The organism is Streptomyces sp. NPDC003036 (assembly GCF_040611175.1).
Classification (GTDB): Bacteria; Actinomycetota; Actinomycetes; order Streptomycetales; family Streptomycetaceae; genus Streptomyces.
Genome location: NZ_JBEXNO010000039.1, coordinates 1 through 55768 on the forward strand (window position 1 = coordinate 1; position 55768 = coordinate 55768).

At 73.9% G+C, this 55768-nt stretch carries 54 protein-coding genes and 1 pseudogene (1 of these 55 cut by a window edge); 27 read left to right on the forward strand and 28 right to left on the reverse strand.

The window, feature by feature from the left end:
• Positions 1–117: 117 nt before the first annotated feature.
• From ABZX67_RS25580 to ABZX67_RS25665, 18 genes and pseudogenes are all read left to right on the forward strand, one after another.
• A complete protein-coding gene (locus ABZX67_RS25580) occupies positions 118–366 on the forward strand; it encodes a hypothetical protein (RefSeq protein WP_355364215.1) in 249 nt (82 codons plus the stop codon).
• Entirely contained in the window at positions 363–1262 is a 900-nt protein-coding gene (locus tag ABZX67_RS25585) for an NAD(P)-dependent oxidoreductase (RefSeq protein ID WP_355364218.1), read from the forward strand. The genes ABZX67_RS25580 and ABZX67_RS25585 overlap by 4 nt, the downstream gene beginning before the upstream one ends.
• A complete protein-coding gene (locus tag ABZX67_RS25590; protein ID WP_355364221.1) occupies positions 1252–2325 on the forward strand; it encodes an amidohydrolase family protein in 1074 nt (357 codons plus the stop codon). Before ABZX67_RS25585 ends, ABZX67_RS25590 begins: the two co-directional genes overlap by 11 nt.
• Positions 2322–2786 carry a cupin domain-containing protein gene (locus tag ABZX67_RS25595; protein WP_355364224.1) on the forward strand — a complete coding sequence of 155 codons (465 nt, stop codon included), beginning with the start codon at positions 2322–2324 and terminating at the stop codon, positions 2784–2786. The genes ABZX67_RS25590 and ABZX67_RS25595 overlap by 4 nt, the downstream gene beginning before the upstream one ends.
• Complete coding sequence (locus ABZX67_RS25600; RefSeq protein ID WP_355364227.1) at positions 2783–4048, forward strand: beta-ketoacyl-[acyl-carrier-protein] synthase family protein; 1266 nt, start codon at positions 2783–2785, stop codon at positions 4046–4048. Before ABZX67_RS25595 ends, ABZX67_RS25600 begins: the two co-directional genes overlap by 4 nt.
• Entirely contained in the window at positions 4045–5310 is a 1266-nt protein-coding gene (locus ABZX67_RS25605) for a beta-ketoacyl synthase N-terminal-like domain-containing protein (protein WP_355364230.1), read from the forward strand. The genes ABZX67_RS25600 and ABZX67_RS25605 overlap by 4 nt, the downstream gene beginning before the upstream one ends.
• Positions 5311–5707: 397 nt before the next feature.
• A pseudogene (locus ABZX67_RS25610) lies at positions 5708–6169 on the forward strand (SRPBCC family protein); the annotation flags it as partial.
• A gap of 17 nt (positions 6170–6186) precedes the next feature.
• Positions 6187–6525 carry a TcmI family type II polyketide cyclase gene (locus ABZX67_RS25615; RefSeq protein WP_355364411.1) on the forward strand — a complete coding sequence of 113 codons (339 nt, stop codon included), beginning with the start codon at positions 6187–6189 and terminating at the stop codon, positions 6523–6525.
• A 146-nt stretch (positions 6526–6671) separates the two neighbouring features.
• Positions 6672–7427, forward strand: a complete 756-nt coding sequence (locus ABZX67_RS25620) for an SDR family oxidoreductase (protein ID WP_355364233.1) — start codon at positions 6672–6674, stop codon at positions 7425–7427.
• A 218-nt stretch (positions 7428–7645) separates the two neighbouring features.
• On the forward strand, positions 7646–8137 hold the full coding sequence (locus ABZX67_RS25625) for a hypothetical protein (protein ID WP_355364236.1): 492 nt from the start codon (positions 7646–7648) through the stop codon (positions 8135–8137).
• 74 nt (positions 8138–8211) lie between these two features.
• Positions 8212–9264 carry a methyltransferase gene (locus tag ABZX67_RS25630; RefSeq protein ID WP_355364239.1) on the forward strand — a complete coding sequence of 351 codons (1053 nt, stop codon included), beginning with the start codon at positions 8212–8214 and terminating at the stop codon, positions 9262–9264.
• 63 nt (positions 9265–9327) lie between these two features.
• Positions 9328–9987: a hypothetical protein gene (locus ABZX67_RS25635; protein ID WP_355364242.1), complete on the forward strand. Its 660-nt coding sequence runs from the start codon at positions 9328–9330 to the stop codon at positions 9985–9987.
• Between the two features lie 180 nt (positions 9988–10167).
• Positions 10168–11226 (forward strand): methyltransferase, encoded by a 1059-nt coding sequence (locus ABZX67_RS25640; protein WP_355364245.1) that lies wholly within the window; start codon positions 10168–10170, stop codon positions 11224–11226.
• The gene (locus tag ABZX67_RS25645; RefSeq protein WP_355364248.1) at positions 11223–12377 is read left to right on the forward strand and encodes a Gfo/Idh/MocA family oxidoreductase; all 1155 of its coding nucleotides are present in this window, start codon (positions 11223–11225) and stop codon (positions 12375–12377) included. The genes ABZX67_RS25640 and ABZX67_RS25645 overlap by 4 nt, the downstream gene beginning before the upstream one ends.
• A complete protein-coding gene (locus ABZX67_RS25650; protein WP_355364251.1) occupies positions 12374–12772 on the forward strand; it encodes a YciI family protein in 399 nt (132 codons plus the stop codon). The genes ABZX67_RS25645 and ABZX67_RS25650 overlap by 4 nt, the downstream gene beginning before the upstream one ends.
• A gap of 93 nt (positions 12773–12865) precedes the next feature.
• Positions 12866–13333 (forward strand): MarR family winged helix-turn-helix transcriptional regulator, encoded by a 468-nt coding sequence (locus ABZX67_RS25655; RefSeq protein WP_355364254.1) that lies wholly within the window; start codon positions 12866–12868, stop codon positions 13331–13333.
• A 190-nt stretch (positions 13334–13523) separates the two neighbouring features.
• Positions 13524–15068 carry an acyl-CoA carboxylase subunit beta gene (locus ABZX67_RS25660; protein ID WP_355364414.1) on the forward strand — a complete coding sequence of 515 codons (1545 nt, stop codon included), beginning with the start codon at positions 13524–13526 and terminating at the stop codon, positions 15066–15068.
• Positions 15065–15280, forward strand: coding sequence for an acyl-CoA carboxylase epsilon subunit (locus ABZX67_RS25665; RefSeq protein WP_355364257.1), 216 nt, complete (start codon positions 15065–15067; stop codon positions 15278–15280). The genes ABZX67_RS25660 and ABZX67_RS25665 overlap by 4 nt, the downstream gene beginning before the upstream one ends.
• Here ABZX67_RS25665 and ABZX67_RS25670 read toward each other — a convergent pair whose 3' ends face one another.
• The 11 genes from ABZX67_RS25670 to ABZX67_RS25720 all read right to left on the reverse strand — a co-directional run bounded on the left by ABZX67_RS25670 (position 15281) and on the right by ABZX67_RS25720 (position 27900).
• A complete protein-coding gene (locus tag ABZX67_RS25670; RefSeq protein ID WP_355364260.1) occupies positions 15281–17950 on the reverse strand; it encodes a SpoIIE family protein phosphatase in 2670 nt (889 codons plus the stop codon).
• 165 nt (positions 17951–18115) lie between these two features.
• The gene (locus ABZX67_RS25675) at positions 18116–18289 is read right to left on the reverse strand and encodes a hypothetical protein (RefSeq protein ID WP_355364263.1); all 174 of its coding nucleotides are present in this window, start codon (positions 18287–18289) and stop codon (positions 18116–18118) included.
• Positions 18290–18379: 90 nt separating this feature from the next.
• Complete coding sequence (locus tag ABZX67_RS25680; protein WP_355364266.1) at positions 18380–19060, reverse strand: GntR family transcriptional regulator; 681 nt, start codon at positions 19058–19060, stop codon at positions 18380–18382.
• A 17-nt stretch (positions 19061–19077) separates the two neighbouring features.
• Complete coding sequence (locus ABZX67_RS25685; protein ID WP_355364269.1) at positions 19078–20079, reverse strand: proline racemase family protein; 1002 nt, start codon at positions 20077–20079, stop codon at positions 19078–19080.
• Between the two features lie 2 nt (positions 20080–20081).
• A complete protein-coding gene (locus tag ABZX67_RS25690) occupies positions 20082–20978 on the reverse strand; it encodes a dihydrodipicolinate synthase family protein (RefSeq protein WP_355364417.1) in 897 nt (298 codons plus the stop codon).
• Positions 20978–22333 (reverse strand): FAD-dependent oxidoreductase, encoded by a 1356-nt coding sequence (locus tag ABZX67_RS25695; RefSeq protein ID WP_355364272.1) that lies wholly within the window; start codon positions 22331–22333, stop codon positions 20978–20980. The genes ABZX67_RS25690 and ABZX67_RS25695 overlap by 1 nt, the downstream gene beginning before the upstream one ends.
• Positions 22323–22610, reverse strand: coding sequence for a (2Fe-2S)-binding protein (locus tag ABZX67_RS25700; protein ID WP_355364275.1), 288 nt, complete (start codon positions 22608–22610; stop codon positions 22323–22325). The genes ABZX67_RS25695 and ABZX67_RS25700 overlap by 11 nt, the downstream gene beginning before the upstream one ends.
• Positions 22607–23788, reverse strand: coding sequence for an FAD-dependent oxidoreductase (locus ABZX67_RS25705; RefSeq protein WP_355364277.1), 1182 nt, complete (start codon positions 23786–23788; stop codon positions 22607–22609). Before ABZX67_RS25705 ends, ABZX67_RS25700 begins: the two co-directional genes overlap by 4 nt.
• Before the next feature lie 80 nt (positions 23789–23868).
• Positions 23869–26220, reverse strand: a complete 2352-nt coding sequence (locus ABZX67_RS25710) for a collagenase (protein WP_355364280.1) — start codon at positions 26218–26220, stop codon at positions 23869–23871.
• Between the two features lie 127 nt (positions 26221–26347).
• Positions 26348–26746, reverse strand: coding sequence for a RidA family protein (locus ABZX67_RS25715; protein WP_355364283.1), 399 nt, complete (start codon positions 26744–26746; stop codon positions 26348–26350).
• Positions 26743–27900, reverse strand: a complete 1158-nt coding sequence (locus ABZX67_RS25720; protein WP_355364286.1) for an acyl-CoA dehydrogenase family protein — start codon at positions 27898–27900, stop codon at positions 26743–26745. The genes ABZX67_RS25715 and ABZX67_RS25720 overlap by 4 nt, the downstream gene beginning before the upstream one ends.
• A 164-nt stretch (positions 27901–28064) precedes the next feature.
• Between ABZX67_RS25720 and ABZX67_RS25725 the strand changes: the two genes are divergently transcribed.
• On the forward strand, positions 28065–29690 hold the full coding sequence (locus tag ABZX67_RS25725; protein WP_355364289.1) for an AMP-binding protein: 1626 nt from the start codon (positions 28065–28067) through the stop codon (positions 29688–29690).
• A 4-nt stretch (positions 29691–29694) separates the two neighbouring features.
• Positions 29695–30525: a PaaX family transcriptional regulator C-terminal domain-containing protein gene (locus ABZX67_RS25730; RefSeq protein WP_355364292.1), complete on the forward strand. Its 831-nt coding sequence runs from the start codon at positions 29695–29697 to the stop codon at positions 30523–30525.
• Here ABZX67_RS25730 and ABZX67_RS25735 read toward each other — a convergent pair.
• Both ABZX67_RS25735 and ABZX67_RS25740 read right to left on the reverse strand, forming a co-directional pair.
• Complete coding sequence (locus tag ABZX67_RS25735; protein WP_355364295.1) at positions 30491–32791, reverse strand: bifunctional salicylyl-CoA 5-hydroxylase/oxidoreductase; 2301 nt, start codon at positions 32789–32791, stop codon at positions 30491–30493. The two genes, ABZX67_RS25730 and ABZX67_RS25735, sit on opposite strands and share 35 nt — an antisense overlap.
• A 6-nt stretch (positions 32792–32797) precedes the next feature.
• Positions 32798–33625 (reverse strand): enoyl-CoA hydratase family protein, encoded by an 828-nt coding sequence (locus tag ABZX67_RS25740; RefSeq protein WP_355364298.1) that lies wholly within the window; start codon positions 33623–33625, stop codon positions 32798–32800.
• A gap of 267 nt (positions 33626–33892) precedes the next feature.
• On the opposite strand from ABZX67_RS25740, the gene ABZX67_RS25745 reads away from it, so the two are divergent.
• Entirely contained in the window at positions 33893–34324 is a 432-nt protein-coding gene (locus tag ABZX67_RS25745; protein WP_355364301.1) for an ATP-binding protein, read from the forward strand.
• Here the strand turns inward: ABZX67_RS25745 and ABZX67_RS25750 are convergent.
• From ABZX67_RS25750 to ABZX67_RS25760, 3 genes are all read right to left on the reverse strand, one after another.
• Entirely contained in the window at positions 34296–35735 is a 1440-nt protein-coding gene (locus ABZX67_RS25750; RefSeq protein WP_355364304.1) for an amino acid permease, read from the reverse strand. The genes ABZX67_RS25745 and ABZX67_RS25750 overlap by 29 nt on opposite strands.
• Before the next feature lie 161 nt (positions 35736–35896).
• Complete coding sequence (argF, locus tag ABZX67_RS25755; protein ID WP_355364307.1) at positions 35897–36895, reverse strand: ornithine carbamoyltransferase; 999 nt, start codon at positions 36893–36895, stop codon at positions 35897–35899.
• 130 nt (positions 36896–37025) lie between these two features.
• Entirely contained in the window at positions 37026–38258 is a 1233-nt protein-coding gene (locus ABZX67_RS25760; protein ID WP_355364310.1) for an arginine deiminase, read from the reverse strand.
• A gap of 458 nt (positions 38259–38716) precedes the next feature.
• On the opposite strand from ABZX67_RS25760, the gene ABZX67_RS25765 reads away from it, so the two are divergent.
• The gene (locus ABZX67_RS25765; RefSeq protein ID WP_355364313.1) at positions 38717–40201 is read left to right on the forward strand and encodes a 3' terminal RNA ribose 2'-O-methyltransferase Hen1; all 1485 of its coding nucleotides are present in this window, start codon (positions 38717–38719) and stop codon (positions 40199–40201) included.
• A complete protein-coding gene (locus ABZX67_RS25770; protein ID WP_355364316.1) occupies positions 40198–42744 on the forward strand; it encodes a polynucleotide kinase-phosphatase in 2547 nt (848 codons plus the stop codon). Before ABZX67_RS25765 ends, ABZX67_RS25770 begins: the two co-directional genes overlap by 4 nt.
• A gap of 52 nt (positions 42745–42796) precedes the next feature.
• Here ABZX67_RS25770 and ABZX67_RS25775 read toward each other — a convergent pair whose 3' ends face one another.
• Positions 42797–43720, reverse strand: coding sequence for an LLM class F420-dependent oxidoreductase (locus ABZX67_RS25775; protein WP_355364319.1), 924 nt, complete (start codon positions 43718–43720; stop codon positions 42797–42799).
• Between the two features lie 170 nt (positions 43721–43890).
• On the opposite strand from ABZX67_RS25775, the gene ABZX67_RS25780 reads away from it, so the two are divergent.
• Positions 43891–44070 carry a hypothetical protein gene (locus ABZX67_RS25780; protein WP_355364322.1) on the forward strand — a complete coding sequence of 60 codons (180 nt, stop codon included), beginning with the start codon at positions 43891–43893 and terminating at the stop codon, positions 44068–44070.
• 34 nt (positions 44071–44104) lie between these two features.
• On the opposite strand, the gene ABZX67_RS25785 is transcribed toward ABZX67_RS25780, so the two are convergent.
• The 4 genes from ABZX67_RS25785 to ABZX67_RS25800 form a co-directional block, all read right to left on the reverse strand.
• Positions 44105–44671, reverse strand: coding sequence for a DUF6099 family protein (locus ABZX67_RS25785; protein ID WP_355364325.1), 567 nt, complete (start codon positions 44669–44671; stop codon positions 44105–44107).
• Positions 44672–44796: 125 nt separating this feature from the next.
• Positions 44797–45165 (reverse strand): nucleotide pyrophosphohydrolase, encoded by a 369-nt coding sequence (locus ABZX67_RS25790; protein WP_355364328.1) that lies wholly within the window; start codon positions 45163–45165, stop codon positions 44797–44799.
• Complete coding sequence (locus ABZX67_RS25795; protein ID WP_355364331.1) at positions 45162–46352, reverse strand: ATP-binding protein; 1191 nt, start codon at positions 46350–46352, stop codon at positions 45162–45164. The genes ABZX67_RS25790 and ABZX67_RS25795 overlap by 4 nt, the downstream gene beginning before the upstream one ends.
• Before the next feature lie 35 nt (positions 46353–46387).
• Positions 46388–46789, reverse strand: a complete 402-nt coding sequence (locus ABZX67_RS25800) for a cell division protein SepF (protein WP_355364334.1) — start codon at positions 46787–46789, stop codon at positions 46388–46390.
• Positions 46790–46887: 98 nt separating this feature from the next.
• Between ABZX67_RS25800 and ABZX67_RS25805 the strand changes: the two genes are divergently transcribed.
• A complete protein-coding gene (locus ABZX67_RS25805; protein WP_355364337.1) occupies positions 46888–49584 on the forward strand; it encodes a SpoIIE family protein phosphatase in 2697 nt (898 codons plus the stop codon).
• A 36-nt stretch (positions 49585–49620) separates the two neighbouring features.
• Here ABZX67_RS25805 and ABZX67_RS25810 read toward each other — a convergent pair whose 3' ends face one another.
• Together ABZX67_RS25810 and ABZX67_RS25815 are read right to left on the reverse strand one after the other, a co-directional pair.
• Entirely contained in the window at positions 49621–49869 is a 249-nt protein-coding gene (locus ABZX67_RS25810; protein WP_355364340.1) for a hypothetical protein, read from the reverse strand.
• 53 nt (positions 49870–49922) lie between these two features.
• A complete protein-coding gene (locus tag ABZX67_RS25815) occupies positions 49923–50246 on the reverse strand; it encodes a hypothetical protein (protein ID WP_355364343.1) in 324 nt (107 codons plus the stop codon).
• Positions 50247–50532: 286 nt separating this feature from the next.
• On the opposite strand from ABZX67_RS25815, the gene ABZX67_RS25820 reads away from it, so the two are divergent.
• Together ABZX67_RS25820 and ABZX67_RS25825 are read left to right on the forward strand one after the other, a co-directional pair.
• A complete protein-coding gene (locus ABZX67_RS25820; protein ID WP_355364346.1) occupies positions 50533–51336 on the forward strand; it encodes an ABC transporter permease in 804 nt (267 codons plus the stop codon).
• Positions 51337–51338: 2 nt separating this feature from the next.
• Positions 51339–52097, forward strand: a complete 759-nt coding sequence (locus tag ABZX67_RS25825) for an ATP-binding cassette domain-containing protein (RefSeq protein WP_355364349.1) — start codon at positions 51339–51341, stop codon at positions 52095–52097.
• 80 nt (positions 52098–52177) lie between these two features.
• On the opposite strand, the gene ABZX67_RS25830 is transcribed toward ABZX67_RS25825, so the two are convergent.
• The 5 genes in view from ABZX67_RS25830 to ABZX67_RS25850 are tightly spaced (at most 13 nt apart) and all read right to left on the reverse strand, a layout consistent with a single transcriptional unit that may run on beyond the window.
• On the reverse strand, positions 52178–53035 hold the full coding sequence (locus ABZX67_RS25830; RefSeq protein WP_355364352.1) for a hypothetical protein: 858 nt from the start codon (positions 53033–53035) through the stop codon (positions 52178–52180).
• On the reverse strand, positions 53032–53466 hold the full coding sequence (locus ABZX67_RS25835) for a DUF2511 domain-containing protein (protein ID WP_355364355.1): 435 nt from the start codon (positions 53464–53466) through the stop codon (positions 53032–53034). The genes ABZX67_RS25830 and ABZX67_RS25835 overlap by 4 nt, the downstream gene beginning before the upstream one ends.
• 13 nt (positions 53467–53479) lie before the next feature.
• On the reverse strand, positions 53480–54382 hold the full coding sequence (locus ABZX67_RS25840; RefSeq protein ID WP_355364358.1) for an ATP-binding cassette domain-containing protein: 903 nt from the start codon (positions 54380–54382) through the stop codon (positions 53480–53482).
• Positions 54379–55173, reverse strand: a complete 795-nt coding sequence (locus ABZX67_RS25845; RefSeq protein ID WP_355364361.1) for a hypothetical protein — start codon at positions 55171–55173, stop codon at positions 54379–54381. The genes ABZX67_RS25840 and ABZX67_RS25845 overlap by 4 nt, the downstream gene beginning before the upstream one ends.
• A protein-coding gene (locus ABZX67_RS25850) for a hypothetical protein (protein ID WP_355364364.1) crosses the window boundary here: on the reverse strand, positions 55170–55768 show its 3' portion. The gene runs 46 nt beyond the window's last position; only the last 599 of its 645 coding nucleotides appear in the window; its start codon lies off the right edge, out of view — the gene reads right to left on this strand; its stop codon occupies positions 55170–55172. Before ABZX67_RS25850 ends, ABZX67_RS25845 begins: the two co-directional genes overlap by 4 nt.

Consider the following 55768-nt stretch of genomic DNA (forward strand, 5'->3'; position numbering starts at 1 on the left):
GTAACTCCCGGCACCTTCCGGTCAAGGGTCCTAGGACCTACCTGGTCCCTTGGGCCGATGCGGCCGGTTGGCGGGCAAGGTTAGCGTTCCGGGTGGCAGACCGCGCTCCTCGGCGCCGTGGCTCCGCGGGCCGTCACCGCGACCGTCGTCCACCGCGAGGACGTGGTGGTCTGGCTCCTGGAGGGCGAGGAAGCACCCGAACTGCTGCCCCGGACGGCCTGCGCCGAACCCGCCGTACGCCAGGGCTGGGAGCCGTTGCTGGAGCTGCTGCGACCGGCCCTGGACCAGCAGACCTCAGGGCTGGACGTGCCGGACCTGCTCGAGCGCTGGGCCATGCGCCGCATCACCGACCGGCGGGCGTCATGAGCGGCGGGCGGCGCGTCGCGGTCTGCGGCCTGGGCGTGATGGGAACGGGCGTCGCTGGCCGGCTGCTGGAGACCGGCGCAGAGGTCCGCGTGTGGAACCGGACCGCCCGGCGGGCCACGGCCCTCGGCGACGCCGGGGCCACCGTGTGCGCCACTCCGGCCGAGGCCGCCCGCGGCGCCGAGGCGGTCCTGCTCTGCCTGGCCGACGCCGAGGCGCTCCGTGCCGTCCTCCAGGGTGAGCAGGGGGTTCTCGCGGCGCTGCCCGCCGACGCCCTGCTGATCTGCGCGAGCACCGTCTCCCCGGCGGACGTCGTGGCGCTCGCCGGCCGCGGCGGCGTGGTGGACGCCGGACTGCTCGGCAACGGCGACCACGCCCGCACGGGTGAGCTGCGGATCTTCCTGGGCGGCGCTCCCGAGGACGTCGAGCGCGCCGCGGAGCTGGTCGCCGGACTCGCCAAGCAGATCGTCCCGGTCGGCCCGCTCGGGTCCGGCATGCGGCTGAAGCTGCTGATGAACCTCCTCATGGGGATCGAGATGCAGGCCATGGCCGAGGCGGCCGCGCTGGCCACGGCGCAGGGCCTGGACAGGACCGCCGTCCTGCGCGCCATCGCCGCCAGCGGCTTCGCCTCGCCCGTGATGCGCTTCAAGACCGAGCGCATGACCGGGGAGCGGTGGGACGACCCCGACTTCCGGCTCCGCCTGATGCACAAGGACCTGCGCCTGGTCACCGAGGAGGCCGCGGCGGCGGGGATCTCCCTGCCCATGGCGTCCGCCGCCGCCGACACCCACGCCCAGGCGGTCGCCGAGGGGCTGGGCGACGCCGACTGCGCCGCCATCGCACGCGTCCTCGCGCCGGCCGCCGTGCCCGCCGCCTCCGGGAGCGGCCGTGACCATTGACGTGCACGGGCACCTCAGCCCGCCGTGGCTGGCCGAGCGCTACCCCATGCCGCCCGCGCTGTGCGACGTGGAGGGCATGATCGAGGCCAAGCTGGCGGCCGGCGTGCGGATGACCGTCGTCGGGAGCCCGGTGGGGGCCGGGGCCATGGTGCCCGCCCCCGGGGTCGACAACTACGCCCAGCCGGAGGGCGATCTGGAGCGGCTCCACGACTGGCTCGCGGACACCGTCCGCGCCCACTCCGAGCACCTGCGCGGGTACGTCTACGTCAACCCGCTCGGCGGCCCGGACCACCTGGCCCGCGCCGCGGCCCGGGTGCGGGAGCCCGAGTTCGTGGGGTTCATCGTCAACAGCAGCGTCCGTGGCCGGTACCTGGACGCCCCGGAGGCCGAGGACTTCTTCGCCCTGGCGGAGGAGGCCGCCGTCCCCGTCCTGGTGCACGCCCCCGCGCTGCCCGCCTGCGGACAGGGCCTGGACGACCTGGCGCTGCTCGAGCGCGTCGGCCGCTACTGCGACGTCGCCGTGGGGCTGGCCGTACTCGCCCGGGCCGGCGTGCTGGACCGGCACCCCGGGCTGCGGCTGATCGCCGCCGCCGCGGGCGGTGCCCTGGCCATGCTCGCGGCGAGGCTCGACGCGGTCGGCGGCCCGCCCTCCGGCGTGACGGCCGGCCCGAACGGCGGCCGGAACGGCGGCCCCGGCGGGCCGAACGGCGGGTCGAACGGGCGGCCCGGCGGGTCTGGCAGGCCGCCAGGGGCGACCGGACGGCCGGGCGGGCAGCCCGCCCTGCGGCCAGGTGACGCACTGCGCCGCATCCACGCCGACACCGCCAGCCCCGGTGCCGAGTCCCTGCGCGCCCTCCTCTCCTTCTTCGGGCCCGAGCGCGTGCTGTACGGCACCGACTCCCCGCCCCTGGGCGCCGCCGCGGTCTCCGGACCGCTCCGCCTCCTCGCCGACGAGCTTCCCGACGCCGACGTACGGGCCGGCGTCCTGGCCCACAACGCCCTGCGCCTCTTCCCGCGGCGCCTCAGCCCCGGCACCACGACCCTCACCGGAAGGACGTCATGACCGACACCGTCAGCCCCGCAGCCCCGTCGGCCGACACGGAGCGCGCGGTCCGCGTGGTCTCGATCGACGAGGTTCCCGCGAACACGCGGCGCGGCGGGGACATCCGCACCCTGCTCAGCCCCGGCACCGTCGGCGCGACCACCGGGTTCCTCGGTGTCGCGATCCTCCAGGAGGGCGAGAGCATCGCCGAGCACTACCACCCCTACTCCGAGGAGTTCGTGTTCGCCGTACGCGGCGAACTGGAGCTCGACCTCGACGACGTACCGCACCGGCTGACGGAGGGGCAGGGGCTCGTGGTCCCGAAGAACATGCGCCACCGCGTGCGGAACACCGGCTCGGGCGAGGCCCGGATCGTGTTCCACCTGTGCCCGCTCGCCCCGCGGCCGGAGCTCGGCCATGTGGACACCGAGGAGGCCCGGCCGCGCCGTACGGCCGACACCGCGGAGAAGGGGCGGTCATGACCCGCCGTGCCGTGGTGACGGGCGTCGGTCTGGTGGTCCCCGGCGGCATCGGCACCGGTGCCGCGTGGGAGCTGCTCTCCCAGGGGCGTACGGCCACCCGTGGCATCACCCTGTTCGACGCCTCGGAGTTCCGCTCCAGAATCGCCGCGGAGGTCGACTTCGATCCGGCGGCGGCCGGGCTCGGCCCCGAGGAGACCGCGCGCATGGACCGCTACGTGCAGTTCGCCACCGTGGCCGCCCGCGAGGCGGTCGCCGACGCGGGGCTGGACCTGGCGGCCGAGGACGCGTGGCGGGTCGGCGTCTCGATGGGCACCGCGGTCGGCGGCACCACGCAGCTGGAGCTCGACTACGTGACCACCAGTCGTGCCGGGCGCGACTGGAAGGTCGACACCGAGGCCGTCTCCCCCTACCTGCACCTGGCGCTCACGCCCAGCGTGCTGGCCGGGGAGGTCGCCGACGTCGTCGGCGCGCGCGGCCCGGTGCAGACCGTCTCCAGCGGCTGCACCTCCGGCCTGGACGCGGTGGGGTACGCCGCCCGCCTGATCGAGGACGGCGAGGCCGACGTCGTCATCAGCGGGGCGTCGGAGTCGCCGATCTCGCCGATCGCCATGGCGTGCTTCGACGCCATCAAGGCGACGTCCACCCGGAACGACGAGCCGGAGACCGCCTCCCGCCCCTTCGACCGGGACCGCGACGGGTTCGTGATGGGCGAGGGCGCGGCGGTCCTCGTCCTGGAGTCCGAGGAGCACGCCCGGCGGCGCGGTGCCGTCGTCCACTGCGCGGTGGCCGGATTCGCCACGCACGGCAACGCCCACCACATGACCGGGCTGCGCCGCGAGGGCGTGGAGATGGCCCGCGCCATCACCACCGCGCTCGATCAGGCGCGCGTCGCCCCCGACGAGGTCGACTACGTCAACGCGCACGGCTCGGGGACGCGGCAGAACGACCGCCACGAGACCGACGCGGTCAAGCGGGCCCTCGGCGCCCACGCGCGGGTGACCCCGATGTCCTCGCTGAAGTCGATGGTGGGTCACTCGCTCGGCGCGATCGGCGCCATCGAGCTGGCGAGCTGTGTGCTCGCCATGGACCGGTCCGTGGTGCCGCCCACCGCGAACCTCGAGCACCGCGACCCGGAGTGCGACCTGGACTACGTGCCGCGCACGGCCCGGGAGCGGCGGCTGGACGCCGTCCTCTCCGTGGGCAGCGGCTTCGGCGGCTTCCAGAGCGCCGTCGTCCTCACCAAGGGAAGGAAGCTGCGATGACCGAAGCCCGGACCGGACCCCTGGCCGTCACCGGACTCGGAGTGGTCGGTCCCGCCGGCGTGGGCACCGAGGCGTTCGCCAAGGCGATCCGCGAGGGCATCTCGCACCTCGCCCCGATCACCCGCTTCGACCCCGAGGGCTTTCCCGTGGCGCTCGCCGGCGAGGCCCGGGACTTCACACCGTCGGACCTCATCGAGGGCCGCTACCTGGTCCAGACGGACCTGTTCAGCCAGTTCGCGATGGCCACCGCCGACGAGGCGCTGGCCGACGCGGGCCTGGAGCAGCCGGGCGACCCGTACGACGTGGGCGTGCTCATCTGCTCGTACGCCGGCGGGGTGACGTTCGGGCAGGTCGAGATCGAGCGGCTGTGGGCGCGCGGCCCCCGCCACGTCGGCCCGTACCAGTCCATCGCCTGGTTCTACGCCGCCAGCACCGGGCAGGTGTCCATCCGCCGCGGTCTGAAGGGCGCGTGCGCGGTCCTGGTGACGGACGAGCCCGGGGCGCTGGACGCGCTCGGCCACAGCGCCCGCGAACTGCGCCGCAGCGGGGGCGCCATGCTGGTCGGCGGTGCGGAGGCGCCGGTCGGCTCGCCGTTCTCGCTGGCCTGCCAGGTCGGTGCCGGACTGCTCAGCCCGGACCGCGACCCGGCCACCGCCTACCGTCCGTTCAGCCCCCGGGCCCGCGGTTACGTACCCGGCGAGGGCGGCGCGGTGCTGGCCGTGGAGACCGCGGAGGCGGCCGAGGCGCGCGGCGCGCGCGTACGCGCCCTGGTGCTCGGGCACGCCACCGCCTTCGGCGGGACGGCGGCCTTCGACCCGGGCGGCGAGGCGCTGGAGCACGCGGCCCGGACCGCCCTGGACCGTGCCGGGCTCGCGCCCGGGGACGTGGACCTGGTCTTCGCGGACGCCCTCGGAACGGCCGAGGCGGACGCGGCGGAAGCCGCCGTACTGGCCCGGCTGCTGCCCGACGTCCCGGTCACCGCCCCGAAGGCGGGGTTCGGCCGGGCCTACGCCGGGGCGGGGGCGCTGGACCTGGCGGCCGCCGTGCTGGCGCTGGAGCAGGGGTTCGTCCCGCCGACGCCCTGGCCCGACCCGGACGAGCCGGTGCTGGAGGAGCTCGCCGGCCGGCTGGTCCGCGGGGCGGGGCCGGCCGCCGCCCCCCGCACGGCCCTGGTGCTGTCGCGGGGCTTCGGCGGGGCGTGCAGCGCGGCCGTGCTCGCCCGCGCCGGTCACCCGCTGCCACCGCTGCCCGCCGCGGCGTGACGCGCGTACAGGAATGCACCACCGAACGGAGGAGGACGACACCATGAACGCACCCAACGCATCCGACGCATCCACCATGACGCTGGATCAGCTGGCTCCGCTGCTGGCCGGCTGCTGCGGCGTCGACGTGACCGGCGAGGAGCTGGTCGCCGCACCGCACACGACGTTCGAGGAGCTGGACGTCGACTCCCTGGGCAAGCTCGGACTGGTCGCGGAGCTGGAGCGCCGCGGGGGCGTGCGGCTCGGCGGCGAAGCCGAGGAGTGCGCGTCGCCCTACGAGCTGGTGGCGGTGTACAACGCCGCCGTGAGCGGTACCGCTTCGGCCGGAACGGCCTCGGCCGACACCGCCTCGGCCGGAACCGCCGCGCCGCGGACCCGGGGCGGGGACGAGGCACCGGGCCACACCGAGAACGAGATCGTCATCGAGGCCCCGCTGGAGCACGTCTGGCGGATGACCAACGACCTGGAGGCCTGGCCGCGGCTGTTCAGCGAGTACGCGTCGGTGGAGGTCCTGGAACGCGAGGGCGACACGGTGCGGTTCCGCCTGACCATGCACCCGGACGAGAACGGCGCCGTGTGGAGCTGGGTGTCGGAGCGGACCATGGACCGGGAGGCGCTGACCGTGCGCGCCCGCCGTGTCGAGACCGGCCCCTTCGCGTACATGAACATCGTGTGGACGTACCGGCCCACCGAGGACGGTGTCGTGATGCGCTGGGTGCAGGACTTCGCGATGAAGCCGACCGCCCCGGTGAGCACGGCGCAGATGGCCGAGCGGATCAACCGCAACTCGCCCGTCCAGATGGGCCTGATCAAGTCCACGGTGGAAGCCGCCGCCCGCGTCGGAAGCGTCCGCCCGTGAGCGCCGCGGAGCGCCCGGTGCACCGGGCGCTGATCGTCGCGCGGATGATGCCCGGGGCCGAGGACGACGTGGCCGCCGTGTTCGCGGCGTCCGACCGGGGGGAGTTGCCGGATCTGGTCGGTGCCACCTCGCGGAGCCTGTTCCGGTTCCGCGACGTCTACCTGCACCTGATCGAGGCCGACCGACCCCTGGGCCCGGCGGTGGCGGCGGTCCGGGACCATCCGGCCTTCCGGTCGATCAGCAGGGAGCTGGATCCGATGATCTCCCCCTACGATCCCGGGAGTTGGCGCGGTCCGGCCGACGCCATGGCACAGGAGTTCTACCGCTGGGAGCGGGGGGCGGGAGAGAAACCCTAGAGAACCGAACACCATCGAATTTCTTTGCCCATGAAGCGTGTCGGCGGGCCCTGCTCGATTAGCCTGTGCTCCATCCGGGACACCCGGGGGCGCGACTGGCAAGCCGTAAACACGACTACGAGCGTGGAGCGCGGGGGGAACCATCCATGGACCTCGGTCTGAAAGGCCGTACGGCCATCGTCACCGGCGGCTCGAACGGCATCGGTGCGGCCATCGCACAGGCGCTGGGAGCCGAAGGGGCGCATGTCGTCGTCGGGTACCACCGGGCACCCTCCCGGGCCGACGAGGTGGTGCGCCGGATCCAGGACAGCGGCGGCGAGGCGGTGAGCTGCTTCTACGCGCTCGACGACTCCGCCACCGCCCACCGGATCGTGGAGACGGCCCTGGACACCTGGGGACGGCTGGACGTGGTGGTGGCCAACGCGGTCCGCTGGTGGGGCCGCGGTCCGGGGGGCTTCGAAACCCTCCCGGAGGAGGAGGCCGAGCGGATCGTCTCGGACAACCTGCTGGGCGCCATCCGCCTCGTGCGGGCCGCCGCCCCCGCCCTGCGGGAAGGCGGCTGGGGGCGGATCGCCCTCGTCTCCTCGAACCTGGTCCAGGAAGGCATCCCCGGCGCGGAGTACTACGCCGCCGCCAAGGGCGGCCTGCACGGCCTGTGCCGGTCGCTGGCCTGGTCCCTGGGCCGGGACGGAACGCTGGCGAACGTGGTGATGCCGGGGCTGACGATGACCGAGCGGAACCTGGCCAACTTCCCCGTGCCCCTGCGGACCCAGGAGACCCGGCAGACACCGGCCGGGCGCCTGATCGTCCCCGAGGACATCGCCGACACCGTCACCTATCTGTGCTCGGAGGCCAATCGCGGGATCACCGGGGAAGTCGTCCCGGTGACCGGCGGGCGCTGAGCGCGCCGGCACCCCGCCTCCGCCTTCCTCTCCTCCGCTCTCCTCTCCTCCGCGACGTCGCCCGTACGCGCTCGGCCACCCCCCTCGGTCTCCCCGGCACCGCCGGAGACTGTGCAGGAGCGTCTGACCGGAGCCCCTCCCGGGGCTCTCCCTCCGCACAACCGACCCCGACGAGGTCATCCATGGTTGCCCGTGTACTTGTCGTCTGCTGTGAACCCTTGATCACCCTGATGCACACCTGCCGGCCGCTCCTGGCCGGCCTGGGCGAGGCGGGAGCGTCCCCCTTCGTACGGACACTGCCGTGGGCCGGCCCCGCCGGAACACCGCGGTCCCCCGCGCCGGCGCGGGAGGTGCCCGCCGCTCTCGACCCGGAAGAACTGGCCGCCGCCGACGGCGTCGTCTTCGCCACCGCCGGGGCCACCCCGCACCTCGCCTCCTCCGCGGCGGCCATGCTGGCCGGCACCGCCCCTCTCTGGGCCGCGCGGCAGCTGGAGGACCGGGTCGTGACCGGCTTCACCACGGCGGAGGGACCCGCGGGCGAGGAGGTCCTGTCGGGTCTGCTGAGGGCCGCCTGCCACTGGGGCAGCGTGCTGCTTCCCGGCCCCCGGCCCGGGGCCGCGGACCCTGCCGCTCTGCACGCCCTGGGGATCCGCATGGGCGGCCTCGCCGCCCGCGCGCCGTCGCGTGTGATGGCCGCTCAGGCCACCTGACCGCACCGCACCGAGCCGCACCGCCTTTCCGAGTCCGTCGAACGACCGAACGACCGAACCAGAGGTGGAGATCCATGCCCGCACCCGCTACCCCGCCCCCGGCCGCGCTCGCGGCGAAGGCGCACGTCCGTGAACTGTCGATAGCGCCGTGGATTTCCCAGGCGATGTACGCCATAGCCAAGCTGGGCGTCCCGGATCATCTCGTCGACGGGCCGCGCCCCGTCGAGGAGGTCGCCCCGCTCGTCGGCGCCGATCCCGACACGCTGCACCGCCTGTGCCGGGCGCTCGCCTCGGCGGGAGTGCTCACCGAGGCAGGCCCTCGCACGTACGGCCTGGACGAGCCCGGACAGCAGCTGGTCTCGGGCCGCCCGGGCAGCCTGCGCGACGTCGTGGTCATGCACGGCGAGGAGACCTTCCGGGCCTTCGCCGACATCCTGCACACCGCGCGCACCGGCCGCCCGGCCTTCGAGCGGGTCTTCGGGACCTCCTTCTACGACTACCTCCGCGACACCCCCGAGGCGGAGCAGCTGTTCCACCGGGCCATGGGCGTCTCCGGCAGGCCTCCGGCGGTGGCCGGCAGCCTGGACCTCGACGGCGCCAAGACCGTCGTCGACCTCGGCGGCGGCTCCGGCGACCTGCTCGCCGAGGTGCTCACCGGCCACCCCGGCACCCACGGCGTCCTGCTCGACCTCGCCGACGCGGTGGAGGAGGGCCGGCGCCGGATGGCGAACGCGGGCCTCGCCGACCGGGTGCGCTGCGTGGCCGGAAGCTTCTTCGACGCCGTACCCGAGGGCGACACCTATCTGCTCGCCCGCGTGCTCCACAACTGGGGCGACGAGGACGCCCTGCGCATCCTGCGGCGCGTCCGCGACGCGATCCCGCCCCACGGCCGGCTCGTCGTCCTCGACCGGCTGGTGCCGGAGGTCGCCGGTCCGCACCCCGGCAAGACGGCGGACCTGGTGATGCTCGTCGTGCTGGGCGGACGTGACAGAACCCGCACCGAGTACGCCGACCTGCTGGCGGAGGCCGGGTTCGCGCTGGAGTCGGTGGTGGCGCCGCCGCCGGGGGCCGACCCCCGCGCCGAGAGCGCCCTGGTCGCCCGTCCCGGCGGGCCCGCTCGTTCCTAGGCGCCTCGGGTCAGCGGCCATTTCAGAACACGGGGGGATCAGCGAGTGTTTGAAGTGCCCAATGTGAGCTCCATCAGAGACGCCGTCCCGCGGACCGTCGTCATGGACCTCACCACCGCCGGATACCTGACGGCGGACATCGCCCAGGCGTTCCGCATGGCGGACGCCCTGTTCAGTGAGGCCCGGCTCAGCTGCCAGCGGTTCCAGCTGACCGACCACTACTCGGTCGGCACGTGGGACTACTGGTACCGCCGGATCAGGGAGTCGGCGCGCTTCCGGGAACACACCGCCGTCATCTATCTCGACACCGTCTTCGGGTACGGGATCGCCATCCGGCGGCTGCTGTGCGCGCTGCGCACCGGGAAGGCCATCAGGCCGGATCTGGTCCAGCGGGCGATGGAGGAAGGGGCCAGCATCCCCGTCGCCGAGGAGCTCGTCTCCGAGTTCGCCGGCCCGTACACCGGCCGGGGGCCGGTCGTCCGCTGCCTGCAGCAGTCCTACGAGGTCGCCCGCGGGAGCGTCCTGACCGCGCTGGAGGCCGCCCGGCACGCCAACGCCCCGACGCTGCACGGGCTGTTGGCGGACTCCTGTACCGACGCCGGGGAGGCCGTCACCTCGTGCCTGATCCCCGTCAACCGCTACGCGGAAGCCCTGCACTTCGCCCTCTGCCAGGACGACGTTCCCCATCTGCCCGCGGTCGCCGGCCTGGAAGGGACGGGCTGACCGCACGTACGCCGCCGCCCGGCACGGCACGGCACCGCACCACGACACGTACCTCACGCCTCACGCTGCACGTTTCCCGCCCCACGCCCCACGCCTCACGCCTCACGCCTCACGCTGCACGTTTCCCGCCCCACGCCCCACGCCTCACGCCTCACGCCTCACGACCAAGGAGTTCTCACCATGTCCGCTTCCCCCGCAGTGCAACCACCGTCCGTCCTCCCCGACATCCCGCCGGAGGAGACCCAGCGCGTCATGCGCACCCTGCTCATGGGCATGCCCTGGGTCGGTCAGGCGGTGTACGCGGTCGCCAAGGTCGGCGTCCCGGACGCGCTGGCCGGCGGGCCGCTGCCGGTCGCCGAGCTGGCCGACCGGGTCGGCGCCGACGCCGACGCCCTCTTCCGGTTCTGCCGGGCCCTGGAGTCCCTGGGCCTGCTGGAGATCACGGCCGGCAAGGAGATCGGGCTCGCACCCGGCGGACACCTGCTGCGCAGCGACGCCCCCGGGGCGCTGCGGCACTTCGTCATCGTCAACGGCGAGGAGAGCTTCCGCGCCTGGGCCGAGGTGCTGCACTCGCTGCGCACCGGCCGTCCGGCCTTCGAGAAGGTCTACGGCACCGGCCACTTCGCCTACATGGCGGAGCACCCGGAGGCCGCCGAGTCCTTCAACGCCATGGCGGGATCGGGCACCGCCCCCGCCGTGCTGGAGCGCTGCGACGTCGCGGACGCCTCGGTGGTCGCGGACATCGGCGGTGCCACCGGCGTGGTGCTCGCCTCCGTCCTGGCCCGCCTGCCCGAGGCGCGCGGCATCCTCCAGGACCTGCCGCAGGCGGTCGCCGACGCTCCCGCGGTGCTGCGCAAGGAGGGTGTCGAGGAGCGCTGCGAGATCGTCGGCGCCAGCTTCTTCGACCAGGTGGCCACGGGCGCCGACGTCTACATCCTGTGCCGGGTGCTGCACGACTGGAACGACGAGGACGCGCTGCGCATCCTGTCCCGGGTCCGCGAGGCCATGCGGCCGGACAGCCGCCTGGTCGTCGTGGACAACATGATCCCGGCCACCGCCGGCTTCCACCCCGGCAAGCTCGCCGACCTCCAGATGCTGGTGATCCTCGGCGGCAAGGAGCGCACCCTCGGCGAGTGCAAGGAGTTGCTGGAGCGCGCCGGCTTCCGCACGGTGGCCGAGCATCTGCCCGAGGGCCCCGGCCCGCGCGGCGAGAGCGCCGTCGAGGCGGTGCCGGCGTGAGCGGGCCCCTGCGGGTGGGGGTGGTCGGAGCCGGCTGGGGCGCGGGCCTGCACCTGGAGGGCTTCCGGCGGACGGGCCGGGTGCGGCTGGCCGTGCTGACCAGCCGCACCCGGGAGCGCGCCGAGCAACTGGCCGCCCGCTTCGGCGTGGAGGAGGTGGCGGACAGCCTCGACGAGCTGATCGAGAAGGTCGACGTGGTGTCCGTCGCCACTCCGCCGGACGCCCACCACGACGCCGTGCTGCGCGCCGCCGCCGCGGGGCGGCACGTGCTGTGTGACAAGCCGGTCGCCGTCCGCGCCGACCAGGCGCGGGAGATGCTGGAGGCCGCGGAGAAGGCGGGCGTGGTGCACGCCACCGGCTTCGTGTGGCGGTACGACCCGGCGTTCGCCGCCATGGCCCGGGCGGTCGCGGCGGGTGCCATCGGCCGCCCGCTGCACGTGCGGGTGGCCAGCGTCATGGGCCTGCCGCCGCTGCCGTACAACTGGATGTACCGGCGGGAGGACGGCGGCGGCGCCCTGATGCAGCACGGCTCCCACGTGCTGGACCGCATCCGCGTCCTGCTCGGTGAGGAACTCACCGTCGTACGGGGGGAGCTCCACCACGACCTGCGCGAGGCCGAGGACGGGCCGCGGTTCCACCACATGCTGGAGGTGTTCGACTGGGCCCGGCGCAACCCCGCACCGGTGGGCTCCGCGAAGGGCCTGCCGGTGACCGCCGACACGGGGTACGAACTCTCCGGCACCACCGCCTCCGGGGTCCGCGTCTCGGTCTACGAGGCGTGGCACGCCTCCTCCCGGGTCGAGGAGTCCTTCGCCGTGCACGGCACCGAGGGAAGCCTGGAGTGGTCCGGGGCGGACGGCCTGGTCCTGCTGCGGCCGGGGCGTGACCCCGAGGCCGTGGACGTACCGGGCGGGGGGTCCTCCAGCGGCACCGGGGCCGCCCGGGAGCACGGACTGATGCTCTGGCACCGGTTCGCCGACTCCTTCGTGACGGCCGTGGGGACGCGGGGCGGGCACCCGGCCGCGTCCGGGCCGGAACCCGAGGGCACGGCCGCCGGCCCGCTGCCCACGCTCGACGACGGACTCCAGGTCATGCGGATCGTGGAGGCCGTCCACGCCAGTCACCGATCGCGACACGAGGAGCAGGTATGAGCGAGACCGCCGAGGCAGGGGCAGTGCCCGAGACGGCAGTGTCCGAGACGGCAGTGCCCGAGATCCGGCCGACCCACCACGTGGTCACCTACCGGCCGGGGCCGGGCTGGATCGAGGGCAAACCGCTCTTCGAGCAGCCGCTCCAGGGGCACGCCGAGCACAACGCCGAACTGGAGGCCGAGGGGCTGCTGTTCCTGAGCGGGCCGTTCCTCGACCGGAACGGGGGGATGTCCGTGCTCGCCGTCTCCGACACCGACGAGGCGGAGAAGATCGTCGCCAAGGACCCGGCCGTCAAGAACGGCGTGTTCCTGGCCGACGTCGCCCCCTTCTTCGCGGCGTTCCCGCGGGGAGCGGCAGCCGGCCCCGCGGAGGGCGGTGAGAAGGCGGGGGCATGATCCGGTGCCCCCTGACCTGACCGTCCGTTCCGTACACCGACCGCCGTAGGATTCGTTCTTTCGGCCCCCCCCAGCACCCGGGAGACAGAACGCATGCAGCCCACGGAGCCTGCGGAAACCTCCGCGATCAGAGACTCGCTGGGGACCGCGCTGGTCCGCGCCGCGAGGGAGCATCGCGTCCTCGTCTCCCGGGGGCTGACCGAACTGGGTCTGCACCCCGGCCAGGAGCTGCTGCTCGCCGAGCTGTGGAAGGAGGACGGGGTCACCCAGACCGAGCTGACCGCACGCCTCGGGGTCGAGCTGCCGACCGTGGTGAAGGCGGTCCAACGGCTGGAGGCCAGCGGGCTGGTGACGCGGCGCAAGGACCCGCGCGACCGGCGGGTCACCCGGGTGCACCTCACCGAACAGGGCGGCGGCCTGCGGTTCGCCGTCGAGACCGTGTGGACCCGCACCGAGGACCTGATGCTGCGGGGGCTGGAGGACCGGCAGGTGCGGGCGCTGCGGGAGGCGCTCGACGTCCTGCACCGCAACCTGTCCGAGGAGCGGTGGCCGCAGCACTGACGCCCGGCTGACCGAACGACGTGCCCGTCGCCAACGCGACCGCGCCGCAGCCGGGTTCCCGACCCTGCACGCGACAGACCGAGGATCACTCATGACCTTGATCGACGAACGGGCCGTGACCGCTCCGGCGGAAGCGCCGGCGCAAGCTCAGGCGAACGGGCCCGCGCACCACCCCGCCACCCCTGCGGACATGTCCGAGGCCGTGGCCGACCTGCGCCGCATCCGGGAACGGGTACGCCGCGGCCCCGGCGACAAGGCCACCCGGGCGCAGAAGGCCCGCGGCAAGCTGACCGTCCGGGAACGCCTGGACCTGCTCTTCGACCCCGGCACCTTCACCGAGGTGGAGGGGTTGCGCAGGCACCGGGCGACCGGGTTCGGCCTGGAGGCCAACCGCCCCTGCACCGACGGCGTGGTCACCGGCTGGGGCCTGGTGCACGGCCGGACGGTGTTCGCCTACGCCCACGACTTCCGCGTCTTCGGCGGCTCGCTCGGGGAGGCGCACGCCGAGAAGATCCACAAGATCATGGACCTGGCCGAGAGCGCCCGGGCGCCGCTCGTCGGCCTGTGCGACGGCGCCGGCGCCCGCATCCAGGAAGGCGTGAGCGCGCTCGCCGGCTACGGGGGCATCTTCCGCCGCAACGTCCGCAACTCCGGTGTCATCCCGCAGATCAGCGTCATCCTCGGCCCGTGTGCGGGCGGGGCCGCGTACTCCCCCGCCCTCACCGACTTCGTCTTCATGGTCCGCGGCACGGCGCAGATGTGCATCACCGGCCCGGACGTGGTGAAGGCCGTCACCGGTGAGGAGATCACGCACGAGGGGCTGGGCGGCGCCGATGTGCACGCGGCCGCGTCCGGCGTCGCGCACTTCGTCCACGACGACGAGGAGACCTGCCTGGAGGAGGTCCGCTACCTGCTGTCGCTGCTGCCCTCCCACAACCGCGAACTGCCCCCGGCCGTCGCCCCGGACGACCCCGCCGACCGGGCCACCGAGGCGCTGACCGAGCTGGTGCCCGCCGACCCCGGCCGCTCCTACGACGTGCGGCGGGTGATCGAGGAGGTCGTCGACGACGGCGAGTTCCTCGAGGTGCACGAGCTGTGGGCGGGCAACGTGATCTGCGCCCTGGCACGGCTGGACGGCCATGTCGTGGGCGTCGTCGCCAACCAGCCCGCGGTCCTGGCCGGCGTCCTCGACATCACGGCGTCCGAGAAGGCCGCCCGCTTCGTGCAGCTGTGCGACGCCTTCAACATCCCGCTCGTCACGCTCGTGGACGTGCCCGGTTTCCTGCCGGGCGTGAACCAGGAGCACAACGGCATCATCCGGCACGGCGCCAAACTGCTGTACGCGTACTGCAACGCCACCGTGCCGCGCGTCTCCGTCGTGCTGCGCAAGGCGTACGGCGGCGCGTACATCGTCATGGACTCCCGCTCCATCGGCGCCGACCTCTGCTACGCCTGGCCCACCAACGAGATCGCCGTCATGGGCGCCGAGGGCGCCGCCAACGTCGTCTTCCGCCGGGAGATCGCCGCCGCCGACGATCCGGAGAAGGCGCGCCGGGCCCGGATCGAGGAGTACCGGCGCGAGCTCGTGCACCCGTACCACGCCGCCGAGCGCGGCCTGGTGGACGACGTCATCGACCCCGCCGAGACGCGGTCCGTGCTCATCGCCTCCCTGGCGATGCTGCGCACCAAGCACGCTCCCCTGCCCACCCGCAAGCACGGGAACCAGCCGCAGTGAGCGGCGGCCCCGAGATCCGCGTGCTCCACGGGCGGCCGACCCCGGATGAACTGGCCGTGGTGACCACCGTGCTCCTCACCGTCCTGCGAGGGCGCCGGGAGGGGCCGTCGGCCCCCGGCCGCGCCGACGCACCCGCGTCCGCTCCCGCCTCGGTCCCCGCTCCCTGGGCCACGCACCCGTACCCGGACTGGCAGCCCCTGCCGGGCCGCTGATCAGAAGGCGTCGTCGCTCCACTGGTCGAGGAGGGCGTCGTCGGCGAGCCCCGCGGCTTCCGGCGCGCCCTGGAGGGACAGCTCGGCCCAGATGACCTTGCCGGCGGGGGTGTAGCGGGTGCCCCAGCGTTCGGTGTACCGGGCGACGAGGAACAGGCCGCGGCCGCCCTCGTCGGTGGTCTTGGCGCGGCGGGGATGGGGGGAGGTGCTGCTCGCGTCGGAGACCTCGCAGATCAGGGTCCGGTCGCGGAGCAGCCGGACGGTGATGGGCTCGGCGCCGTAGCGGATGGCGTTGGTGATCAGTTCGCTGAGGACGAGTTCGGTGGCGAAGCCGATCTCCTCCAGCCCCCACTCGGCGAGGCGGCGGGCGCAGGCGGCGCGGACCGGGGCCACCGCCGAGGGGTCGCGGGCCACGTCCCAGTGGGCGACGTTCGCGGGGTCGAGCCGGCGCGTACGGGCGACGAGGAGCGCGATGTCGTCCCTGGGTCTGGCGGGCACGAGGGCCTCGATCACCGCGGCGCAGGTGTCCTCCGGTGTGCGGCCGGTCCCGGCCAGGGCCTCGCGCAGGATGTCCAGGCCGGTGTCCAGGTCCCTGCCGCGGTCCTCGACGAGCCCGTCGGTGTAGAGCACCAGGCGGGAGCCCTCGGGGAGGACCAGCTCCCTGCTCTCGAACGGCAGGCTCGCGCTCAGGCCGAGGGGAGGCGAGACCGGCAGGTCGGGGAAGTCCACGGTTCCGTCGGGGTGGACGACCGCCGGGCCGAGGTGCCCGGCGGTGGCGGCGGCCACCCGCCCGGAGACGGGGTCGTAGACGGCGTACAGACAGGTGGCCCCGGTGATCCCGTCCCCGTCGCGCACGTCGCCCGCGGTCTCGTCGGCGCTCTCGTTGGCGTCGATGTGGGCGACGAGCTCGTCGAGGTGGGTGAGCAGTTCGTCCGGCGGCAGGTCGAGGGTGGAGAAGTTGTGCACGGCGGTACGCAGCCGGCCCATGGTGGCCGCGGCGTGCACGCCGTGGCCGACGACGTCGCCGACCACCAGCGCCACGCGGGCGCCGGACAGGGGGATGACGTCGAACCAGTCGCCCCCCACTCCCGCCTGGGCCGGCAGGTAGCGGTACGCCACGTCCAGCGCGCTCTGCTCGGGCACGCCCCGGGGCAGCAGGCTGCGCTGGAGGGTGACGGTCGTGGCGTGTTCGCGGGTGTAGCGGCGGGCGTTGTCGATCGCGACCGCGGCCCGGGTGGCCAGCTCCTCGGCGAACGCCTTGTCCTGCTCCTCGAACGGTGCGGAGGCGCCTGCCCGCCGGAAGGCGGCCACGCCCAGCAGGGCCCCGCGCGCCCGGATCGGCACCGCCAGGAGGGAGTGGTACCCCCGGGCGGGATCGTCGTCGGTGCCCGGTCCCGTACCCGTGCCCAGGACCGCCCGGCCGCCGGCCACGGCGGCCGCGACGGGGCTGGTGGGAGCGAACCGGACCGGCTCGCCGACCGGGTGGAGGGAGGGGGCCCCGTCCCGTCCCGCACTGGCGGTGCGGCGCATCTCGATGCCCGCCTCCGGGCTCACCTCCGGGGGCTCCTGGCCCCGCAGGACCGGCTCCAGCAGTTCGACGGTGACGACGTCGGCGAAGTGCGGCACGGACACCTCCGCCAGCTCCTCGGCGGTACGCGTCACGTCCAGCGTGGTGCCCATCCGCGCCCCCGCGTCGTACAGCAGCTTCAGCCGCTCCCGCGCCAGCTGGGCCCGCCCGGTGACCGTGGCCAGCTCCGTGGTGTCCCGCAGCGTCACCACGCTCCCCGCTTGGCCCCCGTAGGGTGCGGTGGGCCGCTTGTTCACCGCCAGCAGCCGGTCCCCGACCAGCCGCACCGCGTCCGTGACCGGATCCCCCGACGCCAGCAGCCGCGCGGTCTCCCCGTCCAGCCCCAGGTCCGCCACGCGCCGACGCTCCACGTCCGCCGGAAGGGCGAGCAGCCGGCGCGCCTCGTCGTTGGCCAGGAGTACGCGCCCCTCCGCGTCGACGATCAGCACGCCCTCGCGCACCGCGTGCAGCACCGCGTCGTGGTGCTCGTACATGCGCGTCATCTCCGCCGGGCCCAGGCCGTGCGTCTGCCGCCGCAGCCGCCGCGACACCAGCGCGGTGCCGGCGGTGGACACGAGGAGCGCGGCGGCGCCGGTGCCGAGGATGATGGGCAGCTGCCGTTCGACCAGGTCCCCCACGTTCTCCTCGGTGATCCCGGCGGACACCAGTCCGACGACCGACCCGTCGGCCGCTTTCACCGGGACCACCGCCTGCACGGCCGTTCCCGTGCCGGCGGGCACCGGCGGGCCGCCCGCGCGCTCGACGACGGTGCGGCCCTCCAGCGCCGGCTGGATGGTGCCGACGAACTTCTTCCCGATCTGCCGGGGGTCGGGGTAGGTGAGGCGGATGCCTTCCGTGTCCATGACCAGCACGAAGTCCACGCCCGCCCGCCGCCAGGCCGCTTCGGCGCGCGGTTGCAGCACGGCCGTCGGGTCCGGGCCTTGGAGCGCCTCCGCCGTGCCGGGGGCGTTCGCGAACATCTCGGCCGCCGTGAGCGACAGGCGCTCCGCCTCGCGCTCGCTGCCGCGGCCGGCCTGCACGACCAGGGCCGTCATCGCGGCGGCCGCCAGCAGCAGCACGATCACGACCTGGAGAGCGAACACCTGCCCGGCGGCGCTGCGCAGCGACGCCCGCCACCATGGAGCTTCCGGGCCTGGGCCTGGGCCTGAGAGGCCCTTTTCCCTCATGGTCACTTTCTAGCACCGGTCACGGGCGCGGGGCGAAGGACCTGAGGGGCTCCGTACCGCCGAGACCGCGACGAGCGGGCGTCACGCGGCGACCGCCGGAAGCGACGCGCACCGGGCGACCAAGGCGGGGCGGTGGTCGATGGCCCCGTTCCAGAGGGAGCGGACCTGGTCGTAGTCCCGGTCGGCGGGGGTGACGAGCCGTCCTTCGAGGCGGTCGCGCAGGGAGCCGATGGTCTGGTCGGCGAGGGTGGTCATGGCAGCCTCCGCGGGTTGTGCCGCCGCTCTGTCAACCTATCGACACCCGAACGGGTGGACAAATCGGGGCAAGCCTCCGCTGCCATGCGCCTACCGCTCCCCCTCCGTCCGCGACCGGGCCCACGTCGAGCGCACATGCCCCAGGTGGCGGGCCATGCACGCCTCGGCCGCCGCCGCGTCGCCCGCCAGCATCAGGTCGAGGAGCTCGTGGTGCTCCTGCGCCGAGGCGACCAGGAGGCCCCGCTCGTCCAGGGCCGTCAGGCCGTAGAGGCGGGAGCGCTTGCGCAGGTCACCGACGGTCTCCACGAGGCGGTCATTGCCGGAGAGGGCCAGCAGGGAGAGGTGGAAGCGGCGGTCGGCGTCCAGATAGCCGATCAGGTCGTGGTCGCGGGCGCGGGTGACGATCTCCTCGGCGACCGGGCGCAGCTCCTCCAGCTGACGGCGGGTGGCCGCGCCCGTGACGGCGCCGACGGTGGGCACCTCGATGAGCGCCCGCAGCTGCGTGTACTGGTCGAGGTCCCGCTCGCTGACCTCGGTGACCCGGAAGCCCTTGTTGCGTACGGGCTCGACCAGGCCCTCGCGGGCCAGCTCCAGCATCGCCTCGCGCACGGGGGTCGCGGAGACGCCGAAGCGGGCGGCGAGGCCGGGCGCCGAGTGGACCTCGCCGGGGCGCAGCTCGCCGGCGATCAGGGCGGCGCGCAGGGCGTGCGCGACGCGGTCGCTCAGGCGGTCGTGGGCGGTGAGTGTGGTCAGCGCCGTCGGTCTGCTCATCGTGGTCCTTCCACCGCTCACAGCAGGAAACCCGCCGGGAACGGATCCTCCGGGTCGAGGAAGTACTGTGCCGTACCGGTGATCCAGGCCCGGCCGGTGACCGTCGGTACGACGGCGGGCAGGCCGCCGACCGTCGTCTCGCCGACGAGCCGCCCCGTGAACTCCGTACCGATGAACGACTCGTTGACGAAGTCGCGGCCGAGCGGCAGCAGGCCGCGCGCGTGCAGCTGCGCCATGCGCGCGGAGGTGCCGGTGCCGCACGGGGAGCGGTCGAACCAGCCGGGGTGGATGGCCATGGCGTGCCGGGAGCGTACGGCGTCGGAGCCGGGGGCGGCGAGGTACACGTGCTTGAGGCCGCCGATGGCCGGGTCCTCGGGGTGGACGGGGCGGTCGGTGGCGTTGACGGCGTCCATGAGGGCGAGTCCGGCGGCGAGGAGGTCGTCCTTGCGGGCGCGGTCGAAGGGCAGGCCGAGCGCGTCGAGCGGGACGATGGCGTAGAAGTTGCCGCCGTAGGCGAGGTCGTAGGTCACGGTGCCGTGGCCGGGGACGTGGACCGTGCGGTCGAGGGCGGCGCAGAAGGCGGGGACGTTGGTGAGGGTGACGGACCGGGCGGAGCCGTCCTCGACGCGGACGTCGGCGGAGACGAGCCCGGCCGGGGTGTCGAGGCGGACGGTGGTGACCGGCTCGGTGACGGGCACCATGCCGGTCTCGACGAGCACGGTCGCCACGCCGATGGTGCCGTGGCCGCACATCGGCAGCAACCCGGAGACCTCGACGTAGAGCACGCCGTAGTCGGCGTCGGGGCGGGTCGGGGGCTGGAGGATGGCGCCGCTCATGGCGGCGTGGCCGCGCGGCTCGTACATCAGCAGCGTGCGGACGTGGTCGAGCCGGTCGGCGAAGTGGCGGCGCCGCTCGGCCATGGTGGCGCCGGGGAGGGTGCCGACGCCGCCGGTGATGACGCGGGTCGGCATGCCCTCGGTGTGCGAGTCGACGGCGTGGTAGACGTGCCGGGTGCGCATGGCTAGGCGAGCCCCTCCGCGAGTGCCTTTTCGGTGGCCGCGCGGACCGCGGCGTACCGCTCCTCGTCCAGGAGGGTGCGGGGCGGGCGGCACGGACCGCCGTGGCGGCCCGCCAGGTCCATGGACGCCTTGATGGCCTGGACGAACTCCGGCTTGGAGTCCCAGCGCAGCAGCGGGTGCAGGGACCGGTACAGCGGCAGGGCGGTGTCCAGGTCGCGGGCGGTGGCGGCGCGGTAGAGGGCGGCGCAGGCGGCGGGCAGGGCGTTGGGGTAGCCGGCGATCCAGCCCGCGGCCCCGGCCACCGCCAGCTCCAGCAGCACGTCGTCGGCGCCGATCAGCAGCTCCAGTCCGGGGGCCAGTTCGGCGATCTCGTACGCGCGGCGCACGTCGCCGCTGAACTCCTTGACGGCGACGACGCTGCCGTCGCCGTGCAGCTCCGCGAGCAGCGCGGGCGTCAGGTCGACGCGCGTGTCGTGGGGGTTGTTGTACGCGACGACGGGCAGCCCGGCGCGCGCGGCCTCGGCGTAGTGGGCGCGTACCGCGCGCGCGTCGGCGCGGTACGCGGTCGGCGGCAGCAGCAGGACGGATCCGGCGCCCGCCTCGGCCGCCTGCTCGGCCCAGCGGCGGGCCTCGGCGCCGCCGTACGCGGAGACGCCGGGCATCACGCGGGACCCGTCGCCGGCGGCCTCGACGGCGACGCGCACGAGCCGGGCGCGCTCGTCGTCGGTGAGGGTCTGGTACTCGCCGAGGGAGCCGTTGGGGACGACGCCGTCGCAGCCCTGGGCGATCAGCCAGGAGACGTGCTCGGCGTAGGCGTCGTAGTCGATGGCGAGGTCGTCGCGCAGCGGCAGCGCGGTGGCGACCATGATGCCGTGCCAGGGGGAGGTGCGGTGGTCCATCATGCGGCTCCTGGTGGTTGTGCCAGATGGCTGAGCGGGACGGGGCAGGAGAGCGGGCGCCGGTCGGGCGCCGGGTCCTCGCCGGCGAGGCGGGCGACGGCCTGGCCGCACACGCGGCCCTGGCACCAGCCCATTCCGGCGCGGGTGAGCAGCTTCACGGTGCGGGCGTCGCGGGCGCCGAGGGCGGTGACGGCCTCGCGGATCTGGTCGGCGGGGACCTCCTCGCAGCGGCACACCTCGGTGGCGCCGTCCAGCCAGTCGGTCCAGCCGGGGCCGGGCCGGTGGGCGGCGGCCATCGCCTCGGCGAAGGCGCGCAGCCGGGCGCGGCGGCGCAGGAGAGCGCCCGGCGGGCGCCGGCCCGCGAGGGACAGGGCGGCGATCTCGCCTTCCGTGCGGGCCAGTTCGGCGCCGCCGACGCCGCAGGCCTCCCCGGCGGCCCACACTCCGGGCACGGAGGTGCGCTGCCCGTCGTCCACGGCGACGGCGGGGGTGGCGTCGGCGGTGCGGCGCGTGGCGCAGCCCAGGCCGGTGGCGAGCTCCAGCTGCGGTACGAGGCCGTGGCCGACGGCGAGCGCGTCGCAGGGGATGCGGCGCCCGGTGCCCGGGACGGGCCGCCAGTCGCGGTCGAGGCGCGTGACGATGACGGCCTCGACGCGCGCGGTGCCGTGGACGGCTGTGACGGCGTGGCGGGCCAACAGCCGTGTGGAGTGGCGCAGCAGGGCGGCGCCGTGCCGCGCGCCCTCGGCGAGCTTGCCGGGGTTGCGGACCAGCGCGCTGGCCCGGCCGGCGTACGCCGTGTAGTCGGCGGCCTCGACGACGGCGGGCACCCGGGCGCCCGCGGCGGCGAGCGTGGTGGCGACGGCGAGCAGCAGGGGGCCGCTGCCCGCGACGACGATCCGGCGGCCGGGCAGGACGCCGCCGGACTTGAGCATCGCCTGGGCGCCGCCCGCCCCGACGACGCCGGGCAGGGTCCAGCCGGGAAAGGGCAGCTGGCGTTCGTAGGCGCCGGTGGCGAGGAGGACGCGGCGGGCGCGGACGGCGGCCGGGGTCCCGTCGGGTCCGGTCCCTCCTCCGTCGACGCAGTGCAGCAGCCAGCCGTCGCCGTCCCGTACGACGGTCCACACGTGGTGCAGCGGCAGGTGGCGTACGCCGCCAGAGAGGCCGCGCACGAGGTCGCGGGCCGCGCGCGGTACGGGGCCGTGCGCGGGGTGCCGGAAGATCTGGCCGCCGGCCCGCTCCCCCGCGTCCAGCAGCGTGACGCTCAGCCCGAGCCGGGCGGCCGTCCCGGCGGCGGCGAGCCCGGCCGGCCCGGCCCCGACGACGGCGAGGTCGACCGTCGTGCGGTCAGCGGTCATGGCCCGTGCCCTCCTGCGTGGTGACGGTGTCGCCGGGGCGGGCCGGGATCAGGCACGCGCGCTGGTTGGGGCGGCCGTTGACGGTCGCCAGGCAGTCGTAGCAGGTGCCGATCCCGCAGAACGCGCCGCGCGGCGCGCCGCCGCCGCGGGTGGTGCGCCAGGCGAGGACGCCGTTGCTCCAGAGGACGGCGGCGATGGTCTGCCCGGGCCGGGCGGTGAGGGGGCGCCCGTCGAAGGTGAGGGTGAAGGGAGACGGGGACGGTGTCGCGGAGGTCACGCGGTGGCTCCTTCCGGTGCGGTGAACCGGTCCGGGCGGAACGGCCGGGCGTCCAACGGCGGTGGGGCGCCGCACAGGGCGGCCGCCACGAGCAGCCCGGTCGCCGGGGCGAGGCCGATGCCCGCGCCCTCGTGGCCGCAGGCGTGGTGGAGGCCCGGCACCCGCGGGTCGGGCCCGATGGCCGGGAGGTGGTCGGGCAGGTAGGGGCGGAAGCCGTGGTACGCGCGCAGGGCCCGTACGCCGCCGAGCGCCGGGAAGAGGGCGGTCGCCTGCGCCGCGAGCCGCCGCAGCGCCTCGGTCGACAGCGTCCGGTCGAAGCCGACGCGCTCGCGCGTGGCGCCGATCAGGAGGGGCCCGGCCGGGGTGGACTCGACGACGGCGGAGGACTGGAGGGCGGCCGAGCCGCTGGCGACGTCGGCGACGTAGTCCGCCGCGTACACCTTGTGGCGTACGAGGCGGGGCGGCAGCGGCTCGGTGACGAGGACGAAGCCGCGGCGGGGCAGCACGGGCAGGTGGACGCCGGCCCGTTCGGCGAGCGCCCCGCCCCAGGTGCCGGCCGCGTTGACGACGGCGGGGGCGTGGAGGTCGCCGCGGGTGGTGCGTACGCCCCGGACGGCGCCGCGCCGGTCGGTGAGGACGGCCGTGACCTCTTGCCCGAGCAGGAGGGCGGCGCCCGAGGCGCGCAGCAGCCGGGCGGCGGCCTGGGCGGGCTGGACCTGGGCGTCCTGCGGGTAGTGGAAGCCGCCCGCGAGCCCGGGCGCGAGGTGCGGTTCGAGGTCGGGCAGCCGGTCGGCGGGAAGCTCGCGGGCGTCGACGCCGGAGGCGCGCTGCCCCGCCGCGAAGGCGCGCAGCGCGGCGAGGGCGGTCTCGTCGGATGCGACGACGAGACCGCCCTTGGGCTCGTACTCGGCCTCCGGTGGGAGGGTTTCGGCGAGTTCGCGCCACAGTCGGGTGGACAGTAGCGCGAGGTCGAGCTCGGGGCCCGGCTCCTTGTCAGAGACGAGCAGGTTGCCCTCGCCGGCGCCGGTGGTGCCGCCCGCGACGGGGCCGCGGTCGACGACGGCGACGGCGAGTCCTGCGCGGCCCGCGTAGTAGGCGCAGGCCGCACCGACGACCCCGGCGCCGATGATCACGGCGTCCAGGGCGGCCGGCACATGACTCACATGTCGCGTGGGCACGGCAGTAATATTTCACGCACTACTGCCGCTCGTACAGGGTCCGTACGGGTAATTCCCCTCCCGAACCGTGGAGTTGCGCGTCAGGTGCGCAGGGGGCCCTCGCACGTGTAGGGCGAGGTGCCGCCGGTGCGGTCGGGCCGGATCTCCACCTCCCCGAAGGAGCAGTTCATGTCGGCGAGGTTGGTGGCCGCCGGGCGCGCCCGGTCGAGGAGGAAGTGGTCGACGGTCTCCGCCATGTCGCGGAAGACCCGGTCCGGGCTGTCCGCGTCGGTGAGGCGCGCGGTGACGCGGCCGGTGCAGACGAAGCGGCGCTTGGCGGTGTCGCCGTTGTCGGCGCACCGCGGGGTGGCGCCGGTCGCCGCCGCGAAGGCCGCGCGGACGTCCTCGGCGGCGGCGTGGTCGAGCCGGTCGTTGGGGACGTAGCGGGTGTTCGGCACGAACAGCTCGTCGACCTCCGCGATCCGTGCGTCGAGGAAGGCGTCGTACCCGAGCTGGAGTGCGGCGTCGCGGCCCAGCCGGTCGCGCCAGGCGTCGAAGGCGGCGGGGTCGTCGGCGCGCAGGTGCCGGTACATCTCGCGCAGCAGGGCGGGACGTTCGGTCCACAGGTAGGAGAAGAAGGTGCCCGCGTAGCTGTAGAAGCGGAAGCCGTCGCCCGCGTAGGTGGCGTGCAGCAGCTCGTCCACGCTCATGCGGGGGCTTCCGTCGGCGGTGTCGGCGATGACGCTCCGCACGAGCGACCGGCGGACGGCGACGCCGTCGTCACGGGTCGCTCCGGCGAAGAACTCCGCGGTTCCCTCGTCCATCGCGGTGGTGCGGTCGTCCTGGTACCAGGGCCCTTCGCCGAAGTAACCGGGCACGGCGAAGCGGCCGTTGAGGTAGTGCACGTACTCGTGGCGGAAGAGCTCCTCCAGGGTGAGCGAGGAGTCCTGCGGGACGCGCCGCTGGTAGGTGTAGAAGGTGGCGCCGCGCTCGATGTAGATGCCGCCGTTGTCGGTGTCCATGCCGGTGAGGAGCGGGTGGTGGTTCTCGTAGTCGGCGCGGGAGGCGTACAGCACGACGGTCAGGGCGGTGTTGGTGTCGCCGGCGAGCGGCGCCTCGCTGCCCAGGACGCGGTGGAACTGCGCCTTGACCTGCTTGCTCGCGTAGTACAGCTGGTCGACGGTGGCGGTGTCGAGGCCGGTGCGGACCTTGAGGGCGCCGGTGTCGTAGCGGTACGCGTGCGGGAAGATCCGCCGCTCGATGTCGTCCTTGCAGACGCGGTACGGCGCGCACGCCTCGTAGAAGACGAGCCAGCCGGCGAGCCGCGCCCAGGGCGCGCTGCCCTCGCCGAAGTTCCGTACGACGGGGTCGAGGAGGGCGCCCACGTCCGGGACGATCTCGGCCTTGAGGGCGTCGATCTGGCCGAAGCGGCCGTACTCGGCGAGCGCGTCGCGCACCACCCACTCGTTGGGCGTGCCCTTGAGGTGCGTGTGGTGGGCGAAGGCACGGAAGGCGGCGCGGTACGCGGTGTTCCGGGCGGCCAGCGTGTGGAAGGCGGTGTCGCGGTTGCCGGGGTACACGCCGAGGTGGTTGACGGAGAGCGCGGCGAGGGCGGCGCCGCCCCAGGCCGGGTCGCGGTAGGTGGTGGTGTGGTACCGGTCCATGGTGGCCAGCACCTTCTGGACGAGGCCGAGCTGGGAGTGGCGCAGCCCGGCGGCGCTGCCGGTGTAGAGGGCCTCGCGCAGGCTGTCGGCGTTGGTGCGGGTGGCGCGGAAGGAGCGGGCGGCCGAGCCGAAGGCGTGGACGGCGCGGCGCATGGCCTCGGTGGTGGGCGGGTCGGTGACGTCGATCTCGCCGCGCGAGAAGTCGTGGTACACGACCGCGTGCAGGTAGGTGAGCATCTCCAGCAGGTGGGTGCCGTTCGCGCCGTCGTGCGCCGGGGCGAGCGCGGAGACGCGGCGCGAGACGGCCTGGACGTGGGCGTCGGACATGACGGGCGCGAGGCGGGCGTCCCACGTCCACAGGAGGGTGCGCAGGCAGCCGTCGGCGGTGACGGCCGGGTCGGCGAGGAAGTCGGCGAACTCCTCGGGGCGCAAGCCGGTGACGCCGTCCAGGGTGCAGGCGGGGGCGGCGGCCGCGGTCGGCGCCGGGGGTGTCTGCGGCCCGGGGACACGGGCGTCGGCGCGCTGTCCGGGCGCGGGGGCGGGTCGCGGGGCGGGCGGCGGCGCGGCGGCCAGGCGTACGACCTCGTCGTGCTCGTCGTGAGGCGTGTGGTGCGGCTTCTCGCGGGGGTCGGGGGCCGTGAGCGGGCGGGCGTGGGCGGTGGGGGCGTCGAGGACCGTCACGCCGCCGCCGAGCAGGGTCGCGGTGGCGACGGCGGCGGCGAGGAGGGCTCCACGGAAGCCTCCGCGGAGGCCTCTGCGGCGGGGGCCTGGTGTCGTGGGCTGGGGCACGTGCGACTCCTGGATGAGGTCGGATTGTCGAGTGCATGCCACTGCTGTACGACGCGTAACATAGTAATGTGATATTGCACTGACAACCCGTCAGGAGTACCTCAGCGCCTCGCCGATGCGGAACGGTTCAGTCCAGGACCGCGAACCCGTCCAGCTCCACCAGCGCCTGCTCGTCCCAGAGGCGGACCGCGCCGATCACCGCCATCGCCGGATAGTCGCGGCCCGCCAGCCGCCGCCAGATCCGGCCCAGTTCGGCGGCGCGCGCCCGGTAGTCGGCGACGTCGGTGGCGTAGACGGTGACGCGCGCGAGGTCGGCGGGGGTGCCGCCGGCGGCCTTGAGGGCGGCGAGCAGATTGCCGAGCGCCGTCTCGAACTGCTCCGGCAGGGTCTCCCCCACCACCCGGCCGTCACCGTCGAGCGCGGTCTGCCCGGCGAGGAAGACCAGGCGCGAGCCGGTGGCGACGACCGCGTGCGAGAAGCCGGTGGGCGGCGAGAGGTCGGCGGGGTTGACGCGTTCGATGCTCATGAACCCAACTCCTCGGCGTACGGCTCCTTCGCGTACAGCTCCTTCGCGATGATCGTGCGCTGGACCTCGGTCGCACCCTCGTAGATGCGCGGCGCCCGCACCTCGCGGTAGAGGTGCTCCAGCAGGTGGCCGCGCTGCAGGGCGCGGGCGCCGTGGAGCTGGACGGCGGCGTCGACGACGTACTGCGCGGTCTCGGTGGCCAGCAGCTTCGCCATGGCGGCGCGCCGGGGCACGTCGTCGCCGCCCCCCGCCTCGCCGTCGCCCGCGTCGTACGCCGCTGCCGCCGCGTACACCAGCAGGCGGGCGGCCTCGGTGCGGGTCGCCATCTCGGCGACCTGGTGCGCGACGGCCTGAAGGTCCTTCAGCACGCCGCCGAACGCGGTCCGCCGCGCGGTGTGCGCGAGCGTCGCGTCCAGCGCGGCCTGGGCCATGCCGACGGCGAAGGCGCCGACGCTGGGCCGGAAGAGGTTGAGCGTGGTCATCGCCACGCGGAAGCCCCGGTCGACCTCGCCGAGCACGTCCGCGCGTGTGACGGGTACGCCGTCGAAGCGGAGGCTGCCGATGGGATGCGGGGACAGCATGTCGAGGTGCCCGCCCGTCAGGCCTGGCCGGTCGGCGGGCACGAGGAAGGCGGTGACGCCACGCGCCCCGGCGCCCGGGGTCGTACGGGCGAAGACGGTGGCGAAGTCGGCCTCGGGGGCGTTGGAGATCCAGCACTTCTCACCGGTCAGCCGCCACCCCTCCCCCTCCGGTACGGCCTCCAACGCGAGCGCCGCCGCGTCCGACCCCGCGTCCGGCTCGCTGAGCGCGAAGGCCGCCACCGCCCGCCCCGCGGTGACCTCCGGCAGCCAGCGCGCCCGCTGCTCCGGCGTGCCGAAGGCGGCGACCGGGTGGGCGCCGAGGCCCTGGAGCGCGAGGGCGGTCTCCGCCTCCGTACAGGCGCGGGCGAGGGACTCGCGCATCAGGCACAGGTCCAGGGCGCCGGAGCCGAAGAGGCGGGAGATCAGCCCGAGTTCGCCCAGCGCGGCGACGAGCGGGCGGTTGACGCGGCCCGGCTCGCCCTTCTCGGCGAGGGGGCGCAGGCGTTCCGCGGCGAGGACACGCACCTCCTCGCACCATGCTTTCTGTGCCGGATCAAGTGAGAATGCGGGCATTCGCGCCCCCTCCGAGGAATCCGTCAGAGCCCGGTCTATCGCGCACCGTTGACTGTCGTCACCTTCACGATACGCTCGATGGGCGTTCCCACCACCCATCAGGAGTCACCCAAAGGGGTCACCCACCGGGAGCCCCCCAAGGGACCACCCACAGGGGGCGAATCATGGAGCTGACCGGATCGGCCCACCTCGACACCTTCGCCCGCGACCATCTGCCGCCCCGCGAGCAGTGGCCCGAGCTCCTCTTCGACCTGCCCGAGCTGCGCTACCCGGACCGGCTCAACTGCGGTGCGGAGCTGCTGGACCGCACGATCCAGCGGTTCGGCCCGGACCGGCCGGCGTTCCGGGACGGCGCGGGCGGCGTGTGGACGTACGGCGAACTGCGCGCGCGGGTCGACCGGATCGCCCACGCCCTCACCCACGACCTGGGCGTGGTGCCGGGCAACCGGGTGATGCTGCGCGGCCCCACGACGCCCTGGCTGGCGGCCTGCTGGCTGGCGGTGATGAAGGCGGGCGGCGTGGCCGTCACCGTCCTGGCGCAGGCGCGCGCCGGGGAACTCGCCGTGATGTGCGAGATGGCCCGGGTCAGCCACGCGCTGTGCGACATCCGGTCGGTCGACGACCTGGTGAAGGCCGAGGTGGAGGGGTTGCGCGTCACGGCGTACGGCGGCGACGCGCCCGACGACCTGCTGCGGCTGGCGGCCCGCCACCCGGACGCGTACGACGCCGTCGACACCGCCGCCGACGACGTCGCGCTGATCGCCTTCACCTCCGGGACCACCGGACGGCCCAAGGGGTGCATGCACTTCCACCGCGATGTGCCGGCCGTCGCCGACACCTTCTCGGCACGGGTCCTGCGCCCCGAGCCGGACGACGTCTTCGCGGGAAGCCCGCCGCTGGGCTTCACCTTCGGGCTCGGCGGCCTGGTGATCTTCCCGCTGCGGGCGGGCGCCTCCGCGCTGCTGCTGGAGCAGGCCGGGCCGAAGCAGCTGCTGCCCGCGATCGCCGAACACCGGGTGTCGGTGCTGTTCACGGCACCGACCGCGTACCGGGTGATGCTGGAGAACCTCGACGGGTACGACACCGGCTCGCTGCGCCGGTGCGTGTCGGCCGGCGAGAACCTGCCCGCGGCCACCTGGCGGGCCTGGCACGAGCGGACCGGGCTGCGGATCATCAACGGCATCGGGGCGACCGAACTGCTGCACATCTTCGTCTCGGCGGCCGACGACGCGATCAGACCCGGCACGACCGGCGTGCCGGTGCCCGGCTGGCAGGCCCGCGTGGTGGACGGCTCCGGGCGCCCCGTCCGGGACGGGCAGGAGGGCCTCCTGGCCGTGCGCGGCCCGGTGGGCTGCCGCTACCTGTCCGATCCGCGCCAGACGGAGTACGTCAGGGACGGCTGGAACGTCACCGGTGACACGTACGTACGCGAACCGGATGGGTACCTCCGCTACGTCGCCCGCGCGGACGACATGATCATCTCGGCCGGCTACAACATCGCCGGCCCGGAGGTCGAGGACGCGCTCCTCGCCCACCCCGACGTGGTCGAGGCGGCGGTGGTCGGCCGGCCGGACGAGGTGCGCGGCCAGATCGCCGTGGCGTACGCGGTGGTCCGGGAGGGGGTCGCGCGCGACGACGCCACGGCCGAGGCGCTCCGCGCCTTCGTACGGTCGCGCCTCGCCCCGTACAAGTGCCCGCGCGAGATCGTCTTCCTGGACGCCCTCCCCCGGACGGCCACCGGGAAGCTCCAGCGCTTCCGGCTGCGCGCGCCCGACGCGCCCGTAAAGTGACCACGTGGCCGAGCAGCACACTCCGCGTTCCCTGATCGTCTCCCTGTACGGCGCGTACGGGCGGACGCCCGACAACGCCCCGCTGCCGGTGGCCGAGCTGATCCGGCTGCTGGCGGTCCTCGGCGTGGACGCGCCGTCCGTGCGGTCCTCGGTGTCCCGGCTGAAGCGGCGCGGCCTGCTGGAGCCGCGCCGCACGGCGGACGGGGCGGCCGGGTACGCCCTGTCGGCGGACGCCCGCCAGCTCCTCGACGACGGCGACCGGCGCATCTACGCGGCCGGTGAGCCGCCCGAGGAGGAGGGCTGGGTGCTCGCCGTCTTCTCGGTGCCCGAGGCCGAGCGGCACAAGCGCCACCTGCTGCGCTCCCGGCTGGGCCGCCTCGGCTTCGGCACGGCGGCCCCGGGCGTGTGGATCGCCCCCGCCGCCCTCTACGAGGAGGCCCGCCACACCCTCACGCGGCTGCACCTCGACCCGTACGTGGACCTCTTCCGCGGCGAGCACCTGGGCTTCGCGCCGACGGCCGAGGCGGTGGGCCGCTGGTGGGACCTGGCCGCCATCGCCAAGCTCTACGAGGAGTTCCTCGACCTCCACGGGCCGGTCCTGCGCACCTGGTCGACCCGCGAGCCCTCCCCCGAGCAGGCCTACCGCGACTACCTCCTCGCCCTCGACTCCTGGCGCCGCCTCCCGTACGCGGACCCGGGCCTCCCGGCCGCACTGCTCCCGGCGGGCTGGCCGGGCGGCCGTGCGGCGGCGGTCTTCGGCGGGCTGCACGGGCTGCTGCGGGACAGGGGCGAGGCGTTCGTCAGGGGCGGGGCTGCGCCGTCGGCGTCAGACTGAGCCGCGGCTTCGGGGCGTCCGTGCGGCCCGTCGGGGGCTTGCGGCTGCCCGCGCGGTACGGGGCCGGCCAGGGGGCGGCGGGGCCGTCGTAGCCCTGGTCGGCGGCGGCGTGCAGCGTCCAGTGCGGGTCGTACAGGTGCGGGCGGGCCAGGGCGCACAGGTCGGCGCGCCCGGCGAGCAGCAGGGAGTTGACGTCGTCCCAGGAGGAGATGGCGCCGACCGCGATGACCGGGACCTTCAGCGCGTTGCGGATCTTGTCGGCGTACGGGGTCTGGTACGAGCGGCCGTACTCGGGGCGCTCGTCGGGGACGACCTGGCCGGTGGAGACGTCGATGGCGTCGGCGCCGTGGGCGGCGAAGGCGCGGGCGATCTCGACGGCCTCCTCGGCGGTGGTGCCGCCGGGCGCCCAGTCGGTGGCCGAGAGGCGCACGGTCATGGGCCGCTCGCCGGGCCAGGCGGCGCGGACCGCGTCGAAGACCTCCAGCGGGAAGCGGAGCCTGCGCTCCAGGGAGCCTCCGTAGGCGTCGGTGCGGCGGTTGGTGAGCGGGGAGAGGAAGCCGGAGAGGAGGTAGCCGTGGGCGCAGTGCAGTTCGAGCAGGTCGAACCCGGCGCGGGCGGCGCGGCGCGCGGCGGCGGCGAACTGCTCCCTTATGTCGGTGAGCGCGGCGCGGTGCAGCTCGTGCGGGACCTGGTTGACGCCGGGGCGGTACGGCAGCGGGGAGGCGGCGACCAGGGGCCAGTTGCCGGCGTCGAGGGGCTGGTCGATGCCCTCCCACATGCGTTTGGTGGAGCCCTTGCGGCCGGAGTGCCCGAGCTGGACGCCGATGGCGGTACCGGGTGACTGGCGGTGGACGAAGTCGGTGATCCGGGACCAGGCCGCCACCTGCGCGGGCGTGTACAGGCCCGCGCAGCCCGGGGTGATGCGGCCCTCGGGGCTGACGCACACCATCTCGGTCATGACCAGCCCGGCGCCGCCGAGGGCGCGGGCGCCGAGGTGGACGAGGTGGAAGTCGCCGGGGACGCCGTCGACGGCCGAGTACATGTCCATGGGCGAGACGACGACGCGGTTGCGCAGCGTCAGCCCGCGCAGCCGGAAGGGCGTGAACATCGGCGGGGTGCCGGGCGGGCAGCCGAAGTCGCGTTCGACGGCGTCGGTGAAGCGGGGGTCGCGCAGCCGCAGGTTGTCGTGGGTGACGCGGCGGCTGCGGGTGAGGAGGTTGAAGGCGAACTGGCGCGGCGGCTGGTCCAGGTAGCCGGCGAGCTCCTCGAACCAGCGCAGGCTGGCGGCGGCCGCGCGCTGCGTGGACTCCACGACGGGGCGGCGTTCCGCCTCGTAGGCGGCGAGCGCCTCGCTCAGGGAGGGCTGCTCCTCGACGCAGGCGGCCAGCGCGAGGGCGTCCTCGACGGCGAGCTTGGTGCCCGAGCCGATGGAGAAGTGCGCGGTGTGGGCGGCGTCGCCGAGCAGGACGGTGTTGCCGTGGGACCAGCGGTCGTTGACGACGGTCCGGAAGGCGGTCCAGGTGCTCTTGTTCGACGTCAGGGGGCGGCCGCGCAGCGCCTCGGCGAAGGTCTTGGCGCAGCGGTCGATGGACTCCTGGGTGTCGAGTTCGTCGAAGCCGGCCGCTCGCCAGACCTCCTCGCGCATCTCGACGATGACGGTGGAGGCGTCCGCCGAAAAGGGATAGCCGTGGAGCTGCATCACGCCGTGCTCGGTCTCGGCGACCTCGAAGCGGAACGCGTCGAAGGCGAAGTCGGCGGCGAGCCAGATGTAGCGGCAGCGGTGGGTGGTCAGGGCGGGGCGGAAGACGTCGGCGTGGGTCTCGCGGGTGCGGCTGTGGACACCGTCGGCCGCGATGACCAGGTCGTACGCGGTCGCCAGCTCGGCGGCGGGCGGCGCCTCGGTGCGGAAGCGGAGCCGTACGCCCAGCTCGGCGCAGCGGGCGTGGAGGATCTCCAGCAACCTGCGGCGACCGAGCGCGGCGAAGCCGTGGCCGCCGGAGGTGAGGGTGCGGCCGCGGTGGACGATGTCGATGTCGTCCCAGCGGACGAACTCCGCCTGGAGCGCGGCGTACACGGCGGGGTCGGCGTGCTCGATGCCGCCGAGGGTCTCGTCGGAGAGGACGACGCCGAAGCCGAAGGTGTCGTCGGGGGCGTTGCGCTCCCAGACCGTGATGTCACGGGCGGGGTCGAGGCGTTTGAGGAGCGCGGCGGCGTACAGGCCGCCGGGCCCGCCGCCGATGACGGCCACGCGCAGGGCAGGGCGCACGGCAGGTCACCGCCCCCGCCACTTGGGCGGCCGCTTCGCGGTGAAGGCGGCGTGGAACTCGGCGTAGTCCTCGCCGTTCATCAGCAGGGCCTGGGTCGCCGCGTCCAGCTCGACGGCGGCGGCGAGCGGCATGTCGAGCTCGGCGGTGAGCAGCGCCTTGGTCTGGGCGTACGCGAGGGCCGGGCCCTCGGCGAGGCGGCGGGCGAGCGCGGCGGCGCGCTCGTCGGCGCGGCCTTCCTCGGTGAGCTCGCTGATGAGGCCGATGCGCTCGGCCTCGGGGGCGCGGACCGGTTCGCCGAGCATGAGCAGCCGGGTGGCGTGGCCCAGGCCGACGACGCGGGGCAGGAGGTACGCGGCGCCCATGTCGCCGCCGGAGAGGCCGACCTTGGTGAAGAGGAACGCGAAGCGGGCGGAGGGGTCGGCGATCCGGAAGTCGGCGGCGAGCGCCAGCACCGCCCCGGCGCCCGCGGCGACCCCGTGGACGGCGGCGATCACGGGGAAGGGCGCCTCGCGCAGCGCGCGTACGACCTGGCCGGTCATCCGGTTGAAATCGAGGAGCTCGGCGGTGTCCATGGCGAGGGTGGCGCCGATGATGTCGTCCACGTCGCCGCCGGAGCAGAAGCCCCGCCCCTCCCCCGCGAGGACCAGCGCCCGCACGGCACGCTCCCGGGACAGCTCGGCGAGCAGGTCGCGCAGGTCGGCGTAGGCGCCGAAGGTGAGCGCGTTCAGCTTGGCGGGGCGGGCGAGCGTCACGGTCGCGACACCGTCGTCGACGGTGAGCCTCAGATGGCGCCACTCGGGGGTGCGGGGCGCGGAGCTGGTGAAGGGGCTCATGGGGTGCGGCCTCCCTCGGCGAGCGGATTGCCTGGCGAGTACCTGCCCCTCGACGCTATCACTCAACCGTGACTGCCGTCACGTACACGCAATAGAGCGGAGCGGCGGGCCGATGGCTCCGTAACGGGTGTGGCGCAGGTCTCCTCATGGGTGCCGTGGGGCTCTGGTGCCGCCGGTTGCGGTCCGTAAGGTGGAAGGGAAGGACTGGACCGCGGAAACCGAAGGCGGCTCCAGGAAACCCGCCGACCGGAACGGAGGACCGCCACCGTGCTCAAAGCCTCCGGCCCGGCCTACTGGCGCCTGGCCCTGCCGCACTCCGCGGCCGCCGTGCCGCTCGCCCGGGCGCTGGTGCGGAAGGCCCTCGCGGACCTCGACGCTCCGGCGTCGGCGGACACCGACACGGCGGAGCTGCTGACGGCGGAGCTGGTGGCGAACGCGGTCAAGCACACCGACCCGGGCGACCCGCCGATCGAGCTGGTGGTGGAGCTGCTGGAGACCGGCTGCCAGGTCGAGGTGCACGACCGCGACCCGGCCCCGCCCGGCGATCTGTCGCCCGGCCACACCGTGCCGCCGGACCCGTGGCAGGAGCACGGCCGCGGCCTGCTGCTGATCCGTACGCTCAGCGCGGCGTGCGGTCACCGCCGTACCCCTCAGGGCAAGGCGGTGTGGTTCACGCTCCCGGGGCTCGGGACGGCGTGACCTCCTCCGCCTCCGGTGCCGGCGTGGCGGCCAGCCGCGAGTTGCGGCGGCCGTAGAGCGCGTACACCAGCGCACCGGCCAGCAGGAAGACGGCGAACTGCACCCAGGTGGTCCAGCCGGTGCCCCACATCAGGTACAGGCAGAAGGCGACACCCAGCACCGGGCTGAGCGGGTAGAGCGGCACTCGGAAGCTCCGCTCGATGGCGGGGTGGCGGCGGCGCAGGGCGACCACCGCGATGTTGACGACGGCCATGACGGCGAGGGTGCCGATGGTGGTCAGGTTCATCACGACGTCGAGCGGCACGACAGCGGCCGGGACGGCGAAGACGGCGGCGACGCTCCAGGTGTTCGCGACGGGGGTGGAGGTCTTCGGCGAGACCTTCTCGAAGACGCGCGGGATGAGCCCGTCCCGGGACATCGACATCAGGATGCGGGTCTGGCCGTACATCACGGCGAGGACGACCGAGGCGATGGCGACGACCGCGCCGAAGGCGATGATCCCGCCGCCGAGGGCGGAGCCGGTGACCTTGTCGACGATGAGCGAGAGCGCGGCCGGCTGGTCGGCGACGTCACCGGCGGACATCGCGCCGATGGCGGCGAGGGCGACCAGCCCGTACAGCAGCGTGACGGCGCCGATGCAGATCATGATCGCGAGGGGGACGTTCCGGCGGGGGTTCTTGACCTCCTCGCCGGCGGTGGTGATCGCGTCGAAGCCGATGTACGAGAAGAAGGCGAGCGACGCGCCCGAGGTGACCCCGGCGAGGCCGTGCGCCGCGAACGGCGAGAGGTTGTCCGAGCGGAAGGCGCTGAACGCGAGCGCGCAGAACAGGATCAGGATCGCGATCTTGATGACGGCCATGGCGGCGGTGGCGCGGGCGCTCTCGCGCACGCCGCGCACGAGCAGGACCGCGGCGAGGGCGATCACCACGACGGCCGGGACGTTCACGACGCCGCCGTCCCCGGGCGGGGCGGACAGCGCGGCGGGCAGCTGGACGCCGATGAGGCTGTCGAGCAGTTCGTTGAGGTACTGGCCCCAGCCGACCGAGACGGCGGAGACGGACACGCCGTACTCCAGCAGCAGGCACCAGCCGGTGAGGAAGGCGACGCGCTCGCCGAGGGCGGCGTACGCGAAGGAGTACGAGCTGCCGGAGACCGGGATGGCGCTGCCCAGCTCGGCGAAGGAGAACGCGGTGAAGACGCAGGTGATCGCGGCGAGGACGAAGGAGACGACGACCGCGGGGCCCGCCTCGGCGACGCTGTCGGAGAGCCCGACGAAGATGCCGGTGCCGACGATGGCGCCGACGCCGAAGCACACGAGCTGGAAGAGGCCCATGGTGCGCTTGAGGCCATGTCCCTCCAGGTCGGCGCCGGATTCGGCGACCAGTTGGGCGGGGGTCTTGAGGCGCTGCATGGGTGGTTCTCCCGGCGGGTGGTGCGGGCTCGTGCAGGGGTGGCGCACAAGCGGAAGGGGTCCGGACATGTGAGCCCGGACCCCACCTTCTGTACCGAGACTAACCGGTACCTCGCATATTCACCCCATCGCCCGCATGGCCATCCCGGGCACGGTTCCAGTCAGCCGAGGGTGGCGACCAGCACCGCCTTGATGGTGTGCATGCGGTTCTCGGCCTCGTCGAAGACGACCGAGTGCTCCGACTCGAAGACCTCGTCCGTGACCTCCAGCTCGGTGAGCCCGTGCCGCGCGTGGATCTCGCGGCCGACCGCCGTGCCCAGGTCGTGGAAGGCGGGCAGGCAGTGCAGGAACTTCACCCCGGGGTTGCCGGTGGCGCGCAGGACGTCCATGGTCACGGCGTACGGGGCGAGGGCGGCGATGCGCTCGTCCCACACCTCCTTCGGCTCGCCCATCGAGACCCAGACGTCGGTGGCGACGAAGTCGGCGCCCCGGACGCCCTCGGCGACGTCCTCGGTGAGCGTGACGCGCGCCCCGCTGGCCTCGGCGAGCTCGCGCGCCTTCGCCACGATGCCCTCGGCCGGCCAGAACTCCTTGGGCGCCACGATCCGTACGTCCATGCCGAGCAGGGCGCCGGTGACGAGGTAGGAGTTGCCCATGTTGTAGCGGCCGTCGCCCAGGTAGGCGAAGGCGACGGCCTCCAGGGGCTTGTCGGTGTGCTCGGTCATGGTGAGCACGTCGGCGAGCATCTGGGTGGGGTGCCAGTCGTCGGTCAGGCCGTTGTAGACCGGGACCCCGGCGTACGCGGCCAGCTCCTCGACCGTCGCCTGGGCGTCGCCCCGGTACTCGATCGCGTCGAACATGCGACCGAGGACGCGGGCGGTGTCCTTGACCGACTCCTTGTGGCCGATCTGCGAGCCGGAGGGGTCGAGGTAGGTCGTGGAGGCGCCCTGGTCGGCCGCCGCGACCTCGAACGCGCAGCGCGTGCGCGTGGAAGTCTTCTCGAAGATCAGCGCGATGTTCCGACCCCGCAGCCGCTGGACCTCGGTCCCCGCCTTCTTCGCCGACTTGAGTTCTGCGGCCAGCTCGATCAGGCTGCGGAACTCGTCGGCGGTGAAGTCCAGCTCCTTGAGGAAGGGGCGGCCGGTGAGATCGGTGGCCATGGGGCGCTCCTGGGTTACGGGGGTCGGGGACTGTGGAAGTCTATACGAAGGTCAGAATTTCTATTCGTCCGCTTCCGTAAAGCGCGGCACGACCGGCCGGCACGGCCCGTGGCGCCGCCCGCATCGCGGCTCATATGGCGTCGCGCTCGACCGGGCAGCTCATGCAGCGCGGGCCGCCCCGCCCGCGCCCCAGCTCGCTGCCCGGGATCTCGATCACCTCGATGCCCTCCCGCCGCAGGTGCGTGTTGGTGGTGACGTTGCGCTCGTACGCGACCACGACCCCCGGCTCCACCGCCAGCACGTTGCAGCCGTCGTCCCACTGCTCGCGCTCGGCGGCGTGCACGTCCTGCGTCGCCGTCAGCACCCGGACGGAGGTCATGCCGAGGGCCGCCGCGATGGCGCTGTGCATGTGCTCGGGCGGATGGTCGGAGACCTTCAGCGTGCCGATCCGGTCCCCCGGGTCGATGGTGTACGAGCGGAGCATGCCGAGCCCCGCGTACTGCGTGAAGGTGTCCGGCGCCACCATCGTCATCACGGTGTCCAGGTGCATGAACGCCCTGCTCTTCGGCATGTCCAGCGCCACGATCGTGCGCGCCGAACCGGCCGCGAACATGCCGCGGGCCAGCATCTCCACCGCCTGCGGGGTGGTCCGCTCGCTCATCCCGATCAGCACCGCGCCGTTGCCGAGGACCAGGACGTCGCCGCCCTCGATGGTGGACGGGTAGTCGTCCTGCCCCTCCGACCAGTGGTGGAAGGAGCCCGCCTCGGGTCCGGTGAAGAGGGGGTGGTGCTTGTAGATCGCCTCGAAGTGCACGGTCTCGCGCTGCCGGGCGGGGTAGCGCATGGCGTTGATGGCCACCCCGTCGTAGATCCAGGCGGAGGTGTCCCGGGTGAAGAGGTGGTTCGGCAGGGGCGGCAGCAGGAAGTCGTCCAGGTCCATCACGTGGAACCGGACGGACGTCGGTTCGGGGTGGCCGGCGAGGTACTCGCGCTTCGTCATGCCGCCGACCAGCGCCGCGACGAGCCTGGCCGTCTCCATCTCGTCGAAGACGGCCCTGAGGTGGTCCGTGGCGAGCGGCCCGTACTCCTTCTCGTCGAAGACCCGGTCCAGGACGAGCTTCCTGGCGGCCGGCAACTCCAGCACCTCGCGCAGCAGGTCGCCGAAGAGGTGGACGACGACACCGCGGTCCCGCAGCACGTCGGCGAAGCCGTCGTGCTCCTGACGGGCCCGCCGCACCCAGAGCACGTCGTCGAAGAGGAGCCGCTCCTTGTTGCTGGGCGTGAGCCGCTTCAGCTCCAGGTCGGGCCGGTGCAGGATGACGCGGCGGAGCCGCCCGGTCTCGGAATCGACATGGAATCCCATGCACCCATCCTGGCCGAGCCGCGCGCTCGGCGCGCCCCCGCGTACGGCACCGAGATGCCACCGGGCGACCGGGCCGAAGCCTCCGCCGGCAAGGGGCCGGAAGACGATCCGGTACACCGCCGCCGGCTCGGGGCGGGCGGGTGGTGGGTGATGCGGTGGCGGTGGACCGTCCCCTCCTCCGGTCCACCGCCGCCGGTAAGGGAGACACCTACCCTCCCAACCAGCCGCTCTTCAGGGGTAGTTGGGAGGCTGTCGCTCCACGCGGTCACGAACGTAAGGGCTCGTCCCGACCTGCGTCAACAGGGTCCGGGAGCCACGAAGCGGTGCACCTTCCCCCGCTCCCCGTGCGCCTCCCCGCGCCTCGGTACGCGCCTCCTCCACCCGCCTCCCCCACCTCGCGGCGGCCGGTGACGAAATTCCATGGTCGGAGACGGGCACGACGGCCGATACTCGGACACGTGTTCCTGACGATCAGTACGACCGGTACCCATGAACGCCCCGCCACCGATCTCGGCTTCCTGCTGCACAAGCATCCGGACAAGGCGCAGGCGTTCTCCACCTCCTACGGCACGGCGCACGTCCTCTACCCGGAGGCGTCGCCCGAGCGCTGCACGGCGGCGCTGCTGCTGGAGGTGGACCCCGTCGCGCTCGTACGCCGCGGCAAGGGCAAGGGCGGCAAGGGGCGCGGAGGCGCGCCCGACCAGGCGCTCGCGCAGTACGTCAACGACCGGCCGTACGCCGCCTCCTCGCTGCTCGCCGTCGCCCTCGGCAACGTCTTCTCCAGCGCGCTCAAGGGGCAGTGCCAGGCCCGGCCCGAGCTCGTCGGCCAGACGCTGCCGCTGCGCGTCGAGGTGCCGGCGCTGCCCGCGCGCGGCGGCGCCGAGCTCGTACGGAAGCTGTTCGAGCCCCTGGGGTGGGCGGTGACGGCGGAACCGATCACGCTCGACGAACGGTTCCCGGAGTGGGGCGCCTCGCGGTACGTCCACCTCGTCCTGGAGGGCGAGCAGCGGCTCTCCGACGCGCTGCGCCACCTGTACGTGCTGCTGCCGGTCCTGGACGACGCCAAGCACTACTGGGTGTCGCCGGACGAGGTCGACAAGCTGCTGCGGGTCGGCGAGGGCTGGCTGCCCGGGCACCCGGAGCACAAGCTGATCACCAGCCGCTACCTGGCGCGCCGCTGGTCGCTGACGCGCGAGGCGATGGAGCGCATCGAGCTGGCGCGGCTGGCCGCGGCGGACGACAGCGACGTCGAGGAGATCGACAACGCCGTCGACGAGGACACCGACACCGAGGAGCGCCCGGTGGCGCTGGCGGTCCAGCGCCGTGCGGCGATCGTCGAGGCGCTGCGCGGCGCGGGCGCGAGCCGGGTGCTCGACCTGGGCTGCGGGCAGGGCCAGCTGGTGCGCGAACTGCTGAAGGACCCCCGCTTCACCCAGATCGTCGGTGTCGACGTGTCCATGCGGGCGCTGTCGCTGGCGGCGCGGCGGCTGCGGATCGAGCGCATGGGCGAGCGGCAGGCGGAGCGCGTCCGGCTCCTCCAGGGCTCGCTCACGTACACCGACAAGCGGCTCAAGGGGTACGACGCGGCCGTGCTCAGCGAGGTCATCGAGCACCTCGACCTGGAGCGGCTGCCCGCGCTGGAGTACGCCGTCTTCGGTGCGGCCCGCCCGGTGACCGTGCTCGTGACGACGCCGAACGTCGAGTACAACGTGCGCTGGGAGACCCTCCCGGCCGGTCACGTACGTCACGGGGACCACCGCTTCGAGTGGACCCGCGCGGAGTTCCGCACCTGGGCCCTGGCGGTGGCCGAACGGCACGGGTACGGCGTGGAGTTCCTCCCCGTCGGGCCCGACGACCCCGAGGTCGGACCGCCGACGCAGATGGCGGTGTTCGCGCTGAACGCCGCGCCCGCAACACCCGTGTCCGAGGAGAAGGCCGCATGACCACCGACACCACACCCCGCAGGCTGCTGCCGGTCACCGACCTCTCCCTCGTCGTCCTCATCGGCGCCACGGGCTCCGGCAAGTCCACCTTCGCGCGCAAGCACTTCAAGCCGACGGAGATCATCTCGTCGGACTTCTGCCGCGGGCTCGTCGCCGACGACGAGAACGACCAGAGCGCCAGCCGCGACGCCTTCGACGTCCTGCACTACATCGCCGGCAAGCGCCTCGCGGCCGGCCGGCTGACCGTGGTCGACGCGACCAGCGTGCAGCAGGAGAGCCGCCGGCAGCTGGTACGGCTGGCGCGCGAGCACGACGTCCTGCCCATCGCCATCGTGCTGGACCTGCCGGAGGAGGTGTGCGCGGCGCGCAACGCCGGCCGGCCGGACCGGGCGGGGATGCCGCGCCACGTCATCCAGCGCCACCGGCGCGAGCTGCGCCGCTCGCTGCGCGGCCTGGAGCGCGAGGGCTTCCGCAAGGTGCACGTGCTGCGCAGCGTCGAGGAGGTGGAGGCGGCCGAGGTCGTCCTGGAGAAGCGGTTCAACGACCTGCGGCACCTGACCGGGCCGTTCGACATCATCGGCGACATCCACGGCTGCTCCTCGGAGCTGGAGACGCTGCTCGCCAAGCTGGGGTACGTCGACGGCCACCACCCCGAGGGGCGTACGGCCGTCTTCGTCGGCGACCTCGTCGACCGGGGGCCGGACAGCCCGGGTGTGCTGCGGCGCGTCATGGGCATGGTCGCCGCGGGCGACGCGCTGTGCGTGCCCGGCAACCACGAGAACAAGCTGGGCCGCTGGCTGAGCGGCAAAAACGTCCAGCACACGCACGGTCTCGCCGAGACCGTCGAGCAGCTGGAGCGCGAGAGCCCGGAGTTCCGCGAGCAGGTGCGGGAGTTCATCGCGGGGCTGGTCAGCCACTACGTCCTGGACGAGGGCCGGCTCGTCGTCTGCCACGCGGGACTGCCGGAGAAGTACCACGGCCGCACGTCGGGGCGGGTGCGCTCGCACGCGCTGTACGGCGACACCACCGGGGAGACGGACGAGTTCGGCCTGCCGGTGCGCTACCCGTGGGCGGAGGACTACCGGGGGCGGGCGGCGGTCGTCTACGGCCACACGCCGGTGCCCAGCACCTCGTGGATCAACAACACCATCTGCCTCGACACGGGCGCGGTGTTCGGCGGCAGGATGACCGCGCTGCGCTGGCCGGAGCGGGAACTCGTCGACGTACCGGCCGAGAAGGTCTGGTACGCACCGGTCAAGCCGCTCGCCACCGAGGCGCCCGGCGGCCACCAGGGGCGGCCGCTGGACCTCGCCGACGTGCACGGGCGCCGCGTCGTCGAGACCCGGTACGCGGGCAACGTCGGCGTGCGGGAGGAGAACGCCGCGGCGGCGCTGGAGGTGATGAGCCGCTTCGCCGTCGATCCGCGGCTCGTGCCCTACCTGCCGCCGACCATGGCGCCCACCGCGACGTCGCGCCGCGAGGGCTACCTGGAGCACCCGGCCGAGGCGTTCGCCGCGTACGCCGCCGACGGTGTCGCGCGGGTGGTGTGCGAGGAGAAGCACATGGGGTCGCGCGCCGTGGCCTTGGTGTGCCGGGACGCGGAGGCGGCCCGGGAGCACTTCGGCGTGGAGTCGGGCCCGACCGGGTCCCTCTACACGCGCACCGGCCGGCCCTTCTTCGACGATCCCTCGGTCACGGAGGAGATCCTCGGCCGCCTGCGCACGGCGGTGACGGCGGCCGGGCTGTGGGAGGAGCTCGACACGGACTGGCTGCTGCTCGACGCCGAGCTGATGCCCTGGTCGCTCAAGGCCTCCGGGCTGCTGCGCTCGCAGTACGCGGCGGTGGGCGCCGCGTCATCGGCCGTCTTCCCCGGCGCGCTCGCCGCGCTGGAGGCGGCCGCCGCGCGCGGGGTCGAGGTCGACGGGCTGCTGGCGCGCCAGCGCGACCGGGCGGTGGACGCGGCCGCCTTCACGGAGGCGTACCGCCGTTACTGCTGGACCACGGACGGCCTGGACGGCGTCGAACTGGCGCCGTTCCAGCTGCTCGCCGCCCGGGGCCGCAGCCTCGCCGCGCTCCCGCACGACGAGCAGCTGGCCCTGATCGACCGCATGGTGGAGCACGACACCACCGGTCTGCTCCGGACCACCCGTCGCCTCTACGTCGACACCGGCGACGAGGCGTCGGTCGCGGCCGGCGTCGACTGGTGGCTGGAGATGACCGGTCGCGGCGGCGAGGGCATGGTCGTCAAGCCGCTCCAGGCCCTCGCCCGCGACGGCAAGGGCCGCCTGGTCCAGCCTGGCATCAAGTGCCGGGGCCGCGAGTACCTCCGGATCATCTACGGCCCCGAGTACACGCGCCCCGACAACCTGGACCGCCTGCGCTCCCGCTTCCTCGGCCACAAGCGCTCCCTCGCCCTGCGGGAGTACGCCCTCGGCCTGGAAGCCCTGTCCCGCCTCGCCGACGGCGAACCCCTGTGGCGCGTCCACGAAGCGGTCTTCGCGGTCCTCGCCCTGGAGTCGGAACCGGTGGACCCCCGGTTGTAGGGCGAGCAGGGGGTGGGGTCGGCCGCGGCCCCGCCCCCTCCGGTGCAGCGGTTCAGTCCAGCTGCGCCTGCACCTGCGACGAGATCAGCTCCAGGTGGTCCAGGTCCGTCAGGTCCAGGAGCTGGAGGTAGATCCGCGACGTGCCCAGCGTCGCGTAGCGGCCGATCTTGTCGACGACTTCGGCGGGTGAGCCCGCGAGGCCGTTCGCCTTCAGTTCGTCCACGTCCCGGCCGATGGCGGCCGCGCGGCGGGCGACCTCGGCGTCGTCCTTGCCGACGCAGACGACCAGCGCGTTGGAGTACACGAGGTCGTCCGGGCGGCGGCCGAGCTCCTCCGCGGCTGCCCGCACCCGGCCGAACTGCTCCCGCGTGGCCTCCAGCGAGGCGAACGGGATGTTGAACTCGTCGGCGTACCTCGCGGCCAGCCGCGGGGTGCGCGTGGCGCCGTGGCCGCCGATCAGCACCGGCACCTTCGCCTGGGCGGGCTTGGGCAGGGCGGGCGAGTCGGTCAGCTGGTAGTACTTCCCCTCGTACGAGAACGTCTTGCCGGCCTCCGTCTCCCACAGGCCCGTGACGATGGCCAGCTGCTCCTCCAGGCGCCCGAACTTCTCCTTCGGGAAGGGGATGCCGTACGCCTGGTGCTCCTCCTCGAACCAGCCGGCCCCCAGTCCGAGCTCGACGCGGCCGCCCGACATCTGGTCGACCTGCGCGACCTGGATCGCGAGGACGCCCGGCAGCCGGAAGGTCGCGGCGGTCATCAGCGTGCCGAGGCGGATCCGCTGGGTCTCCCGGGCCAGGCCGGCCAGCGTGATCCAGGCGTCGGTCGGCCCGGGCAGGCCGTCCACGGACCCCATGCGCAGATAGTGGTCCGAGCGGAAGAAGGCGTCGAAGCCGAGGTCCTCGGTCGCCTTGGCGACGGTCAACAGGGTGTCGTAGCTCGCCCCTTGCTGGGGCTCGGTGAAAATGCGGAGATCCATGCCCCCATCCTGCCCGTTCGAACGGACGTCATTTCGCGGGCTCGCCCGGGTGAAGATCCACGAACCCGGTGACTCGCCGCCCGTACCCGTCGTTGGCTCGGCTGGAGCCGGACCGCCCGGCCCGCGTGCCGGCGGCAGCTGTCGGCACGTCGTTGCCGAGGAGGCCCCTCATGTCCCAGGAAGCAATGCCCGATCGCCAGGGCGCCGGCGCCCCCAAGGGTCTGCTTCAGCAGATGGAGGAGTTGATGGCGGCGCTCACCGCCGACCTCTCGCAGCTCGACGCCGACCTCCAGGGCTCGGCCGACCGCGGCCGCACCGCCGGCGAGGCCGCCCCCGAGCAGCCCGCCTGACGCGCCGTCCGACGTCCCGGTGGCGCACGCCCGGTCACGACGGCCCCGCCACCGAGTCCACCGAATCCACCGAGCCCGCCGCGTCCGTCAGGTCCGTCGACAGATCGGCCGACAGGTCGGTCAACTCCTTCAGCTCCGGCGGTTCGGGCGGTCTGCCCGAATGCCGCGCGGTGAGTCTGCGCAGCATCACGCGCACCCGGTCGCTCGACTCGTCTGCGGCGTCGATCGCCTCGATGCACTGCCAGTACAGCCCCTCCTCATCGGTGGCGCAGGCGACGCCGACGAGTGCCATACCCACCTCGCCCAGCAGCGCGCCCAGCGCGCGTAACGTGCCCCGCACATCGGAGACATCCGTGAGGCGGGCGGCCCGCACGCCCCCGCCACGCAGCCCCGGATGATCGGGCACGGTGCCACCACGCCCGCCGATCTCGCTGAGCCCCCGCGCGTCGTTGCGCAGCTCCGGCGGTCCGTACAGCGCCAGGTGCCGGCCGATGGCCTGCGCGAGCGCCTGTGCCTGCCACGCCTCCGCCACGATGTCGAGCGCCACCCGGCTCTCCGCCAGCCCACCCCGACCCGCCACGATCAGCCGTTCCGCATCCATCCGGGCCGCCCCCGTTCGTACGTCTGTCCGCCCACTGGTTCACTACCCAGAGTGAGGCTGAACGGACCCAAAAGCCAGGGGAATTCGGAAATCTGTGGACAGCAAGCTCAGTGTGAATAACCCGGTCACTCCGGAGAGTGACGATCTTCTCGTGCGGCGCGCCCCGGCGGCCGCCCCACCGGGAAGCGGAGCTCGTTCCGGTCGATCTTCGCGGAGAGCGCCGCCAGCGGGTCGACGCCCAGCACCCCGCAGAACTGCAGCAGGTAGGCGAGCACGTCCGCGACCTCGTCGGCGACCCGGTGCGCCGTCTCCGGCTCCTCCATCACCCGCGCCGCTTCCTCGGGCGTCAACCACTGGAAGATCTCCAGCAGTTCGGCCGCCTCGACGCTCAGCGCCGCGGCCAGGTTCTTCGGCGTGTGGTACGGCTGCCACGCGCGTGCCGCCGCGAACTCCGCCAGTCGGCGCTGCAGTTCTCGTACATCCGGTTCCGTCACGGCCCCAGGTCTACCACCGTCACCCCCTCCCGCCCGCGCACGGCCCCCGCCACCGCCTCACCGGCCGTCCCCACCAGCCGCATGTGGCCCTCCGCGCAGATCAGCGCGGCGAGCCCCGCCAGTTCCCGCGCCTGTCGCGCGTCCAGGTCCCGGTCGAAGCCGTCCGCGAGGACGGTGAGGGTCTGCAGCGCTCCGGGCACCTCCACCGCCTGGTCGACGGCGAGCACCCGCGGCCCGGTGAGCAGGACCAGCGCGAGCGCCAGGTACCGCAACTCGCCGTCGCCGAGCCGCTCCAGCGGCGTGCCGCGACGCGACGCGCCGGCGCCCCGGTCGAGCACGGCGCGCACCCTGCCGTCCGCGAGCCGCTCCACGCCCACGTCCCGTACCGGCCCCGCGCATCCCGCGCGGGCCGCGGCCGCCAGCCGGGCGTGGCGCCGCGCGCAGTCGGCGCGGGTGCGGTGCAGCACCTCCGCGAGGTTCTCGCACCCGCGCCGCAGCCGGCCGTCCCCCGGCTCCACCGGCGCCCGCATCCGGTCGGGCCGCGGCTCGCACGGGAAGACGGACCGCAGCGCCAGGACGACCTGTTCGGCCGCGGCCAGCACCCGCCGCTGCCCGTCCGTCCGCCCCGCCACCCGCAGCGGCAGCAGCGCCGTGCCGAGCAGGTCGTCGGGAAGTGATTCGCGGGTCACCCGCGCCTCCCGGGCGCCCGGGGCCGGGCCCGCCGTGAGCCACTCGGCTCGCACGGTGCGCCGCCGCGGGTCGTGCGGCGCGGTGGCCAGCAGCACCCGCCCGTCGGCGTCCGTCAGCCGCTCGCTCACGATGCGGGGTTCCGGCTCCGCCTGCACGGCCAGGTCGAGCCGTACGGGACCGGCCGGGCCGTCCGCCGTACAGCCGATGCGGAAGCCCCGTCTCCCCTGTGCGTCCGCCGCCGCGCCTTCCGGTACGCAGCCGGCCGGGTCCGGGAACGCGCTGCCGACCGCCGCTCCCGCGCCGAGCAGCGCGAGTGCCTCGTACGCCTGGACCGCGCTGGACTTGCCGCTGCCGCTCGGCCCCGTGAAGAAGGTGACGGGGCCGAGCGGGAGGACCGTCCCGCGGTGCGCTCTGAAGGCGGGCAGCCGCAGCTGCGTGAGGGCGGGCGGGCCGGGCGGGGGGCGTGGGGGGAGTCCATGCCCGGACCGTACGGTCACGGCCGCGCGCCGAACCGATTCACCCGGACGGGCTCCTACGAATGGGGGACGGCCGTCTCGGCCGCCGCGCCCTCGACCTCGGTCCCGACCGGCGCCAGCAGGAAGACGTTCCGGTCGACACGGTGCATGCCACTGCCGAGCCCGAAGACGACGCCGCTGCTGAAGTCGAGGATCCGCTTGGCGACTTCGGTGTCCGCCCCGGTGAGGTCGAGCAGGACCGGGATCTGGGCGATGAGGTACTCGGCGACCTCACGCGCGTCCGCGAAGACCTGCACCCGCAGTACGACCATGCGGCGCTGCTCGGCGGCCTCGTAATCCTGCGGGATCGTCCGGTGGTCGATCCTGGACGGCCACTCGTTGCGCCCCCGAAGCGGGACGACCTGGGCCAGGCCCTCCCACTGTTCGTCGGTGACGTCGTACCTCTCGTACCTACTCATGGGCCCTATCCTCGCCCGCCTCACCCGTTCGGCCCAACTGCGACACTCGCCGTGTCCCGCCCAGGGGAGGCCCGAGAACCCGTATGAGAAAATGAGACATGGCCGGACCTTTCGGCCGCTTGCGCTCGCGCTTGAGCGCGCGTGCCGTCGCCAGCCAGGTGTTCGCCCTGCAGGTGGCGGTGGTGCTGCTGCTCGTCGTCGCCGTCGTGGTGGCGCTCCTGCTGCAGTCGCGCACCGACAGCGAGCGGGAAGCGCGTCAGCGCTCGGTCGCCGTGGCCGAGACCTTCGCGAGGGCTCCGGGCGTCGCCGCCGCCCTCACCGGACCCGAGCCGTCCGCCGTCCTCCAGCCCCGCGCCGAACGGCTCCGCGAGGCGTCCGGCGTGGACTTCGTCGTCGTGATGTCCCCCGAGGGCACGCGCCACACCCATCCCGACCCCGACCTGATCGGCGGACGGTACGTCGGCACCATCGCGCCCGCCGCGGCCGGCGGCACCGTGACGGAGACCGTCGACGGCTCCGTCGGACCCGCCGTCCAGCACGTCGTCCCCGTCACCGGCCCCGGCGGCCGGGTCGTGGGGCTCGTGGCGACCGGGGTCACCATCGACCGGGTCAGCGACGTCGTCGAGCACCAGCTGCCCGTCGTCTTCGCCTCCGCGGCCGCCGCCCTCGCCCTCGCGACGGCCGGCGCAGCCCTGGTCAGCAGGCGGCTACGGCACCAGACCCGCGGCCTCGGACCGGCCGAGATGGCCCGGATGTACGAACACCACGACGCCGTCCTGCACTCCGTACGCGAGGGCGTGCTCATCCTCGACGGCGGCCACCGGCTGCTGCTCGCCAACGACGAGGCACGCCGGCTGCTCGGTCTGCCCCCGGACGCGGAGGGCCGCCACGTCCGCGATCTGGGCATCCACCCGGAGACGGCCCGGCTGCTGGACTCCGGGCGGCCGGCCACCGACGAGGTGCGCCCGGCCCGGGACCGGTTCCTCGCCGTCAGCCTGCGGTTGACCGGCGACCGCAGCGGAGGACCGCCCGGCGCCGTCGCCACCCTGCGGGACACCACGGAGCTCCGGCTGGTCACCGGCAGGGCCGACCGAACCCAGAGCCGCCTCGAGTTGCTGTACGACGCGGGCGCGGCGATCGGCACCAGCCTCGACGTCGTACGGACCTCCCAGGAGCTCGCCCGGTTCGCGGTACCCCGGTTCGCCGACTTCGTCACCGTCGACGTCCCCGAGCCCGTGCTGCGCGGCGGCGAGCCCGCGGGCACCGGCTCGCTGCGGGAGATGCGCCGGGTCGCGTACCGCGGCATCCGGGACGACACACCGCTCCACCCCGACGGCACCCTCATCCGGTTCCTGCCCGACACCCCGCAGGCGCGCGGCTTCGACACCGGCAGGGCCGTACTGGAGGCGGACTTGACCGCCTTCCACGGCTGGCAGGCGCAGGAACCGGACCGGGCCCGCCGACTCGTCGCGTACGGCATCCACTCGATGATCGCCGCACCGCTGCGCGCCCGTGGCGTCATCATGGGCGTGGCCACCTTCTGGCGCGCCGACGAACCCGAGCCCTTCGACGAGGACGACGTGTCCCTCGCCGAGGAGCTGGTGGCCCGCGCGGCCGTCAGCATCGACAACGCCCGCCGCTACACCCGCGAACACGCCATGGCGGTCACCCTCCAGCGCAGCCTGCTGCCCCGATCCCTGCCCGAGCACACCGCCCTGGAGCTCGCGCACCGCTACCTGCCCGCACAGGCCGGGCAGGGCGGACAGGGCGGCGTCGGCGGTGACTGGTTCGACGTCATCCCGCTGCCCGGGACGCGGGTCGGTCTCGTCGTCGGAGACGTGGTGGGGCACGGGATCCGGGCCGCCGCCACCATGGGGCGGCTGCGCACCGCGGTCCACAACTTCGCCGCCCTCGACCTCGCCCCCGACGAACTGCTCTGGCACATGGACGAACTGGTCGCCCGGATCGACCAGGACGACAGCGGGGATGGCGACGCGATGGCGGTCACCGGGGCGACCTGCCTGTACGCCGTGTACGACCCGGTTTCGGGCGTGTGCACCATGGCCCGCGCCGGTCACGTCGAACCCGCGATCGTGTACCCCGACGGCCGCGCAGAGTTCCCCGGCCTGCCCACCGGGCAGCCCCTCGGAATCGGCGGCCTGCCCTTCGAGAGGGCCGAGGTGCGCCTGCCCGAGGGCAGCAGTCTGGTGCTCTACACCGACGGGCTCCTGGAGGACCGCGACCGGGACCGCGACCTCGACGAGGGCCACCGGCTGCTGCGCCGTACCCTCGCGCACCCGGGCCGGACGCCCGAGGAGACCTGCCGCGTGCTGCTGGACGCCCTGCTGCCCGAGCGGCCGCGCGACGACGTCGCGCTCGTGGTCGCCCGGACGCGGACGCTGGCCCCGGACCGTACCGCCACCTGGGACGTGCCCGCGGAGCCGGCCGCCGTGGGACGCGTACGGGCGGAGGCCCGGCGGACGCTGGAGGCCTGGGGGCTGGCGGACGAGATGTTCTCCACCGAGCTGGTCCTCGGCGAGCTGGTCGCCAACGCCGTGCGCCACGCCGCCGCGCCGATCCGCGTACGCCTGATCCGTGACCGGGTGCTGGTCTGCGAGGTCTCCGACGGCAGCAGCACCGCCCCGCACCTGCGGTGGGCGGCGGAGACGGACGAGGGCGGGCGGGGGCTGTTCCTGGTGTCCCAGATCGCGGAGCGCTGGGGCACCAGGTACACCGGGACGGGCAAGGTCGTCTGGGCGGAACAGCCGCTGCGCCGGCGGGCCTCGACGACCTAGGGCCTCTCGCCGAGCGCCCTACGCGGGCCGAGGGCCTTACTCGGGGCCGCGGTTCTCGGCCGCGGCCCGTTCGATGCGGGCCTGTTCGACGAGCTCCGCGTACGCCTCGGCGTCGTCGAGGTCCGACCCGTGCAGCAGCATCACCGACCACGGGACCGGGCAGGGGGGCGCGTGGTCGGGGTCCGGGCACAGCAGCCTGGTGATGCGCTCCTTGACCTCTTCGGCCTGCTTCTCGGTGGCGTAGATACCCAGCCGTACTTCCCAGACACTCGGGTCCTCGGACATCGCACACCTGTTTCCGTGCAAGTTTCGTGCAAGCGAGAAAGGGACGTTCGACGCTACCAGACGCGCTTGGTGTCGCAGTGGCGCTTGTAGTGGCCCTGCGGGACGGGCACGTTGCGCTGGGCGTCGTGGATGGCCGCTTCCTTGCTGTTGCCCGTGCCGTCGGCGCGCTCGTACCCGACGACGTTGTTGTCGCTGATGCGGACGATCTGGCACTGGACCGTGGCGTGCCAGGTCTTCAGGACCTGGATTCCGCCGACCGGTGCCGGTGCCGCGGGGGCGGCGGGGGTCGCGGAGGCGGCCGGCGCGAGGAGGCCGCCGAGGGTGAGGGCGAGGGTGGCGGCCACCAGGGTGCGGTGGAGCGGGCGGAACGTCTTCATGGGTCCTCCCTGAGGAGTGGTGGGACGAGGATCAGCCACGCCGGGGACCGGCCGACGGGGGATTCGGCCGGTCCGCGGCTCTACGACCCTCGCACTCCGGCACCGCCCCGTGCGCCCCCTGGCAGCGGGGTTGGCAGTCCCGTGTCAGTTGTCCGCCTGCTGCCGGCGGATCCCGTCCACGGTGGCAGCATTCCGCGTTCCCGACGGTGAACCGGACCGCGCGGCCACGCTACGTACAGGGCGTAACCGAAAGCGGCCAGGCCCACGCGGCCGGGTAGGAGAACCCATGGCGTACGACACGGCTGCCCCGCCCCTCGCGGGTCGGCGCGACAACCCCTCGCTGGTGACCGTGGTGGGCACCGAGCTGGCCCGCCACAAGCGGGGCTTCATTCCCTGGTACCACCTTCTCGCGCCCGTGATCATCACGGTGCCGCTGTTCCTCGGCGCGCTCGGCTCCTCGGAGGCGAAGGCGGGCCAGACGTTCGAGGTCTTCCGGAACGTGACCCTGGAGTTCTGGGGCGTGCTCGTGCCGATGACGGCGGGCCTCGCCGCGGCGCTGTCGGTCCGGGCCGACCAGGACGCCTGGCGGCTGCTGCTGTCGTACGGCGTGCCCCGCGGACGGTACTTCGTGGGCAAGGTCGCCGCACTCGGCGTCCTCGGGTTCGTCTCCTCGACCGTGCTGCTGGTGATGCTCTCCCTCGGCGCGGCGGTCAGCGGACGGTTCCCGGGCGCCCTGGGGACGGTGGTCGCGGCGGTCTACCTGCCATGGCTGGTGGGCCTGTCCATGACGGCGCTGGCGGTGCTCGTCGCGATGGTGTGGGGCATGGGCCCCAGCATCGGCGTGGGCGTGGCCGGACTGCTCAGCGGGGCCCTCGTCTCGGACAAGGACTTCTGGTACGCGGTCCCCTTCGCCTGGCCCATGCGGGTCGTGCTGCCGCTCGCCGGGATCGGGCCCAACGGCGTACCGCTGCCCAAGGACAGTCCGGTGACGGCGATGTCGGCCATTCCGGTCGCCGTGGTCCTCGCCTTCGCCCTGACCGCGATCCTGCTGGTCGTCGGCAGCCTGCACATGCGCCGTAAGGAGATCTGATCATGACCACGCCGACCACGCCCGCCGCACCGGGCACCCCCGTCACGCCGACGCCCGCGCTGCGCATTCGCGAGCTGCACAAGCACTACGGCTCCCACCGCGCCCTCGACGGCGTCGACCTCACCGTCAGGACGGGCGAGGTCTACGGTCTACTCGGGCCCAACGGCGCCGGCAAGACGACCCTGATGAAGGCACTGCTGGGCCTCCAGCGGCCCACATCGGGATCCATCGAGATCTTCGGCAAGCCCGTCGGGCGTGAGTCGCTGGCCGATGTCGGCGCCCTGATCGAAGTACCGGGGCTGTGGCCGACACTGACCGGGGACGAAACCCTCAAGGTCCACGCCAAGCTGCGCTGCGTACCGGAGGAGTGGATCGAACCGGCGCTCAGCCTCGTCAAGATGACCGACGCGCGCAACCGCAGGGTCGGCGCCTACTCCCTCGGCATGCGGTGGCGGCTGGGCATCGCCGTCGCCCTGCTGGCCCGGCCGCGGCTCATCGTCCTCGACGAGCCGACCAACGGCCTCGACCCGGTCGGCATCCGTGAAATGCGCGGCATCATCCGGTCGCTGGCCGGCGAAGGCGTGGCCGTGCTCATCGCCAGCCACCAGCTCGCCGAAGTCGCCCAGGTCTGCGACCGGGTCCAAGTCCTGGCGGCAGGACGCACCCAGTTCGAGGGACCGCTGGCGGGCCTCGCCGTCGACGGAGACGTGGAAGCCGGCTTCTTCCGGCTGCTGGAAAGCGCCGATGCGGGGATCCACTGACGACCGGCGACCGGCCTGGCGACCGACACGACTGATGGGCCCCGCCGACGCGAGCGTCACGGGGCCCATCAGCGAGGGGATCAGCCCGCGCGGGCCGTCATCGCCTGTCGGCCCGGGACCAACACGGCAGCCATCGCCATCAGTTCGGCGCGGCCCGCGACACCGAGATCGTCGTACAGCCTGCGGATGCGGCGGTACATGGACCGCTCGGAGCAGTAGTGGCGGCGGGCGATCTCCGACACGGTCATCGACGTGCACAGCATGCGCGCCAGCTCCAGGTCTCCCTCGCACAGAGCCGGCGGGTGCGACGCGTGCTGGTACGTCCTGGGGCGGGCCGGCTCCTCAGAGTGGTGCTCGTCGTGGCTGCGGATGGCCTGCAGCCAGGGCGCGGCGGGTTCGGCCGGTTCCGCAGTGGGCTCCGGCCGGGTAGTCGTCATGCTGTGGGCCCTCAACTGCGCGTACAGCATGTCGATTTGGCTCTCGGCCGGTATGGCGAGGTTGAGGACGAAGTTCGCACCGGAGCGGATGGCGTAGTAGGTGCGGTATCCCGAGACGTCGGTGGTGACGGCGATGAGCAGGGAGAGGGGGTGCCGTACGCGGACGGCGCGGAGGCCTTCGGCCTGGAACTCGCTGGTGACAGGTATCAGTACGGGGAGCTCGATGGCGCCGCCGGGTGCGGTGAGGTCGTCGTCGTCGACGAAGTCGACGCGGTCGAGGATGGTGCGGACGGTGCCGAGTGGGGCGTTCGGGGAGTCGAGGTGGGTTTGGAGGCCGGAGTGGGCGAGGACGTGGATGTCGGTGGTGTGTGTGGCGTGCGGGTGCAAGGGCGTGTCCCCCGTGGTCGTCCCGTGGTCATCGGTGGTCGGGCCGATGACCGGGTGCGTGGTGTTGCTGGTGGGTGCGCGTGCCCGGCCGTGTCGCGTGCCGGGTTCGGTCACCTGGAGAATCGGCAGAGTTTCATGGTGGTGCTGAGGAGGGTGCCGAGGCTGACTTTGTCGCCCCCTTCGCCGGTGGCGCGTACGGCGTCGATGTTGCGGTAACCGGCGTCTTCGGCGCGGTCGTTGAGGGCGTAGGTGGTGCCGTCGGGGGTGGTGAAGACGGCCTGCTCCCCCTTACGGCATTCGGCGGTGCCGTGGTCGACGGTGAGGGGCCACATGTAGCCGAGGTTCTTTTCGCTCATCTGCTGGCTGGCGGCAGTGGGGCTGGGCAGGGGGACGGGTTCTTTGGTGGCGGGGTCGGTGCGGCCGCCGCCTCCGCAGGCCGTGAGGCTGACGGTGAGCGTGAGGGTGAGGCCGCTGATGAAGACGGCCAGGCCGGTGTGGGTGCGGTGGCGGCTGTGGTGGTGGGTGTGGGTGTGCGTCGTGTTCACGGGTGTTGCTGCCTCACTGTCGGAGTGTGCTGGTGGGGTGGTGGGTGGCGCCGTCGGCGGCGAGGAGGGCGGCGTAGCCGTCTTCGAGTGAGGGCTCGACGGGGCGTGCTCCGGCGGGCGGGGTGGTGGTGACGATGCGGTATTCGGTGCCTTCGGCGGTGGTGACGGCGCTGACCACTTCGGCGCCGGGGGGTGGGCCGCCGGGGCCGGTGGCGCGGGTGAGGTAGGTGCAGCCGGCGGCTTGGCTGACGAGGGCGGTGGTGGTGTCGTGGAAGACGAGCCGGCCGGTGGAGAGGACGGCTACTTCGGGGCAGGTCTGGGCGACGTCGTCGAGGATGTGGGTGGAGAGGAGGACGGTGCGGCCGTGGCCGAGTCCGGCGAGGAGGGTGCGGAAGCGCATGCGTTCGTGCGGGTCGAGGCCGGTGGTGGGTTCGTCGACGATGAGGACGGTGGGGTTGCCCATGAGGGCTTGGGCGATGCCGACGCGGCGTTTCATGCCGCCGGAGAATCCGGCGAGTCGTTCGCGGGCGCGGTCTTGGAGGCCGACTTCGGCGATGTGCTCGTCGACTTGTCGGCGGCGTTCGCGTTTGTCGTGGATGCCTTTGAGGACGCCGATGTAGTCGAGGAATTCGCGGGTGGTGAGGTCGGGGTAGAGGGCGAGTTCTTGCGGGAGGTAGCCGAGGGTGCGTTTGACGGCGGTGAGGCCGGCGCTGGTGGACAGGTCGTGTCCGGCGACGGTGACGCGCCCCGAGGTGGGGCGCAGGACGCCGGTGAGGATGCGCAGGAGGGTGGTTTTGCCCGCGCCGTTGGCGCCGAGGAGTCCGACGGTGCCGCTGTCGATGTGGAGGTCGACGGCGTCGAGGGCACGGCGGCCGCCTGGGTGGATTTTGGTGAGCTGCTCGGTGGTGATGTTCATGATGCTCCGTGGTGTTTGGCGCGGGCGACGAGGTGTCCGAGTGCGTAGCAGACGGCGGCCATGGCCAGGACGAGGGCGATGTTCAGCAGGGCGGTGGTGTCGCTGACGGCGGGGCGCAGCGCGCCGGTGCCCTGCCGGGTCGCCCACACGTGCGGCGCGTGTGCCCACGCCACCAGGGCGTAGCCGCCGAGCGGTGACAGGACGGTTCCGGTCGCTGTGGGGAGCGGTGAGAAGGTCGGGGGGAAGTGACAGGCCCATAGCCACAGTACGACCGTGACGGCGCGGGCGGCGGCCACTGGCAGGAGTACGCCGAGGAGTCCGGCGAGCGCGGTGACGAGGAGCGCGGCGGGGAGCACGGCGGTGGTCAGGGCGACGGCGGCGGAGCCGAGTGGGGTGAGGGTTCCGCTGGTGGCCGCGACGACGGCGGCGTAGAGGAGGAAGAGGGCGGCGATGGGGCCGAGGGCGGTGAGGAGGGCGCCGGCGAGGGCTCCGGTGGTGCGTGGGAGGGGGCGCGCCGGTGTGGCGGCGAGCAGTTCGGGCATGCCGCGGGCTTCGATGTCGCGGCGCAGGCGGTCGGCGAGGGCGAGGCCGACGCCGAGGGTGCAGAGGGTGTTGACGAGGACGGCGGCGGCGCCGGTGCGGGCGGCGGGGTCGCCGTGTCCGGTGACGACGGGTGAGGTGGCGGCGAGCAGCAGGCTCAGCAGGGCGAGCGGCAGGACGGCGCCCCAGACGACTTTGCGGCGGGCGGCCATGAGGGCCTCGTACCGCAGCGTCCACAGCAGTGCGGTCATGCTCCCTCCCGGGTGCCGAGGTGCGGTCCTGTGGTGGGGCGGAGACGGGCGCCTGTGTGTCCGCCGGGGCCGAGGGCGCGCAGCGCGAGGGCGGTGAGCCAGGCCCCGGCGAGCAGCGCGGGCACGGCCTGCGCTGCTCCGTCCGGTACGACGCGGTCGACGAGCAGGAGTTTGGCGAGGACGGCCGCGACGACGAGGCCGGTGGCGGGGGCGGCGGAGCCGGTCCGGACGGTCGCCCAGACGGCGGCGCCGCTCAGCAGGGCGGTGAGCCCGACCAGTTCGAGCAGGGTGGGTACGGGGGCGAGGTCTCGGCCGGTGGTCGCGAGGAGGGTCACCAGCGCGACGGCGGCGAACACGGTGACGGTGGCGGGCCAGGCGAGGCGGCGGGCGACGGTGCGTGCGTACGGCGTGGGCAGGGAGAGGTGCAGTTCGAGCAGGGGCTCGCGGGCGACGATCGCCGCGCAGGCGAGTGCGGTGGCGGCGGGCAGCGCGGTGGTCAGCAGGGCGCGCCCGAGGAGTGCGCCGCCGCCGGGGCCGGTGGCCATCGCCGCGTACGCGAGGAGGGCGGCCAGCAGGGGGAGGGCGTACGCCTGCC

Excerpts from the sequence above, each read along its gene's own strand:
- ABZX67_RS25760 (WP_355364310.1), bottom strand. The coding sequence starts at position 38,258 with ATGGGATTCCATGTCGATTCCGAGACCGGGCGGCTCCGCCGCGTCATC.
- ABZX67_RS25605 (WP_355364230.1), top strand. The coding sequence starts at position 4,045 with ATGACCGAAGCCCGGACCGGACCCCTGGCCGTCACCGGACTCGGAGTG.
- ABZX67_RS25715 (WP_355364283.1), bottom strand. The coding sequence starts at position 26,746 with ATGAGCATCGAACGCGTCAACCCCGCCGACCTCTCGCCGCCCACCGGC.
- ABZX67_RS25750 (WP_355364304.1), bottom strand. The coding sequence starts at position 35,735 with ATGCAGCGCCTCAAGACCCCCGCCCAACTGGTCGCCGAATCCGGCGCC.
- ABZX67_RS25805 (WP_355364337.1), top strand. The coding sequence starts at position 46,888 with ATGGCCGGACCTTTCGGCCGCTTGCGCTCGCGCTTGAGCGCGCGTGCC.
- ABZX67_RS25825 (WP_355364349.1), top strand. The coding sequence starts at position 51,339 with ATGACCACGCCGACCACGCCCGCCGCACCGGGCACCCCCGTCACGCCG.
- ABZX67_RS25800 (WP_355364334.1), bottom strand. The coding sequence starts at position 46,789 with ATGAGTAGGTACGAGAGGTACGACGTCACCGACGAACAGTGGGAGGGC.
- ABZX67_RS25640 (WP_355364245.1), top strand. The coding sequence starts at position 10,168 with ATGTCCGCTTCCCCCGCAGTGCAACCACCGTCCGTCCTCCCCGACATC.
- ABZX67_RS25600 (WP_355364227.1), top strand. The coding sequence starts at position 2,783 with ATGACCCGCCGTGCCGTGGTGACGGGCGTCGGTCTGGTGGTCCCCGGC.
- ABZX67_RS25780 (WP_355364322.1), top strand. The coding sequence starts at position 43,891 with ATGTCCCAGGAAGCAATGCCCGATCGCCAGGGCGCCGGCGCCCCCAAG.
- ABZX67_RS25680 (WP_355364266.1), bottom strand. The coding sequence starts at position 19,060 with ATGAGCAGACCGACGGCGCTGACCACACTCACCGCCCACGACCGCCTG.
- ABZX67_RS25775 (WP_355364319.1), bottom strand. The coding sequence starts at position 43,720 with ATGGATCTCCGCATTTTCACCGAGCCCCAGCAAGGGGCGAGCTACGAC.
- ABZX67_RS25650 (WP_355364251.1), top strand. The coding sequence starts at position 12,374 with ATGAGCGAGACCGCCGAGGCAGGGGCAGTGCCCGAGACGGCAGTGTCC.
- ABZX67_RS25595 (WP_355364224.1), top strand. The coding sequence starts at position 2,322 with ATGACCGACACCGTCAGCCCCGCAGCCCCGTCGGCCGACACGGAGCGC.
- ABZX67_RS25845 (WP_355364361.1), bottom strand. The coding sequence starts at position 55,173 with ATGACCGCACTGCTGTGGACGCTGCGGTACGAGGCCCTCATGGCCGCC.
- ABZX67_RS25655 (WP_355364254.1), top strand. The coding sequence starts at position 12,866 with ATGCAGCCCACGGAGCCTGCGGAAACCTCCGCGATCAGAGACTCGCTG.
- ABZX67_RS25740 (WP_355364298.1), bottom strand. The coding sequence starts at position 33,625 with ATGAGCCCCTTCACCAGCTCCGCGCCCCGCACCCCCGAGTGGCGCCAT.
- ABZX67_RS25690 (WP_355364417.1), bottom strand. The coding sequence starts at position 20,978 with ATGGACCACCGCACCTCCCCCTGGCACGGCATCATGGTCGCCACCGCG.
- argF (WP_355364307.1), bottom strand. The coding sequence starts at position 36,895 with ATGGCCACCGATCTCACCGGCCGCCCCTTCCTCAAGGAGCTGGACTTC.
- ABZX67_RS25660 (WP_355364414.1), top strand. The coding sequence starts at position 13,524 with ATGTCCGAGGCCGTGGCCGACCTGCGCCGCATCCGGGAACGGGTACGC.
- ABZX67_RS25685 (WP_355364269.1), bottom strand. The coding sequence starts at position 20,079 with ATGCGCACCCGGCACGTCTACCACGCCGTCGACTCGCACACCGAGGGC.
- ABZX67_RS25815 (WP_355364343.1), bottom strand. The coding sequence starts at position 50,246 with ATGAAGACGTTCCGCCCGCTCCACCGCACCCTGGTGGCCGCCACCCTC.
- ABZX67_RS25630 (WP_355364239.1), top strand. The coding sequence starts at position 8,212 with ATGCCCGCACCCGCTACCCCGCCCCCGGCCGCGCTCGCGGCGAAGGCG.
- ABZX67_RS25675 (WP_355364263.1), bottom strand. The coding sequence starts at position 18,289 with ATGACCACCCTCGCCGACCAGACCATCGGCTCCCTGCGCGACCGCCTC.
- ABZX67_RS25770 (WP_355364316.1), top strand. The coding sequence starts at position 40,198 with ATGACCACCGACACCACACCCCGCAGGCTGCTGCCGGTCACCGACCTC.
- ABZX67_RS25585 (WP_355364218.1), top strand. The coding sequence starts at position 363 with ATGAGCGGCGGGCGGCGCGTCGCGGTCTGCGGCCTGGGCGTGATGGGA.
- ABZX67_RS25840 (WP_355364358.1), bottom strand. The coding sequence starts at position 54,382 with ATGAACATCACCACCGAGCAGCTCACCAAAATCCACCCAGGCGGCCGC.
- ABZX67_RS25785 (WP_355364325.1), bottom strand. The coding sequence starts at position 44,671 with ATGGATGCGGAACGGCTGATCGTGGCGGGTCGGGGTGGGCTGGCGGAG.
- ABZX67_RS25620 (WP_355364233.1), top strand. The coding sequence starts at position 6,672 with ATGGACCTCGGTCTGAAAGGCCGTACGGCCATCGTCACCGGCGGCTCG.
- ABZX67_RS25725 (WP_355364289.1), top strand. The coding sequence starts at position 28,065 with ATGGAGCTGACCGGATCGGCCCACCTCGACACCTTCGCCCGCGACCAT.
- ABZX67_RS25810 (WP_355364340.1), bottom strand. The coding sequence starts at position 49,869 with ATGTCCGAGGACCCGAGTGTCTGGGAAGTACGGCTGGGTATCTACGCC.
- ABZX67_RS25695 (WP_355364272.1), bottom strand. The coding sequence starts at position 22,333 with ATGACCGCTGACCGCACGACGGTCGACCTCGCCGTCGTCGGGGCCGGG.
- ABZX67_RS25820 (WP_355364346.1), top strand. The coding sequence starts at position 50,533 with ATGGCGTACGACACGGCTGCCCCGCCCCTCGCGGGTCGGCGCGACAAC.
- ABZX67_RS25720 (WP_355364286.1), bottom strand. The coding sequence starts at position 27,900 with ATGCCCGCATTCTCACTTGATCCGGCACAGAAAGCATGGTGCGAGGAG.